50 protein-coding genes, 13 tRNA genes and 1 pseudogene are annotated in these 55352 nt (G+C 71.2%); 40 read left to right on the top strand and 24 right to left on the bottom strand.

Features of this window, described 5'->3' with window-relative positions:
- Positions 1-140: 140 nt before the first annotated feature.
- From BUB75_RS11130 to BUB75_RS11120, 3 genes are all read right to left on the bottom strand, one after another.
- Positions 141-917, bottom strand: coding sequence for an SDR family NAD(P)-dependent oxidoreductase (locus tag BUB75_RS11130; RefSeq protein ID WP_073255467.1), 777 nt, complete (start codon positions 915-917; stop codon positions 141-143).
- Positions 918-1041: 124 nt separating this feature from the next.
- Positions 1042-2034 carry an ABC-2 transporter permease gene (locus tag BUB75_RS11125; protein WP_073255464.1) on the bottom strand — a complete coding sequence of 331 codons (993 nt, stop codon included), beginning with the start codon at positions 2032-2034 and terminating at the stop codon, positions 1042-1044.
- Complete coding sequence (locus BUB75_RS11120) at positions 2031-2858, bottom strand: ABC transporter ATP-binding protein (RefSeq protein WP_073255461.1); 828 nt, start codon at positions 2856-2858, stop codon at positions 2031-2033. The genes BUB75_RS11125 and BUB75_RS11120 overlap by 4 nt, the downstream gene beginning before the upstream one ends.
- Positions 2859-2944: 86 nt before the next feature.
- On the opposite strand from BUB75_RS11120, the gene BUB75_RS11115 reads away from it, so the two are divergent.
- Positions 2945-3598 (top strand): response regulator transcription factor, encoded by a 654-nt coding sequence (locus BUB75_RS11115; protein ID WP_073255458.1) that lies wholly within the window; start codon positions 2945-2947, stop codon positions 3596-3598.
- A 1-nt stretch (position 3599) separates the two neighbouring features.
- Positions 3600-4721: a sensor histidine kinase gene (locus BUB75_RS11110; RefSeq protein WP_073255455.1), complete on the top strand. Its 1122-nt coding sequence runs from the start codon at positions 3600-3602 to the stop codon at positions 4719-4721.
- 38 nt (positions 4722-4759) lie between these two features.
- On the opposite strand, the gene BUB75_RS11105 is transcribed toward BUB75_RS11110, so the two are convergent.
- Positions 4760-5620, bottom strand: coding sequence for a serine/threonine-protein kinase (locus BUB75_RS11105; RefSeq protein WP_073255452.1), 861 nt, complete (start codon positions 5618-5620; stop codon positions 4760-4762).
- Positions 5621-5745: 125 nt separating this feature from the next.
- On the opposite strand from BUB75_RS11105, the gene BUB75_RS11100 reads away from it, so the two are divergent.
- From BUB75_RS11100 to BUB75_RS11085, 5 genes are all read left to right on the top strand, one after another.
- A complete protein-coding gene (locus BUB75_RS11100) occupies positions 5746-6081 on the top strand; it encodes a YciI family protein (protein ID WP_073255450.1) in 336 nt (111 codons plus the stop codon).
- Positions 6082-6095: 14 nt separating this feature from the next.
- Positions 6096-7295 carry an RNA polymerase sigma factor gene (locus BUB75_RS11095; RefSeq protein WP_218617431.1) on the top strand — a complete coding sequence of 400 codons (1200 nt, stop codon included), beginning with the start codon at positions 6096-6098 and terminating at the stop codon, positions 7293-7295.
- Between the two features lie 62 nt (positions 7296-7357).
- On the top strand, positions 7358-8812 hold the full coding sequence (locus BUB75_RS11090) for an MFS transporter (protein WP_084740822.1): 1455 nt from the start codon (positions 7358-7360) through the stop codon (positions 8810-8812).
- Positions 8809-8946, top strand: a complete 138-nt coding sequence (locus BUB75_RS46195; RefSeq protein WP_178379828.1) for a hypothetical protein — start codon at positions 8809-8811, stop codon at positions 8944-8946. The genes BUB75_RS11090 and BUB75_RS46195 overlap by 4 nt, the downstream gene beginning before the upstream one ends.
- Positions 8947-8998: 52 nt before the next feature.
- The gene (locus tag BUB75_RS11085; RefSeq protein WP_073255441.1) at positions 8999-9349 is read left to right on the top strand and encodes a hypothetical protein; all 351 of its coding nucleotides are present in this window, start codon (positions 8999-9001) and stop codon (positions 9347-9349) included.
- A gap of 27 nt (positions 9350-9376) precedes the next feature.
- Here the strand turns inward: BUB75_RS11085 and BUB75_RS11080 are convergent, their stop codons facing one another.
- The gene (locus tag BUB75_RS11080) at positions 9377-10021 is read right to left on the bottom strand and encodes a response regulator transcription factor (RefSeq protein WP_073255438.1); all 645 of its coding nucleotides are present in this window, start codon (positions 10019-10021) and stop codon (positions 9377-9379) included.
- A complete protein-coding gene (locus tag BUB75_RS11075) occupies positions 10021-11286 on the bottom strand; it encodes a sensor histidine kinase (protein ID WP_073257076.1) in 1266 nt (421 codons plus the stop codon). Before BUB75_RS11075 ends, BUB75_RS11080 begins: the two co-directional genes overlap by 1 nt.
- A 158-nt stretch (positions 11287-11444) precedes the next feature.
- Here BUB75_RS11075 and BUB75_RS11070 point away from each other — a divergent pair, with 158 nt between their 5' ends.
- Positions 11445-13961, top strand: a complete 2517-nt coding sequence (locus tag BUB75_RS11070; protein ID WP_073255435.1) for an ABC transporter permease — start codon at positions 11445-11447, stop codon at positions 13959-13961.
- Between the two features lie 20 nt (positions 13962-13981).
- On the opposite strand, the gene BUB75_RS11065 is transcribed toward BUB75_RS11070, so the two are convergent.
- From BUB75_RS11065 to BUB75_RS11055, 3 genes are read right to left on the bottom strand one after another with little or no spacing between them, the layout of a single operon-like run.
- On the bottom strand, positions 13982-14473 hold the full coding sequence (locus tag BUB75_RS11065; protein WP_073255433.1) for an HtaA domain-containing protein: 492 nt from the start codon (positions 14471-14473) through the stop codon (positions 13982-13984).
- Between the two features lie 40 nt (positions 14474-14513).
- Positions 14514-15203 (bottom strand): GntR family transcriptional regulator, encoded by a 690-nt coding sequence (locus tag BUB75_RS11060; RefSeq protein ID WP_073255430.1) that lies wholly within the window; start codon positions 15201-15203, stop codon positions 14514-14516.
- Complete coding sequence (locus BUB75_RS11055) at positions 15200-16057, bottom strand: HTD2 family dehydratase (RefSeq protein WP_073255427.1); 858 nt, start codon at positions 16055-16057, stop codon at positions 15200-15202. The genes BUB75_RS11060 and BUB75_RS11055 overlap by 4 nt, the downstream gene beginning before the upstream one ends.
- Before the next feature lie 25 nt (positions 16058-16082).
- Between BUB75_RS11055 and BUB75_RS11050 the strand changes: the two genes are divergently transcribed.
- From BUB75_RS11050 to BUB75_RS11040, 3 genes are all read left to right on the top strand, one after another.
- Positions 16083-17261, top strand: a complete 1179-nt coding sequence (locus BUB75_RS11050) for an acyl-CoA dehydrogenase family protein (RefSeq protein WP_073255424.1) — start codon at positions 16083-16085, stop codon at positions 17259-17261.
- Positions 17262-17271: 10 nt separating this feature from the next.
- Complete coding sequence (gene recQ, locus BUB75_RS11045; protein ID WP_245806240.1) at positions 17272-19098, top strand: DNA helicase RecQ; 1827 nt, start codon at positions 17272-17274, stop codon at positions 19096-19098.
- Between the two features lie 124 nt (positions 19099-19222).
- Positions 19223-20890, top strand: coding sequence for an acyl-CoA synthetase (locus tag BUB75_RS11040; protein WP_218617430.1), 1668 nt, complete (start codon positions 19223-19225; stop codon positions 20888-20890).
- 10 nt (positions 20891-20900) lie between these two features.
- Here the strand turns inward: BUB75_RS11040 and BUB75_RS11035 are convergent, their stop codons facing one another.
- Positions 20901-21902, bottom strand: coding sequence for a hypothetical protein (locus BUB75_RS11035; RefSeq protein WP_073255418.1), 1002 nt, complete (start codon positions 21900-21902; stop codon positions 20901-20903).
- A gap of 30 nt (positions 21903-21932) precedes the next feature.
- Entirely contained in the window at positions 21933-22562 is a 630-nt protein-coding gene (aztA, locus tag BUB75_RS11030) for a zinc ABC transporter ATP-binding protein AztA (RefSeq protein WP_073255415.1), read from the bottom strand.
- Positions 22563-22604: 42 nt separating this feature from the next.
- On the opposite strand from aztA, the gene aztB reads away from it, so the two are divergent.
- From aztB to aztD, 3 genes are all read left to right on the top strand, one after another.
- Positions 22605-24596 (top strand): zinc ABC transporter permease AztB, encoded by a 1992-nt coding sequence (gene aztB / locus BUB75_RS47015; RefSeq protein ID WP_073255412.1) that lies wholly within the window; start codon positions 22605-22607, stop codon positions 24594-24596.
- Positions 24593-25495 (top strand): zinc ABC transporter substrate-binding protein AztC, encoded by a 903-nt coding sequence (aztC, locus tag BUB75_RS11020; RefSeq protein WP_073255409.1) that lies wholly within the window; start codon positions 24593-24595, stop codon positions 25493-25495. The genes aztB and aztC overlap by 4 nt, the downstream gene beginning before the upstream one ends.
- A gap of 77 nt (positions 25496-25572) precedes the next feature.
- Positions 25573-26733 (top strand): zinc metallochaperone AztD, encoded by a 1161-nt coding sequence (aztD, locus tag BUB75_RS11015; RefSeq protein WP_073255405.1) that lies wholly within the window; start codon positions 25573-25575, stop codon positions 26731-26733.
- 58 nt (positions 26734-26791) lie between these two features.
- Here the strand turns inward: aztD and BUB75_RS11010 are convergent, their stop codons facing one another.
- Complete coding sequence (locus tag BUB75_RS11010) at positions 26792-28363, bottom strand: serine/threonine-protein kinase (protein WP_073255402.1); 1572 nt, start codon at positions 28361-28363, stop codon at positions 26792-26794.
- 131 nt (positions 28364-28494) lie between these two features.
- Here BUB75_RS11010 and BUB75_RS11005 point away from each other — a divergent pair, with 131 nt between their 5' ends.
- The gene (locus BUB75_RS11005; RefSeq protein WP_073255400.1) at positions 28495-29391 is read left to right on the top strand and encodes a CE1 family esterase; all 897 of its coding nucleotides are present in this window, start codon (positions 28495-28497) and stop codon (positions 29389-29391) included.
- Here the strand turns inward: BUB75_RS11005 and BUB75_RS11000 are convergent.
- Together BUB75_RS11000 and BUB75_RS10995 are read right to left on the bottom strand one after the other, a co-directional pair.
- Positions 29380-30810, bottom strand: a pseudogene (locus BUB75_RS11000) (carboxylesterase/lipase family protein); the annotation flags it as partial. The gene BUB75_RS11005 and the pseudogene BUB75_RS11000 overlap by 12 nt on opposite strands.
- Positions 30811-30848: 38 nt before the next feature.
- The gene (locus BUB75_RS10995; RefSeq protein ID WP_073255394.1) at positions 30849-31442 is read right to left on the bottom strand and encodes a TetR/AcrR family transcriptional regulator; all 594 of its coding nucleotides are present in this window, start codon (positions 31440-31442) and stop codon (positions 30849-30851) included.
- A gap of 80 nt (positions 31443-31522) precedes the next feature.
- On the opposite strand from BUB75_RS10995, the gene BUB75_RS10990 reads away from it, so the two are divergent.
- The 3 genes from BUB75_RS10990 to BUB75_RS10980 all read left to right on the top strand — a co-directional run bounded on the left by BUB75_RS10990 (position 31523) and on the right by BUB75_RS10980 (position 33933).
- A complete protein-coding gene (locus tag BUB75_RS10990; RefSeq protein ID WP_073255390.1) occupies positions 31523-32284 on the top strand; it encodes an IclR family transcriptional regulator in 762 nt (253 codons plus the stop codon).
- Between the two features lie 61 nt (positions 32285-32345).
- Entirely contained in the window at positions 32346-33182 is an 837-nt protein-coding gene (locus tag BUB75_RS10985) for a fumarylacetoacetate hydrolase family protein (RefSeq protein ID WP_073255387.1), read from the top strand.
- Position 33183: 1 nt separating this feature from the next.
- Positions 33184-33933, top strand: a complete 750-nt coding sequence (locus BUB75_RS10980; protein ID WP_073255384.1) for an SDR family NAD(P)-dependent oxidoreductase — start codon at positions 33184-33186, stop codon at positions 33931-33933.
- A gap of 60 nt (positions 33934-33993) precedes the next feature.
- Here BUB75_RS10980 and BUB75_RS10975 read toward each other — a convergent pair whose 3' ends face one another.
- The 5 genes from BUB75_RS10975 to BUB75_RS10955 are packed head-to-tail and all read right to left on the bottom strand — an operon-like array spanning position 33994 to position 39109.
- Positions 33994-34890 (bottom strand): aldo/keto reductase, encoded by an 897-nt coding sequence (locus BUB75_RS10975; RefSeq protein WP_073255381.1) that lies wholly within the window; start codon positions 34888-34890, stop codon positions 33994-33996.
- On the bottom strand, positions 34887-35759 hold the full coding sequence (locus tag BUB75_RS10970) for a carbohydrate ABC transporter permease (RefSeq protein WP_073255378.1): 873 nt from the start codon (positions 35757-35759) through the stop codon (positions 34887-34889). The genes BUB75_RS10975 and BUB75_RS10970 overlap by 4 nt, the downstream gene beginning before the upstream one ends.
- Before the next feature lies 1 nt (position 35760).
- Entirely contained in the window at positions 35761-36651 is an 891-nt protein-coding gene (locus BUB75_RS10965) for a carbohydrate ABC transporter permease (protein WP_073257070.1), read from the bottom strand.
- Positions 36652-36653: 2 nt separating this feature from the next.
- Complete coding sequence (locus BUB75_RS10960; RefSeq protein WP_073255375.1) at positions 36654-37979, bottom strand: ABC transporter substrate-binding protein; 1326 nt, start codon at positions 37977-37979, stop codon at positions 36654-36656.
- A 50-nt stretch (positions 37980-38029) separates the two neighbouring features.
- On the bottom strand, positions 38030-39109 hold the full coding sequence (locus tag BUB75_RS10955; protein WP_073255373.1) for an enolase C-terminal domain-like protein: 1080 nt from the start codon (positions 39107-39109) through the stop codon (positions 38030-38032).
- A gap of 79 nt (positions 39110-39188) precedes the next feature.
- Here BUB75_RS10955 and BUB75_RS10950 point away from each other — a divergent pair, with 79 nt between their 5' ends.
- Positions 39189-39950, top strand: coding sequence for a FadR/GntR family transcriptional regulator (locus BUB75_RS10950; RefSeq protein WP_218617429.1), 762 nt, complete (start codon positions 39189-39191; stop codon positions 39948-39950).
- A 17-nt stretch (positions 39951-39967) separates the two neighbouring features.
- On the opposite strand, the gene BUB75_RS10945 is transcribed toward BUB75_RS10950, so the two are convergent.
- From BUB75_RS10945 to BUB75_RS10930, 4 genes are read right to left on the bottom strand one after another with little or no spacing between them, the layout of a single operon-like run.
- Positions 39968-40870 carry a sugar phosphate isomerase/epimerase family protein gene (locus BUB75_RS10945; RefSeq protein WP_073255366.1) on the bottom strand — a complete coding sequence of 301 codons (903 nt, stop codon included), beginning with the start codon at positions 40868-40870 and terminating at the stop codon, positions 39968-39970.
- The gene (locus BUB75_RS10940; RefSeq protein WP_073255363.1) at positions 40871-41962 is read right to left on the bottom strand and encodes a Gfo/Idh/MocA family protein; all 1092 of its coding nucleotides are present in this window, start codon (positions 41960-41962) and stop codon (positions 40871-40873) included.
- Positions 41959-43002, bottom strand: a complete 1044-nt coding sequence (locus BUB75_RS10935) for an aldose 1-epimerase family protein (protein ID WP_073255360.1) — start codon at positions 43000-43002, stop codon at positions 41959-41961. The genes BUB75_RS10940 and BUB75_RS10935 overlap by 4 nt, the downstream gene beginning before the upstream one ends.
- The gene (locus tag BUB75_RS10930; RefSeq protein ID WP_073255357.1) at positions 42999-43748 is read right to left on the bottom strand and encodes an SDR family NAD(P)-dependent oxidoreductase; all 750 of its coding nucleotides are present in this window, start codon (positions 43746-43748) and stop codon (positions 42999-43001) included. The genes BUB75_RS10935 and BUB75_RS10930 overlap by 4 nt, the downstream gene beginning before the upstream one ends.
- Positions 43749-43911: 163 nt before the next feature.
- Here BUB75_RS10930 and BUB75_RS10925 point away from each other — a divergent pair, with 163 nt between their 5' ends.
- Genes BUB75_RS10925 through BUB75_RS45025 form a run of 6 tightly spaced genes read left to right on the top strand, consistent with a single transcriptional unit; the run spans position 43912 to position 50634 of the window.
- Positions 43912-45105 carry a CaiB/BaiF CoA transferase family protein gene (locus BUB75_RS10925; RefSeq protein ID WP_178379827.1) on the top strand — a complete coding sequence of 398 codons (1194 nt, stop codon included), beginning with the start codon at positions 43912-43914 and terminating at the stop codon, positions 45103-45105.
- Positions 45102-46076 carry a type 2 periplasmic-binding domain-containing protein gene (locus tag BUB75_RS10920; RefSeq protein WP_073255350.1) on the top strand — a complete coding sequence of 325 codons (975 nt, stop codon included), beginning with the start codon at positions 45102-45104 and terminating at the stop codon, positions 46074-46076. The genes BUB75_RS10925 and BUB75_RS10920 overlap by 4 nt, the downstream gene beginning before the upstream one ends.
- Positions 46073-46843 (top strand): enoyl-CoA hydratase/isomerase family protein, encoded by a 771-nt coding sequence (locus BUB75_RS10915; RefSeq protein ID WP_073255347.1) that lies wholly within the window; start codon positions 46073-46075, stop codon positions 46841-46843. Before BUB75_RS10920 ends, BUB75_RS10915 begins: the two co-directional genes overlap by 4 nt.
- 7 nt (positions 46844-46850) lie before the next feature.
- Complete coding sequence (locus BUB75_RS10910; RefSeq protein ID WP_073255344.1) at positions 46851-48011, top strand: fumarylacetoacetate hydrolase family protein; 1161 nt, start codon at positions 46851-46853, stop codon at positions 48009-48011.
- Positions 48012-48055: 44 nt separating this feature from the next.
- Positions 48056-49039, top strand: a complete 984-nt coding sequence (locus tag BUB75_RS45030) for a LacI family DNA-binding transcriptional regulator (RefSeq protein WP_143175143.1) — start codon at positions 48056-48058, stop codon at positions 49037-49039.
- Entirely contained in the window at positions 49036-50634 is a 1599-nt protein-coding gene (locus BUB75_RS45025) for an aldehyde dehydrogenase (NADP(+)) (protein ID WP_073255339.1), read from the top strand. The genes BUB75_RS45030 and BUB75_RS45025 overlap by 4 nt, the downstream gene beginning before the upstream one ends.
- Here the strand turns inward: BUB75_RS45025 and BUB75_RS10895 are convergent.
- A complete protein-coding gene (locus BUB75_RS10895) occupies positions 50594-51823 on the bottom strand; it encodes a cytochrome P450 (RefSeq protein ID WP_073255336.1) in 1230 nt (409 codons plus the stop codon). The two genes, BUB75_RS45025 and BUB75_RS10895, sit on opposite strands and share 41 nt — an antisense overlap.
- A gap of 708 nt (positions 51824-52531) precedes the next feature.
- Between BUB75_RS10895 and BUB75_RS10890 the strand changes: the two genes are divergently transcribed.
- The 15 genes from BUB75_RS10890 (at position 52532) to BUB75_RS10830 (ending at position 54727) form a co-directional block, all read left to right on the top strand.
- Positions 52532-52605: transfer RNA gene (locus tag BUB75_RS10890), tRNA-Arg, on the top strand.
- Positions 52606-52613: 8 nt separating this feature from the next.
- Positions 52614-52687 (top strand) — tRNA-Phe (locus BUB75_RS10885).
- 12 nt (positions 52688-52699) lie between these two features.
- A tRNA-Glu gene (locus BUB75_RS46190) sits at positions 52700-52773 on the top strand.
- A gap of 36 nt (positions 52774-52809) precedes the next feature.
- A tRNA-Leu gene (locus tag BUB75_RS10880) sits at positions 52810-52883 on the top strand.
- A gap of 17 nt (positions 52884-52900) precedes the next feature.
- Positions 52901-52973 (top strand) — tRNA-Leu (locus tag BUB75_RS10875).
- A 29-nt stretch (positions 52974-53002) separates the two neighbouring features.
- A tRNA-Ala gene (locus BUB75_RS10870) sits at positions 53003-53075 on the top strand.
- A 12-nt stretch (positions 53076-53087) separates the two neighbouring features.
- Positions 53088-53161 (top strand) — tRNA-Asp (locus tag BUB75_RS10865).
- Positions 53162-53169: 8 nt separating this feature from the next.
- A tRNA-Ile gene (locus BUB75_RS10860) sits at positions 53170-53243 on the top strand.
- 31 nt (positions 53244-53274) lie between these two features.
- Positions 53275-53350 (top strand) — tRNA-Pro (locus BUB75_RS10855).
- 35 nt (positions 53351-53385) lie between these two features.
- Positions 53386-53458, top strand: a tRNA-Asn gene (locus tag BUB75_RS10850).
- Between the two features lie 25 nt (positions 53459-53483).
- A tRNA-Val gene (locus BUB75_RS10845) sits at positions 53484-53556 on the top strand.
- Positions 53557-53579: 23 nt separating this feature from the next.
- A tRNA-His gene (locus tag BUB75_RS10840) sits at positions 53580-53650 on the top strand.
- Between the two features lie 2 nt (positions 53651-53652).
- Positions 53653-53736 (top strand) — tRNA-Tyr (locus BUB75_RS46185).
- Between the two features lie 194 nt (positions 53737-53930).
- Positions 53931-54230, top strand: coding sequence for a hypothetical protein (locus tag BUB75_RS10835; protein WP_073255333.1), 300 nt, complete (start codon positions 53931-53933; stop codon positions 54228-54230).
- A 158-nt stretch (positions 54231-54388) separates the two neighbouring features.
- Entirely contained in the window at positions 54389-54727 is a 339-nt protein-coding gene (locus BUB75_RS10830) for a hypothetical protein (protein ID WP_073255329.1), read from the top strand.
- Positions 54728-55352 lie beyond the last annotated feature (625 nt).

The following is a 55352-nucleotide window of genomic DNA, read 5'->3' as shown; positions in this document are numbered from 1 at the left end:
TCCCAATGGCGCGCCAATGAGGGTGGATTGAGATTGCGCTTATTCGCCACAAAGGTCAATAAAACAGAATCGAGCAAGTTGCGCAGAAATCGGGCCGGTAGGCTCGGCCGGGCGAGCGGGTCTCGCCCGGCCGGCTGCGGCTACTTGGGAGGCATCCGGATGCCGCCGTCGACGCGGATGACCTCCGCGTTCATGTAGCTGTTGGTGAGCACCTCGACCACCATGCTGGCGAGTTCGTCGGCGATGCCGAGGCGCTTGGGGAAGAGCACGCTCTGCCCGAGCTTGGCCTTGAACGCCTCGGCGCCCTCGCCTTCGCCGTAGATCGGGGTGTCGATCAGCCCGGGTGCGATCGTGTTGAGCCGGACGCCGACCGCGGACAGGTCGCGGGCGACCGGGAGGGTCATTCCGACGACGCCGCCCTTCGACGCGGAGTACGACGCCTGGCCGATCTGCCCGTCGAACGCGGCGACCGACGCGAGGTTGACGATCGAACCACGGGAGCCGTCGGCGTCGGGCTCGTTGCGGCTCATCGCGGTCGCGGCCAGGCGCACCACGTCGAAGGTGCCGACCAGGTTGATCGCGATCACCTTGCGGAACGCGTCGAGGTCGTGGGCGGACTCGAACTCACCGTCGCGGCCGACGGTGCGCTGAGCCCAGCCGATGCCGGCGGAGTTGACGACCGCGCGGAGTGGGGCGAGCTCGGTCGCAGCGTTCACGGCCGCCTTGATCTGGTCGGTGTCGGTGACGTCGACCCGCGTGAAGACGCCGCCGATCTCCTTCGCGAGTGCCTCACCCTTGTCGACCTGCAAGTCGGCGACCACGACGGTCGCACCCTTTGCCGCGAGCTGGCGGGCTGCGGCGGCACCGATACCCGACGCGCCACCGGTGACGATCGCGCTTGCGCCGTTGATCTCCATGTTCGGGCGTTCACCTAATTTCCTCGGAAACGGTCGGATGCCGCACGACGACGCTGGTCGAGCTACGGCGTCCTCACTCTAGTGAACGGCGGTTCGCATTTCGTGCGTAATCGCCGATTGACCCTCAGCCGGAATAGGTTCGGATCCGCCACAGCCCGAACCCGGTCAGCGACAGGCTGAGCGCGAGGAACACCGACAGCTCGATCCACTGGAACCTCCAGTAGCGGTCGGCCGGCTGGTACTCGTAGCTGAAGTGCAGGTTCTGCCGGGCGGTGCACGCCATCCCCTCCTGCGGGTCGCTCTGGTCGCACTGCTCCGATTGTTCGAGCGTGTACGGCGTGCCGTCGGCGTTGAACACCTGGCTGCTGGACGTCAGCGACCACGCGCCGGGCATCGTGTAACCGTCGATCTGAGCACCGCGCGCGTTGATCCCCATGAAGTCCGCGCGCGACATCGCCTCGGCGTCGAGCTTCACCGTGCTGGTGACCGGCGTCATCAGGTGCTGACGAAGAGCGGTGGGCATCACGACCTGGATGACGGCGAACAGCACCAGGGTCAGCGCCATCGCCGGCAGCGTCCGGCGCACGAGCAGACCGACGACCGTGCCGAGGACGAACGCGAAGACCGCGTACCCGACCGGGACGATATTGCGCGAGGCGAACGTCAACGCACCGAACCGTTCACCGATCAGCTGGTCGTAGCGGCTGGCGCTCCACGTCAGCAGCAGGCTGTACAGCCCGGTGACGGCCATGCTCGCCAGCGCGAGAAGCGTCAGCTTGACCGCGAGCCAGCGCACCCGGGTGATGCTCTGGTTCCAGACCAAACGGTCGGTCTTCTCCTCGAGTTCGCGGGTGATCAGCGGCGCGCCCCAGAAGACCCCGATCAGCGCCGGCACGCCCAGCAGCAGCGCGCCGATCAACGCGACCTGCACGCCGTACGTGTTATCGAAGCCGCGGCGGGCGCTGGCGCAGTCCGACGGCAGGCAGCCGACGATGTCGTTGGTGTAGGCCTGCCCCATCTGGCGGCCGAGGAGAACGAGGTAGATCGCCAGCGCGATCAGCGCCGCGGACGCGACGATCGCCTGGATGCGGAACTGCCGCCAGGTCAGCCAGATCATCGCGATGCCTCCACGGGGACAAGGGCACGGGTCATGTACGCGAGCCCGAGTTCTTCGAGGTGGGGGTGGTCCGTGCCGGGGATCGGATCGGTGCTTCGCGCGATGTGCGCGTCGATGACTTCCGCGCCGGGCGGGAGGGCGTCGCCGTCACTGACCCGGTAGTGCAGGGCGAGGAGGTCCGCGACGTCGCCGGCGAGTTGCACCCGCGACGCGGCCAGGACGACGAGGTGGTCACAGACCCGCTCCAGATCACCGAGCAGGTGCGAGGAGAGGACGACGCTGACTCCGAGTTCGGCGACGAAGTCCAGCAGATCGCGCAGGAACGCGCTGCGGGCCAGCGGGTCCAGGGAGGCGACCGGTTCGTCGAGGATCAGCAGCTCGGCGCGTTTGGCGGCGGCGACCGTGAGCGCGAGCTGGGCCCGCTGGCCACCGGACAGCCGGCCGGCCTTCTGCGCGGGGTCGAAGCCGAGTTGCTGGACGCGCCGCTGCGCCAGGGCCATGTCCCAGCGGGGGTTGAGCCGGGCGCCCAGCCGCAGGTGGTCGGCGACCGACAGCCTGGAGTAGACCGGCGCGTCCTGCGCGACGAACCCGACTCTGGCCAGTTGCGCCGCTCCGGCGGCGGGGCGGTCGCCCAGCACCGTGATGCTTCCGGCGGTCGGCGTGAGCAAGCCACAGACCAGCCCGAGCAGCGTGGACTTTCCCGCGCCGTTCGGACCGACCAGACCGACGATCCGCCCGGCCGGTATTCGCAGGGTGCAGTCGGTCAGCGCCGTCGTCCGGCGGTAGCGTTTGCTGAGCTGCTCGGTGGTGATGATCGAGGTCATGGCGCCAGTTGTAGGAAATGGACGGTCACAGCAGCGTCCGCGTTGTTGTGACCGTGGTGTGACCGGTCCGCCGATAGCCTCGGACGATGAGGGTGCTGGTGGTCGAGGACCAGGCTGAGCTCGCCGACTCGGTGGCGCGGGTGCTGCGCCGGGAGGGTATGGCGGTCGACGTCGCCTACGACGGCACAGCCGCGCTGGAGCGCTCGGACGTTGTCGACTACGACGTCGTCGTGCTGGACCGTGACCTGCCCGGCGTGCACGGCGACGACGTCTGCCGCACGCTGGTCGCCCGGGACGCGTCCAGCCGCGTGCTGATGCTGACGGCTTCGGGCACCGTCGCGGAGCGCGTCGACGGGCTCGGACTCGGCGCCGACGACTACCTGCCGAAACCGTTCGCGTACGCCGAACTCGTGGCCCGGATCCGTGCCGTCGGTCGCCGGACCCGTCCGGCGGCGTCGCCGATCCTCGTCCACGGCGACCTCCGGCTCGACCCGGCACAGCGCACCGCCACCCGCGCCGGTGCTCGCCTGGCGCTCAGCCCGAAGGAGTTCGCCGTGCTCGAACACCTGCTGACCGGTCAGGGCCGGGTGATCTCCGCCGAAGAACTGCTCGAACGGGTGTGGGACGAGGCGGCCGACCCGTTCACCACCACGGTGAAGGCGACGATCAACCGGCTGCGGACGAAACTCGGCGACCCGCCGCTCATCGAGACCGTCGCCCGCGCCGGCTACCGGATCTGAGATGCGCGCCGTCCACCGGGTGCGGCTGCGTTTCACCCTGCTCTACGGCCTGATCTCGGTGCTGTCCGGCATGACGCTGCTCGCGATCGTCGTCGTGTTGGCCCGGAGCCTCCCGCCCGCGGACGTCGCCGCACCATCCGACGCCGCACCATCCGACGCCGCACCACCCGACGCCGAACCAGTGGTCGGCGCACCCGCCGTGTACGTCGACTTCAGAACCGACATGCTGCTGGTGTCAGGTATCGCGCTCGCGGTCATGGCGCCGGTCTCGCTGGTGCTGGGCTGGGTGTTCGCCGGCCGCATGCTGCGCCCGGTGCAGTCGATGACGCTGCGCCTGCGGCAGATCTCCGGCTCCAACGTCCACGAGCGGCTGGCCGTGGGGGGTCCCCGCGACGAGTTCAAGGACCTCGCCGACACCATCGACGGCCTGCTCACCCGTCTCGAATCCGCGCTCAACGGCCACAAACGCTTCGTCGCCAACGCGGCCCACGAGCTACGAACACCGTTGACCGTCGAATCCGCGCTGATCGAGGAGCCGCTGATCGACCCGGACGCGACCGTCGAGGCGTACCGCGCGAACTTCGAGCGCCTGCTCGCAGTCAACCGGCAGCGCGGCCGGCTGCTGGAGTCGCTGCTCACGCTCGCCGGCAGCGAACACGTCCGCGACCGCGTCGACAAGGTGGACCTCGCCGAGGTCGTGCAGCAGGCGATCCGGGACCGATCCGCGAGCCTCGACCGGCACGGGCTCCGGGTCATGGCCGCCGCCCGGCCCGCCTGGCTCCTCGGCGATCCGACGCTGATCGCGCGGCTGGTCGCCAACCTCTGCGACAACGCGATCCACTACAACGTCCCGGGCGGCGAGATCGACGTCAGCACGCGCCTCGACACCGGCCGGGCGGTGCTGGTCATCGCGAACACCGGACCCGTCGTCCCACCCGAGCACGTACCGCGGCTCTTCGAACCGTTCCAGCGGTTGCACCGGGTGTCCGACGACGCCCACCACGGGCTCGGTCTGTCGATCGTCCGGGCCATCGTCGCCGCGCACTCCGCCGAGCTCGACGCGCACGCACGCCCGGAGGGTGGTCTCGTGTTTGAGATCGCGTTCCCCGCCGTGTCGGATTGAGCTGCCGCCCACCTGAGCCGCCGCCGCGACCAGCTCGGCTAGCGGGCGCCGCGGAGGGCGGCGGCGAACTCGGACGCGTCGGCGTAGCGCGCGGCCGGAACCTTGCTCAGCGCGCGGAGGACCGCCGCCGCCAGGCCCACCGGGACGTCGTCGGGCAGCGGCGCGGGCTCCTGGCGGACGACGAGCTGGACGATCTCCGTCAGGCTGTCGCCGGTGAACGGTGCCCGGCCGGCCAGACAGCTGTACGCGACCGCACCGAGCGCGTAGACGTCGGTGGCCGGCGAGATCCCGCCCGCGGTGATCTGCTCGGGCGCCATGTAGTACGGCGAGCCGAACATCAGCCCCGCCGGTGCTTCCGCGGAGCGGATCGAGCGGGCCAGCCCGAAGTCCACCAGCACGACCCGGCAGTCCGGCTGGATCATCAGGTTGCGGGGTTTGACGTCCCGGTGCACGAGCCCGGCCCGGTGCGCGACCTGTAGCGCCGCCGCGGCCTGGGCCAGCACGGACAGCGTGTCCGCACTGCCCAGGCGGCCGGCGGAGGCGATGTGGTCGGCGAGGGCCCAGCCGTCGATGTGTTCCATGACGAGGTACTCCCGGTGGTCGCCCTCGGGCGTCTCGTCGGTGCCGTAGTCGTAGACCCGGACGATCCCGGAGTGCCGCAACGACGCGAGGAGGCGCGCTTCGGTCCGGAAGCGGCCGCCGGAGTCCTGATCGGACGGCAAGGACGGGAGCGGGATCTTGACGGCCACCGTGCGGAGGAACACCGCATCGGTGGCTCGCCACACTTCCCCCATACCGCCGGCGCCGATGCGTTCTTCCAACCGATAACGGCCACCCAGTACCCGTTCAGAGCAGTTCGGGTCGCCGACATGGACCTCGCTCTCGGCGTACGTCGTCATGGCAGTTCTCCCTAAAAGGGCGTGGTTGTTCGTCCTTGTCCCACCCCTTGTGAATGATCGGTCAGAGCGGATTTCCGCAGCGTTGGCAAACGGATCGGCGCTCCGGCGGTGCAAGACTGGTGCGCATGAAGTACGTGTTGCTGATCTGCGATGACGAGTCGGTCTCCCTGAGCAGTGAGGAACTCGGGGCTGATCCGGTGCTCCGGGCCTGGGAGTCGGACCTGAACGGGCGTCGAGCACTGTCGGCGGGCGCCCGCTTGCGGCCGGTCGCCGAGGCCACGACGGTCCGCGTCCGCGACGGCGAGACCCTGGTCTCGGACGGACCGTTCGCCGAGACCAAGGACTTCATCGGTGGCGTCGCGCTGATCGAGGCCGCCGATCTGGACGAGGCGATCGTGGTCGCCGCCGGACACCCCTACGCCCGGTGGGGCTGCGTCGAGATCCGCCCGGTTTGGGAGTGAATTCGGCGGGTGACGTGCGCGCTGCCGTTGACGCCGCCTACCGGAGCGACTGGGGTCAGGTCGTCGCGACGCTGATCGGGATGACCGGGGACTGGGATCTCGCCGAGGACTGCGCGCAGGAGGCGTTCGCCACCGCGCTGTCGACGTGGCCGCGCGACGGCATCCCGAACCGCCCGGGCGCCTGGCTCACCACGACCGCGCGCAACCGCGCGGCGGACCGGCTGCGGCGAGACACCGTGGGGCGGACGAAGCTGCGGCAGATCGCGGTGTTGGCGCGGGATCCGGACGAGCCGCCCACCGAGGAGATCCCCGACGAGCGGTTGCGGCTGATCTTCACCTGCTGCCACCCGGCGCTGTCGTTCGAGGCCCGGATCGCGCTCACCCTCCGCACGCTCGCCGGTCTGAGCACCGCCGAGATCGCCAAAGCGTTCCTCACCGCCGAATCCACGATGGCGCAGCGACTGGTCCGGGCGAAGCGCAAGATCGCCGAGGCCGGTATCCCGTACCGCGTCCCACCCGCCGAGGTGCTGCCGGAACGGCTGGCCTCGGTCCTCGCGGTTCTCTACCTGATCTTCAACGAGGGCTACGACGAGCAGGACGGACGCCGCGCGCTGGCGGCGGAGGCGATCTCCCTCGCGCGGACACTCGTCCGGCTGATGCCGCAGGAGCCCGAGCCCCGCGGTCTGCTCGCGCTGATGTTGCTCGGCGAGGCGCGGCGGGCGACGCGGACCGAGGACGGTGTGCTGGTCACGCTCGAACAGCAGGACCGCTCCCGGTGGGACCGCGCCCTGATCGACGAGGGTGTCGCCGTGCTCGACGAGGCGCTGGGGCTGCGCGGGCCCGGGCCGTACCAGGTGCAGGCCGCCATCGCCGCCTGCCACGTCACGGCGCCCGACGCGGAGAGCACCGACTGGCCGCAGATCGCGGCCCTCTACGGCGAACTGGCCCGCCTGGCGCCGTCCCCGGTGGTGGAGCTCAACCGGGCGGTGGCGATCGCGATGTCCGAGGGGATCCCGGCCGGTCTCGCGCTGGTGGACCAGCTCACAGCGTCCGGACGATTGAACGGGTACCACCTGCTGCCTGCCACCCGGGCCGACCTGCTCAGGCGGGCAGGCCGGGCGCCGGAAGCGAAGGTCGCGTACGAGGAGGCACTCCGGCTGGCGCCGACCGACGCGGAGCGTCGTTATCTGACCGATCGAATTCGCGGGCTCTGACTGTCGATCCCGAACCGTCTCCTTCGTCGGTGGGGCGAAACCACCGGACGAAGGAACTTGTGATGTTACGAACCGAGAGGCCCCGGCGGGGTCTCGTACTGGCCCTGGCCTGCGCCTCCACGGCCATGGTGGGCCTCGACGTCGCGATCGTGAACGTCGCGCTGCCCTCGATCCAATCCGATCTCGGCGTCGGGCCGGGCGCGCTGCAGTGGGTGGTCGTCGCGTACGCCCTGCTGCTCGGCGGATTCCTCCTGGTCGGCGGGCGGATGGCCGACCAACTGGGACGTCGGCGCGTCTTCCTGGCCGGGCTCGTGATCTTCACCGCTGCGTCGTTCGTGGCCGGCGCCGCGCAGCAGGCCGGTGTCCTGATCGCGGCGCGCGGCCTCCAGGGATTCGGCGCCGCGCTCGTCGCGCCGGCCGCGCTCTCGCTGATCGCGGTCACGTTCGCCGAGGGGCGGGAACGTGCCCGCGCGGTCGGCATCTTCGGCGGAGTGGCCGGAGTGGCCGGGTCGGTGGGGGTCGTCGCCGGAGGTCTGCTGACCGCCGGGCCCGGCTGGCGCTGGGCCTTCCTCCTCAACGTCCCGGCCGGCGTCGTGTTCGTCGTGTCCGCCGTCCTGTTCCTCGCCCCGGATCAGGCCCGTGACCGCGCCGCGCGACTCGACCTGGCCGGGGCGTCCGCGGTGACCGGCGGCCTGCTGCTGTTCGTCTACGCGCTGCACCACGGCGCCACCGAGGGGTGGATCTCCGGGTCCACGGCGGCGCTGTTCGTCGCGGCGGTCGGCCTCCTGGTCGCGTTCGCGCGGATCGAGGCACGGTCCGCTGCTCCGCTCGTGCCTCCCGCGACGTGGCGCAACCGAAGCCTGGTCGCGGCGAACGCCGCCGCGTTTCTCGCGTACTGCGCGCTGTTCTCGTTCATCTTCCTCGGCTCGCTGCTGATGCAGCAGGCGCTCGGGTACTCGCCGCTGAGGACCGGCGTGGCCTGGCTGGCCACGACCGCGACGAGCTTCGTGGCTGCGGTGGTCGGCGGCCGGCTCGTCGGCGTGGCGGGGGTGCGGTGGGTGCTGATCAGCGGGCTCTCGCTGGTCACCGCCGGAGCGCTGTGGCTGACGAGGATTCCGGCCGCCGCCGGCTACCCCGCCGACCTGCTGCCCGCCTTTCTGCTCGTCGGGGTGGGTTTCGGGTTCTGCGGCCCCGCGCTGCAGATCGGCGCGCTGTCCGGCGTGTCGCGGTCGGCGTCGGGGCTGGCGTCCGGTCTCGTGGAGACGATGCGGGAGATCGGTGGCGCCGCGGGCGTCGCGGTGGTGTCGACCGTGCTCGTGGCGCGATCCGGTCTCGCCGGCTTCCACGCCGCGTTCGCGCTGATCGGCCTCCTCGCGGCTCTCGGCGTGGTCACCGCCGGGGTCGGGCTCGCGGGCGTCGAGGAGCGTCCGCTCGCCGATGTCGATCCGGAGTCGCTCAGTTCGTCGGTGGAGCGTCAGGGTGAAGAAGCCTGCCTCGGAACCAAGGAGCAGTCATGAGTGACACCACGACCAACCTGCCCCCGGTCGTCGACCGGTCCGCCTTCCAGGCGGAGCTGGACCGGCTCCGGGTCCGAAGAAGGCGGCTGCCCCGGGTGGCCGCCGGACGCTCGGACGACCTCGTGCAACCCTGAGGCGCGATCACTCCGTCGTACGGGTATCTCTCGCCCGACAGGAGTCCCGGCCTTGCGTAAAGCAGACGAAGAACGGTTCACGGCCTTCGTCGAGGAGCGGATGGACCGCTGGCGACGCAGCGCGTTTCTGCTGTGCCGCGACTGGCACACCGCCGACGCCGTCGAGAACGACGCGGTCAGGTCCCTCACGTGCACGAAGGACGGCGGCTGCGTCTCACGGAAGGGGCCGCAGGGCCAGGCGATGACGGTTCGGCACTGGCGCTTCTCGGCGGAGGCCGACTACACCGAGGTGCGGATCGCGCTGCCGGAGAAGCGGGTCCTGATCCTCGAGGCCCACAATCAGGTTCTGACGAAGGACCAGCTGATCGACGTCGTCTCGGACCTCGCCGGCCAGATCAAGTAACCGCCGGAACGCGATCGCCGTGCTGCGCTACGAATCCAGGTAGCGCAGCACGGCCAGCACGCGTCGGTGGTCACTGTCCGACGGCGGCAGGCCGAGCTTGACGAAGATGCTCGTCACGTACTTCTCCACCGACGCGGGACTCACCGCGAGCGCACCCGCGATCGCGGAGTTCGACCGTCCCTCGGCCATCAGCCCGAGCACCTGCCGTTCGCGCGCGGTGAGCGTTTCCAGCGCGAACACCCGGCGGCTCGCCCCGAGGATCTGGCTGACGACTTCCGGGTCGAGCACGGTCGCCCCGCCGGCGACCCGGGTCAGCGCGTCGAGGAAGTCGCCGACGTCGGCCACCCGGTCCTTCAGCAGGTAGCCGATGCCCTCGCACCGCCCGGACAGCAGCTGGGTGGCGTAGCGGGTCTCGATGTACTGGGAGAGCACGAGCACCGCCACGTCGGGATGATCCTGGCGCAGCGTCAGGGCGGCGCGGAGCCCCTCGTCGGTATGGGTGGGGGGCATGCGGACGTCGACCACCGCGATGTCCGGCCGGTGCGCGGCGACCGCGGCGAGCAGCGCGTCGGCGTCGGCGACCGCCGCTACGACGTCGTGGCCGCGCCGCTGGAGCAGGTGCACGAGGCCGTCACGGAGCAGCGCCGAGTCCTCGGCGACGACGACCCGCATCAGGCACGCACCGGGAGTTCCACAGTGACCACCGTAGGGCCGCCGGGCGGGCTGACGAGCTCCAGCGTGCCGTCGACCGTGCCGACCCGGTGGGTCAGGCCGGCCAGACCGCCGGCCGGCGTCCGCCGGGCGCCGCCGGTTCCGTCGTCGCGCACGGTGAGCCGCAGCCAGCCCGGCCGCACGGCGGTCAGCGACAGGGCCGCTGCGCGTGCTCTGCTGTGTTTCGCGACGTTGACCAGGAGTTCGGCGGCGGTGAAGTAGGCGATGGTCTCGATCGCCGGTGACGGGCGGTCCGGCAGCTGGACGTCCAGCTCCACCGGGACGGGGCTGCGCGCCGACAGCGTCTGCAGTGCGGGCCCCAGCCCGGTGTCGAGCACCGGCGGGTGGATCCCGCGCACCAGGTCACGCAGTTCGACGAGGGCCTGCTTGGCGCCCTGGTGTGCGGTGTCCACCAGCGCCAGGGCCGCCGCGGGGTCACCCTCGGCCAGCTCGTCCTTGGCGAGCCCCAGCTCGAGCGCCAGTGTGACGAGTTGGGCCTGGGCGCCGTCGTGGAGGTCTCGTTCGATCCGCCGCAGCCGCGCGGCGGAGTCGTCCATCGCCTGCGCGTGGGCCTGGCGCAGCGTGTCGGCGCGGGTGGGCCGCAGCAGCGTTCTGGCCAGGAGCCGCTCCGGCCAGAGCAGCCCCCGGGTGATCCAGGGGGCGGCGAGGAGCAGGAGTAGGCCGACGACGCCCACCGTGGGGACGTACAGCCACTCCGGCATCGACCAGTCGCCGAAGGTCGGGGTCACCAGGTGGGTGCCGTGCTCGTCGGTCTCGGAGGGGAAGACCACGAACCGGCTCCAGACCGGATAGGACGCGAAGGCGATCCCGTACGCCCAGGTCAACGCCGCGGCCGCGCCGAGCACCAGCGCGACCGGAGACTTTCCGATCAGGTAGGCGAGCGCGCGCCAGCCGGCGGCGTCGGTCAGCCCGGCCCGGACCCAGTCCACGATCCCGCGTCCCCGAACCACCGCCGGTGGGGGCTCGAGGGGTTCACCGAGCAGCCGCCGGGACAGTTCCCGGTGCAGGGCGGCGAGATCCCGGGCGCCGCGCAGGCCGACGGCCAGCCAGGGCAGCCCGATCGGCGTCAGCGACAGGAGCACGCCGGGAACGAGCACGACCAGCGCGGAGACGAAGCCGATCACGGCCAGCGGGACGCCCAGCACCGCATACAGCAGTCGGCCCCACGTCCGTCTGCCGTACCACCGTCGCAGTAACCGCGCCACGCTCACCAGCGTGCCGGACCGGGCTGCGCCGCCACACCCGGCAGCCCCGCCCGGTTGTCCCGAAGTCCGGCAGCGGCCCACCGGATGTCCGGCCCTGGCCCGGGCCGCCAGGTTGGGGCCATGAGCGACCCGAAGAGCCTGCCGGAGGTGGCGTAGCCATGCTGCGGTACGTCCTGTCCAGCGTCCGGGCCCACAAAGGACGCCTGCTGCTGACCGCCCTCGCGATCACGCTCGGGGTGAGCCTGGTCGCCGCCACGTTCGTCGTGATCGACACCTGGCGGGCGGCCGCCGACGCGAGCGCGCACCACCGTCCGCGCGGCGTCGACGTCGTGGTCGGACACGACGGGGACGAACCGGTGCCGGCGGCGCTGATGGATCGGTTGGAGCGCGTCGAGGGGGTGGCCTCGACCACGGGCGTCGTCGTCGGCGTCGCACAGATCCTCGGACGCGACGGCCATCCGGTCGCGGGCCGTGACCCGATGGCCCGGACGATCGACGCGTCGTTCGACGACAGCCTGCGCGCCGGACGGGTGCCTGCCCGGCCGGGGGAGGTGGTCATCGACCCGGCCACGGCCGCGTCGGAGCGCTACCGCGTGGGCGACGAGATCCGGATCGTCAGCTCGGCGAGCCTGCCGGAACCCGTCACGGTCGTGGGGTTGCTCGATCCGCCGGAGCAGCCGGGCGCCGCGTTCGTCGGCGTCCACCCGAGCGCCGCCAGGGACCTGCTCGCCCGCCCCGGCCTGGTCAGTTTCGTCGAAGTGCGCGGGACGCCGGGAACCGACGAGCGGGTGCTGCGGGACCGGGTGTCAGCAGTCGTCGGAGAGCAGTACCCGGTGATCACCGGGTCTGAGCTGCAGGCCGAAGTGGACAGCGCCGCCGAACCCGACCCGCTCTTCACCACGATCTTCCTGATCGCGAGCCTGGTCGCGCTGTTCATCGGTGCCTTCCTGATCCGCAACACGTACACGATCGTCCTGGCGTCCCGGGCTCGCGAGCTGGCCCTGCTGCGTTGCGTCGGGGCGCAACGCCGCCAGCTGCGCCGCGCGGTGCTGCTGGAGGCGGCGATCGTCGGCACGGTGGCGTCGCTGGGCGGGCTGGTGCTCGGTGTGGCGATCGGCTGGGGTGTCGCCGCGCTCCTGGAGGCAGCCGGTGCGGTGCCGGTCGACGTCACCGGGCGCATGCCGCGGCTCCTGCCGCGCACGGTCGCGATCACGCTGGCGGTCGGCGTCGTCACCGCGCTGATCTCGGCGTGGGGTCCGGCCCGGCGCGCGACCCGGGTGCCGCCGATCGCGGCGCTGCGGGGTGAGGTGTACGTCCTGGACCGCCGGGTCCGTCGGGTGCGCGCGATCGTGGGTGGTCTCGCGAGCCTCTGCGGGATCGGTCTGCTGCTGGCCGGTGGGCTGGCCGACCCGGCCGCGGATGCGTTGGTCCGGGTCGGTGCCGGGCTCACCGTCGTCGGGGTGCTGGTGCTCGGTCCGGTATCGACGCCGCCGATCGCGCGGCTGGTGGGCCGGCTGATCCACCCCGGCCGCGGCGTCGCAGGGCGGCTCGCGGCAGAGAACGCGGTGCGCAGCCCGCGCCGGACAGCGGCGACCGTCCTGCCGCTGGTGATCGGGCTGGCGCTGGTCGGTTTCCTCACGACGCTGGCGGCAGGCAGCCGTGCGTCGGCCACCGGCGGTTTTGATCACGCGTTCCGCGCCGACTTCCAGGCGCGGGCGTTCAGCCCCGACGCGTCGATGAGCCCGGCCGTGCCGCGCCGGCTGGAGGCGTTGCCCGAGGTGGCGGTCGTGGCCGCGATCCAGTCCGCGGACGCCGAGCTGACCGCCCGCGACCGGGAGGCCGCCGGGATCGGCCTCGTCGGGGTGGACCCTTCCCGGCTCGCGGCGACGCTGGCGTTGAACGGCAACCTGGCCGACGTGACGGACGGCGGCATCGCGCTGCGGCGCAGCGTCGCCCGGGAACGGGGGGTGACGGTCGGGTCGTCCGTGCGGGTACGGGGCGCCGGCGACAGCGAGCGGACGTTCGTCGTCCGGGCGATCTACGACACGTCCGGCTTCGGTGACCTGGTCGCTTCCCGGATCGCCGACTTCGACGCGGTGATCACGCCGGCCGACTTCCGGCGGCTCATCGGTGACCCGGGGGTCACGACGGTCTACGCGTCGCTGCGCGACGGCGTTCCACCCGACAGAGCGCGCACAGCCATCGGACGCTCACTCGCCGGCCACCCGACCGTCGAGATCACCAGCCGGGCCGAGCTGCGCGGGCAGCTGGCCGCCGACCTCGACCCGGCGCTGCGGGTCTACTTCAGCCTGTTCGGGCTGATGATCGTGATCGCGCTGTTCGGCATCGCCAACACGCTCGCGCTGTCGGTGCTCGAACGCGTCCGCGAGATCGGCCTGCTGCGCGTGGTCGGAATGCAGCGGCGCCAGATCCGGGCGATGCTCTGCTGGGAGGCGGCCACCGTCGCCGCCACCGGTGCGGTGATCGGCCTCGCGCTCGGGTCGCTGGTGGGCTGGGCCACGACCCGTGCCCTCAACCTGTCGGCGACCGACGTGCCCGTCGCGCTGCTCGTCGCGTGCGCGGGTGGCGCGGTGCTGGCGAGCCTGCTCGCCGCGGCGCTGCCGGGCCGCCGCGCGGCCAGGGTCGACGTCCTCCGCGCGCTAGCGACTGAGTGACGCCGGGATCCCGGCCGCGGTCACTCCGTGGTGACCGGCAGCGTGATCAGCAGGTCCTCGAGCTGCTCACCCACCGGATAGACGTCGTTGAACAGACCGGCGCCCGACTCGGTGAGCGCGACCTCGGTGCCGGCCCAGAGCTCGACGTCCTCGTCGGTCGGCACCGGCGCGATCCGGAGCGTGGCGAGCGAGAGGCGCTCGGAACCGTCGGCGATACTCAGCTCACCCTGCTCGCCGCGCAGGTCGATCCGCGGCTCGGCGAACTGCACGAAAAGCATCCCGAAGTGGCCGCTGAAGCGGACGTCGCCGTGGAAGGTCCAGTACCGCTCGGCGGTGCCGTCCGGGGCGGTGCGCCGGCCTGCCGCCTCCGGGGGGAAAACGATGTCGTGTGGTCCGGCCGGGAACGCGCCTGCGCTCACGAAGCCTTTGCCGTCGGGCATGCGGCGGACGTAGTCGACGAACGAGCGCTTGATCGCCCAGCGCAACCCGTACGGGGGAGTCTCCTCGGTCACGGCTCATGCTCCCACGCGCCTGCTCGGGTCGGTGGGGAAACTAGGTGTCCGCTCCCGGTGGGGGAGCCGCGGCGGCTGCGCGGAGGCGGGTGGCGAGGACGGTGCCTGCCGCGACGAGATGGTCGTGCATGGCGCGGCGGGCGGCGTCGGCATCGCGCTGTTCGAGCGCGGCGATGACGTCGCGATGGTCGTGCACGGTGAGCTCGGGCCAGCCCTCGACCGTCGTCCAGAGCAGGCGGGGCGCGTAGCCGAGCGTCTGCTTCAGCAGGCGCAGCAGACGCGGAGCGTCGGCGGCACGGTAGACCGCGCGGTGGAAGCGGTCGTTGAGTTCCTGCACGGTCGAGAGGTCGCCGCCGTCGGCGGCGACCTCGATCCCGGTCTGCAACTCGGCGAGCTCGCCGACCTCCGCGGGCGTGAGCCGGGCAGCGGCCCGCGCGGTCAGCTCCCCGGCGAGCAACGCCTGGCCGACGAAGATGTCCTCGACGTCGGTGGGCGACAGCCCTTCGGCGACAAAACCCCGGCGTGGCACCACCCGCAGGAAACCCTCGGCCTGGAGCGTGAGCAGTCCCTCCCGCGCGGGCGTCGCGCTCAGGTCGAGCTCCTCGGCGATCTTCTCCGGCCGGACGTAGTCGCCGGGGCGGATCCGGCCGAGGACGATGCGCTCCCGTACGTAGTCGGCGACCTCGTCGGACAGCCGCATCCGGATCCGGCGCCCCGGGGGTTGGGTCATGGGCGGACTGTAGCCGCGACACCGGCCGCGGTGCGCCAACGAGCCGCGGCGGTGACGTGGGCCGCATTCCGCCCGCTGGCCAGCCGCAGCGCGCCGGGTTCCGGGCCGGTCGCGGCCACGAGCGGCTCGCCTGCGAACGCCGGCGCGTGCAGGCGGAACTCGAGCGCGTCCGGCGTCGGGGACGACGCCCGGCGGAGCGTCTCGGCCAGGTGCAGCACGAGGAGCGGGCCGTGCACGACCAGCCCCGGGTAGTGCTCGACGCCGACCGCGTACGGGTGGTCGTAGTGGATCCGGTGGTGGTTGCCGGTCAGCGCGCTCATCCGGAACAGCAGCGTCGCGTCGGGGTGGAGCCGCAGCCCGTCCTCGGCGGGCGCGGTGGTGGCGAGCGGCGTCCCGCGCAGGTCGACGGCGGACGGCCCGCTGCGGTAGACGAGGTCCTGCTCCTCCGAGACACAGGTCCGGCCGTCCTGGCTCAGTTCGGTGAGCACGGTGACGAACAGCAGCTCGCCGGTACGCCCGCTGGTGGTGCGGGTGGAGACGAGCGCGCGGCGGCGCTGCGTCGCGACGCCGTAGCGCAGCGGCCGTTCCCGGGTCCAGCGCCCACCCGCGAACATCCGGCGCCGGTCGTCGACCGGTGGCAGGAACACACCGACACGGGGGTGGCCGTCGGCGCCCAGCGCGGAGTGCGGCGGCCAGTCCAGGAAGTGGAACCAGTGCCAGAGCGGTGGCACGTGCTCGCCCGGCGGCGGCTGGTTCCAGAGCCCGGCCGCCGCGGCTCCGGCGGCCGGATCCAGGACCTGTTCGTCCTCGACCGGTTCCGGCTTCCACGCGCCGGGTATCTCGCGCAGCTCCATGGCTCAACTCTATAGAATATTTTCCATGGGCTACCTGGATGCACTGGATGCCGACGAGCGGGACATCGTGCGTACCGTCGCGGACTTCGTCGACCAGCAGGTCAAACCCGTCGTCCGCGAGCTGGAGCACACGAACACCTACCCCGAGGCCCTCATCGAGTCGATGAAGGAGCTGGGCATCTACGGCCTGGCGGTCCCGGAGGAGTACGGCGGCGTCGACGTCAGCATGCAGTGTTATGTCCTGGTCACCGAGGAGCTCGCGCGCGGCTGGATGAGCCTGGCCGGTGCGATGGGCGGTCACACCGTCGTCGTCACGCTCCTCACGCGGTTCGGCACCGACGCCCAGAAGGCGGCCTGGCTTCCCCGGCTCGCGACCGGCGAGGTCCGGGCGACGATGGCGCTCACCGAGCCCGGCGGCGGTTCCGACCTCCAGGCGCTGCGCACCACCGCACGCGAGGTGGACGGCGAGTACCGCGTGAACGGCTCCAAGACCTGGATCACGAACGCCAGGCGGGCGGGCCTCACCGCGCTGCTGTGCAAGACCGACCCGGACGCGCAGCCGCGCTCCCGCGGGATCAGCGTGCTGCTCGTCGAACCGGGGCCCGGCCTGGAGGTGTCCCGTGACCTGCCCAAGCTCGGGTACAAGGGCGTCGAGAGCTGCGAGCTGCGCTTCGACGACTGCCGGGTGCCGGTGGACCACCTCCTCGGCGGTGTCCCCGGGCGTGGCTTCGCCCAGATGATGAAAGGGCTGGAGACCGGCAGGCTCCAGGTCGCGGCGCGCGCCCTCGGTGTCGGTCGCGCCGCGTTCGACGACGCGCTGGCCTACGCCCAGGAGCGGGAGTCGTTCGGTCAGCCGATCTGGAAGCACCAGTCGATCGGCAACTACCTCGCCGACATGGCGACCGGGCTGGAGGCCGCCCGTCAGCTCACGCTGTACGCGGCGCGCGAGTACGACGCCGGGCGTCGCGTCGACATGGAAGCCGGGATGGCGAAGCTGTTCGCGTCGGAGACCGCGATGACCGTCGCGCTGAACGCGGTGCGGATCCACGGCGGGTACGGCTATTCGACCGAGTTCGACGTCGAGCGGTACTTCCGGGACGCGCCGCTGATGATCGTCGGCGAGGGGACGAACGAGATCCAGCGCAACGTCATCGTGGGCCAGCTCGTGAAGCGAGCCACCGGTCTTGTCGGTGGAAGCTCCTAGGATCGTGCCCGTGGATGTGCCGACGAACGCAGTGGACGTACTTCGCCGAGTCTTCGGTTACGACGCGTTCCGCGGCGAACAGCAGAAGATCATCGAGCACGTGATCGGCGGCGGCGACGCGCTGGTGCTGATGCCGACCGGCGGTGGCAAGTCGCTCTGCTACCAGATCCCCGCGCTGGTGCGCGACGGCGTCGGCGTCGTGATCTCACCGCTGATCGCGCTGATGCAGGACCAGGTCGACGCGTTGACCGCGCTCGGTGTGCGGGCGGGCTTCCTCAACTCGAGCCAGCAACTCGAAGACCGTCGCGCGGTCGAGAAGGCGTTCCTCACCGGCGAGCTCGACCTGCTCTACCTCGCGCCGGAGGCGTTGGCCGGCGGCACGTCGTCGACGATGCGGCTGCTGGAGCGCGGCCGGATCTCGCTGTTCGCGATCGACGAGGCGCACTGCGTCTCCCAGTGGGGCCACGACTTCCGGCCCGACTACCTGGCGTTGTCGATGCTGCACGAGCGGTGGCCCGACGTGCCGCGGATCGCGCTGACCGCGACCGCGACGTCGCGGACGCGCGCCGACATCGCGACGCGCCTGAAGCTCGACGACGCCCCGCACTTCGTCGCGAGCTTCGACCGGCCGAACATCCGCTACCGCATCGCGCCCAAGGCCGAGCCGCGCAAGCAACTGCTGGAGCTGCTGCGCACCGAGCACCCCGGTGAGGCCGGCATCGTCTACTGCCTGTCCCGGGCGTCGGTGGAGAAGGTCGCGGACTTCCTCGTCTCCCAGGGCATTCCCGCGCTGCCGTACCACGCGGGCCTCGACTCCCGCACCCGCGCGGCCAACCAGTCCCGGTTCCTCCGCGAGGACGGGCTGGTGATGGTCGCGACGATCGCGTTCGGCATGGGCATCGACAAGCCCGACGTCCGGTTCGTCGCCCACCTCGACCTACCGAAATCCGTCGAGGGGTACTACCAGGAGACCGGCCGCGCCGGGCGGGACGGGCTGCCGTCGACCGCGTGGCTCGCGTACGGGCTGCAGGACGTTGTCCAGCAGCGGAAGATGATCGACGGCTCGGACGGCGACCTGGCCCACCGGCGGATGCTGGCGACCCACCTCGACGCGATGCTGGCGCTCTGCGAGACCGTCGAGTGCCGCCGCTCCCAGCTGCTGCAGTACTTCGGCCAGGAGGGCGGGGCGTGCGGCAACTGCGACACGTGCCTGGAACCGCCGGAGTCGTGGGACGGGACGGTCCCGGCCCAGAAGCTGCTCTCGACCGTGGTGCGGCTCGACCGTGAGCGCGGGCAGAAGTTCGGCGCCGGTCAGGCCATCGACATCCTCCTCGGGCGCCGCACGGAGAAGGTCACCCGCTTCCGCCACGACGAGCTGTCGGTCTTCGGTATCGGTGAGGATCTGAGCGAACCCCAGTGGCGCGGCGTCGTCCGCCAGCTTCTGGCCCAGGGGCTCCTCGCGGTCGAGGGTGAATACGGCGTGCTCGCGCTGACCGACAAGAGCGGCCCGGTGCTCAGCCGGGAGCGCGCGGTGATGATGCGGCGCGAGCCCGAGAGGACAAAACGTTCGGCGTCACGGTCCGGCGGGGCGAAGAAGCAGCTCGTGGCCGACCTGAGCCCCGAGGCGGAGACCGTCTTCGAGCGGCTGCGGGCGTGGCGCGCGGCGGCGGCCAAGGAGCAGAGCGTGCCGCCCTACGTGATCTTCCACGACAAGACGCTGCGGCAGATCGCCACCGACATGCCGACGACGCTGGCCGAATTGGACACGATAAGCGGCGTCGGCGAGACGAAGCGGGACCGGTACGGGGAGCAGATCCTGGGGGTCCTGGCGAGCTAGACCTCGCAGAACCCACCTGCTGACGCTCACAGTCCGTTTATGATCACGCCGTTGCGTGAAGGTTTCCGTTTGCCAACAACACCCCTGCTCTGACTCGGTACGTCTGACCTTCGTAGGAGACGCCGTGATCAGCTTCAACCTGTCGCAGGTCTTCCGCACGGCCGCCGACTCCGTTCCGGACACCGAGGCGCTGATCTGGCGCGATCGCCGGCTCACCTACCGTGCCGTGGACGAGCGGGCGGACGGCGTCGCCCACTACCTGGCCGGCCTGGGGCTCGGTGCGCGGCGGGAGCGCGCGGAACTCCGCGGCCACGAGTCAGGTCAGGACCAGGTGGGCCTCTACCTGCGGAACTGCCCCGAGTACGTCGAAGCGATGGTCGGGAGCTTCCGTGCCCGCCTGGCGCCGTTCAACGTCAACTACCGCTACGTCGCCGAGGAGCTGCTGTACCTCCTCCGGGACGCGCGTGCCCGGGTGCTGGTCTACCACGCGGAGTTCGCGCCCTGCCTCCAGGAGATCCGCGACCGGTTACCCGATCTGGAGGTCCTGATCCAGGTCGCCGACGAGAGCGGCAACGACCTCCTCGACGGCGCCGTCGCGTACGAGTCGATCGTCAGCACCCCACCCCCGCCGGGCGGTATGCCGGCGCCCACCGGCGACGACCTGCTCATCCTCTACACCGGAGGAACGACCGGGATGCCGAAGGGCGTCCTCTGGCGGCAGGACGACATCTACGTGGCCGCGATGGGCGGCACCCCGTTCGGCACCCCCGAGCCGTTCGCCTCCTACGAGGAGATCGCCGCGGCGGCCACCGCGAACCCCGGCGGCCAGCGGCTGCTGATGATCCCGCCGTTCATCCACGGGGCCGCGCAGTGGAGCGCGTTCTACGTGTTCACCAACGGTGGAACCGTGATCCTGCTGGACGACGTGCATCATTTCGACGCCGCACAGGCGTTGCGCCTGATCGTCAGCGAGGGCGTCAACTCGATCCCGGTGCTCGGCGACGCGGTGGTGCTCCCGCTCGTCGAGGAGATCGAGCGCGCGATCGAGGCCGGCGAGCCGTACGACCTCTCCGGTCTCGCGGCGATCTCCAACGGAGGCGCACCGCTCTCCCCGGGGATGCGGGAACGGGTGCTGCGCGTGCTGCCCAACCTCCTTCTGCTGGACGCCGCCGGATCGTCGGAGACCGGCATCCAGATGGGGGCGCTCTCGGCCAGCGGGGCGATGATCGAGGCCGGGCTGTTCGAACCGCACCAGGAGACAGCGGTCATCGACGACACCTACTCCCGTGTCCTGGAGCCGGGGGAGGGGCAGGGCTGGCTGGCCCGGCGGGGACGGATCCCGCTGGGTTACCTCGGGGATCCGGACAAGTCCGCCCGGACGTTCCCCGTCGTCGGCGGCGTGCGGTGGTCACTGCCGGGCGATCGGGTCGAGATTCTGGACGACGGACGCATCCGGCTGCTCGGCCGGGACAGCGCCACGATCAACACCGGCGGCGAGAAGGTCTTCGCCGAGGAGGTCGAACGCGCGATGCTCGCCCACTCCGCCGTCCGCGACGTGATCGTCGCCGGCCGCCCGTCGGAGCGGTGGGGCAGCGAGGTCGTCGCGATCGTGGAGCTGAACCCGGACGTCGAGGCGACCGACGACGACCTGCTCGCCGAGGCCGCCCAGCACATCGCCCGCTACAAGCTGCCGAAAACCGTGATCCGCGTCCCGGAGATCGCTCGGTCGCCGTCCGGGAAGGCCGACTACCGCTGGGCCGCCGAGCAGGCCAGAAAGAGCGCGCCCTCCTGACCCGCGACGGCTAGTCGTCCTCTCCGTCGCGGCCGGCGAGACGGCGGTCGAGTTCGGCGACAACGCGCAGATACCGGTCGTAGTACTGCCGGAACCGGGTGACTTCGGCGCGCAGCGTTCCGGGCCGCCGATCGTCCACGAGCCACCAGAGGTCGCGGAACGGACATCCGTCGGGCTGGAACTCGCGCGGGACGTCGTCGAGAGCGACCGTGAACCACCGCGGGTGCAGGTCGGTGGTCCAGTGGCTCGGCGCCGACCGGAGGAACTCCTCGCCGAGGTAGCGGGCCGCCGCGTTCACGAACGGCGTGTCCTCGGCGGCCCGGTACGCGTCCTGGTCCGGGAACCGGTCGAGGATCAGCCGCTCGAGCGCGTCGACCTCACCCGGTGGCGGCAGCTCCGCGCGCGCAGCGGGAGAGTCCTCGGCCAGCCACGCGTCGACCGACTTCCGGGGTGCCGGCTCGGGCTGGGCGATCCGCCCTCGTAGCTCGAGGTCGTAGGTCCGCGCGAGCGCGCGCTGCTGTTCGTCGCTGACCAGCACGTGGTAGCCGGTGCTCGCGCCGTCGCGGTAGATCTCGGCGAACTGACGCGGATCGTCGCCCCCGGGCTCGTAGTCGGAGATGTTCGGCAGCGGCATCGCGTCGAGATACGCCGAATCGAGGAACTCGGCCTCGATGTTCCACCAACAGGTCCGGCCGTTCGTCCGGAAGTGCAGGAACGCGTAGCCGGGATCCGGCCGGATCAGCACGACGTCCTCGATCACGACCGCGCCCCGGGTGGTTCCGGCGACGTACTCGAGCCAGTCGCGGTAACCCCGCTCGTGCGCCTCGATACCGCTGCCGGCTTTCTGCTCCGCGTCGAGATGGAACGCCACCCGGAACTCCTCGAAAGCCCAGAGGACCTCGTCCGGGTCGTCGATCGGACCGCTCTGGTAGGCCAGGACCTCCTCGGCGGTCGCGGGGGACAGCATGCCCAGCGCGATCAGGGTCGCGGCCACCTCGCGGTACGTCGTCATGCGGGCGAGTCTGCACGGCGCCGACAACCGTCAGGCGTGGGCCGGGAGATCGAGGCTGCGGTCGGCGAGCGACACCTCGGCCTGGTCGTGGCTGGCCAGGACGACCGCTGCGCCGGCCCGGCTCCGTTCGACGAGCAACTCGTGGACGCGCTGCCTGCTCCGGACGTCGAGCGCTGCGGTGGGCTCGTCCAGCAGGTAGACGTCGGCGTCCTGGACGAGCGTCTGGGCCAGCAGCGTGCGCTGCCGCTGACCGCCGGACAGCTCGCGGAGCCGCCGCCGGGCCAGGTGGGCGATGCCGAGCTGCTCCATCGCCGACGCCACCGCCGCGTGGTCGGTCCGGGTCAGGCGCCGTAGCAGCCGGCCGGGTGTGAACCGTCCGATCCGGACGCTGTCGAGAACCGTCAGCGGTAGCGCGTCGATGTCGCTGGTCCGCTGCGGCAACAACGCGACGCGCGCGCCCGCACGGCGTCGGATGTGGCCTTCGTCCGGCGTCGCGAGGCCGGCCAGCAGGTGGAGGAGCGTGCTCTTGCCGGACCCGTTCGTGCCGGTCACGACCGTGACGGAGGCCGGCTCGACCCGCAGGTCCACCGCGCGCAGAACCGGAACGTCTGCGTAGCGGAACGTCACACGTTCCGCGGCGACGACGACCACGAGCTTCACCCCTTAACGACAATGAATTTCATCTTCAGTATAGTGGCCCTCATGCTGACAGCCCTGGTCGAGCCGTTCACGGTGCCGTTCGTCATCCGCGCCCTGCTCGGCGGCGTGCTGCTGGCGGCCGTCTGTGCGCTCGTCGGCGTGTGGGTGATCGCCCGCGGGATGACGTTCCTGGGCGAGGCGATGAGCCACGGCATGCTGCCCGGTGTCGCGGTCGCGTCGATCCTCGGTGGCAGCCTCGTCGTCGGCGCCGCCACGAGCGCGTTCGCGATGGCGCTCGGCGTCAACGCCCTGCGGCACAGCCGCGAGTTCGGGCGTGACACGAGCATCGGGCTGCTGTTCGTCGGGCTGCTCTCGATCGGCGTCATCGTCGTCTCGCACTCGCGGTCGTTCGCGACCGACCTCACCGCGTTCCTGTTCGGCGACGTGCTGGCGATCCGGTCACCCGACCTGCTGTTGCTGGCGGCCGCGGCCCTCGTCGTCGCGGGGGTCACCGCGGTCTGCTACCGGCCGTTCCTGGCCCTGACGTTCGACGCGCGCAAGGCCAGGACGCTCGGCCTGCGGCCCGACGTCACCAACGCCGTGATGCTGACACTGCTCACGATCACGATGGCGGTCGCCTTCAGCGTCGTCGGCACGCTGCTCGCGTTCGGCATGCTCATCGCCCCTTCTGCGGCGGCGATGCTCGTGGCCCGGCGGCTTCCCGTCGTCATGCTCACCGCGTTCGGGATCGGCACGGTCGCCACCGTGATCGGCCTGTGGATCTCCTGGTTCGCGGCGACCGCGGCCGGGGCCACGATCGCCGCCGTCGCGGTACTGCTCTTCTTTCTGATCCTCGGCGCGCGCCGGATCCGGGAGGCTTCGCCGCGCGGCTCTGCTCTCACCGCCGCCGCGATGACCGTCGTGCTGACGCTCTCGGGCTGCGCGTCGGCGGACGAACCCGTGCAGAAGACGGACGAGACACCCCACGGCTACGTCGCCGGCGCCGAGGAGTTACCCGAACCGCAGTCGGCCATCGCCTACGCGAGCCTCGGCTCACGGCGTTTGCGCCTGCTCGACCTGATCACCGAGACCGAGAAAGTGATCGAGCTGCCGTTCAGCGCGCGGCGCATCGTGGAGGACGGCCGGTTCGTCTACGTCACCGACGGCGACCGAAGACTCGAGATCGTCGACGCGGGCGTCTGGACGGTCGACCACGGCGATCACGTCCACTACTACCGCGCGCCGGCCAGGTCGGTCGGAACGATCACGTTCGCGACGCGGATCGAGACGATCGTCGGGTCCGAGGCCCACACGACGATCGGCACCGCCGACGGGCGCGTCACCGTGATCGACCGCCGGAAGCTCGGATCTGGCGAGATCGTCGAGCTGGCCAGAATCGCTTCCGCGGGTGACACCCCACTGGCCGTCCCGTATGCCGACCAGCTCCTCGTCGCGGCGGACGGCCGTCTCGTCGCGACGGACGCCGGCGGTGCGCCCAGCGGTGCGCTGGACGTGCCGTGCGCGGCGCCACGCGGGTGGGCGGTGCTGCGCGCGGGTGCGGTGATCGCCTGCGACTCCCGAATCGTCCGGATCAAACGCCAGGGTGAGCGACTCATGGCCACGACCACGGCCGTCCCGCGTGCCCCGATCCCGCCCAACGGATTCGTCTACCGTCCCCGCAGCAATGAGGCGGCCGTGGCCGACCGGTCCGGTATCTGGTCGGTGCACGCGGCCGAGGCCACGGTCCGGTACGTGGCGGCCACCGGCCGCCGTCTCGCGGTCGCCGCCTCGCCGGCGGACGGCAGCACGGTGCTCGCCCTCGACGAGTCCGGTGCGCTGACCAGCTACGACCTGGCGACCGGCACGGCGCTCCGGACGGTTCCCGTGCTGGCGTCGAGCACCGGCGCGAGCCTGACGCTGGACATCAACCGTGCGTACCTGACCGAGCCGCGCGCCCGCCTGATCCACGAGATCGATTACCGCGACGGGCTCCGGACGGCCCGTACGCTGCGCGCCGCCGACCAGCCGGACCTGGCCGTGGAGGTCGGACGATGAAGCTCCTGCGGTTACTGTTCGCGCTCTGCGTGCTGGCGGGCGGCGTCGCCTGTACGCCGTCGGAGCGGACCCACATCGTCGTGACGACGAACATCCTCGGCGACGTCGTCCGGCAGCTCGTCGGCGACCAGGCTCGCGTCAGCGTGCTGATGAAACCCAACGCCGATCCGCACTCGTTCGCGATCTCCGCGCGGGAGGCGCACGGCCTGCAGACCGCCGATCTGGTCGTCTACAACGGCCTCGGCCTCGAGGAAGGCGTACTGCGCCACGTCCGGGCCGCAAAAGACGCCGGCGTCGCGACGGTCGAGGTGGCGGCGAACGTCGAGCCGATCGAATACCGGGACGGTGACGCGGCCGGGCTTCCCGATCCGCACTTCTGGACCGACCCGGCTCGCATGGGCACCGCGGTGCGGCTGCTCGCCGACGAGATCGTCGACCACGTCGACGGTGTGGACGCCGACGCGCTGCGCGACCGCGCGGACGCGTACGCCGAGGAGATCGGCGCGCTGGACGCCGGGCTGCGCAAGCGGTTCGCCGAGATCCCGGCCGCCAGGCGGGTCCTGGTCACCAACCACCACGTGTTCGGCTACCTCGCCGAGCGCTATGCCCTCGAGGTCGTCGGCGCGATCATTCCGAGCGGGACGACGCTGGCGTCACCGAGCGCGTCGGACCTCGCCTCACTGGTCACCGCGATCACAACCCACCGCGTACCCGCGATCTTCGCCGACACCTCCCAGCCGGCGCGGCTCGCCGAGGTGCTGGCGTCGTCCGGCGGGGTCACGGTGCGGGTGATCGCGCTGTACTCCGAGTCGCTCAGCGACGCCGACGGTCAGGCCCCGACCTATCTGGCGATGATGCGCTTCAACGCCGAAGCGATCATCGACGGCCTGACCGGCTGAGTCTCCCCGCTCTGCTCGAGGGCCGCAGTCCGCCCTCGAATGAAAAAGATTGTCATTGTTATTTAGGAGGGGTATTCGTGTCCGATCGAACGATCCGCGGCCTGGCAGCCGCTGCCGCCGCGTTACTCGCGCTCAGCGCCTGCGCGACCGAGAAGGACGAGCCGGCGGCCGCCGCGAAGTCCGCCACCGAACCGGTCGCGGTCACCTACGAGGGTGGCATCTACGTGCTGGACGGCGAGTCGATGAAGGTGGTGCACAACGTCGAGCTCGACGGCTTCAACCGGGTGAACCCGGCGGGCAACAAGACCAACGTCGTCGTCTCGACCGAGCGCGGCTTCGAGGTGCTCGACGCGGTGACCGGCACGATGACCGACGTCACCTACCCGGGCAGCGAGCCGGGGCACGTGGTGCTGCACGGCGACCGCACGATCCTGTTCACCGACGGCACCGGCGAGGTCAACAGCTTCGACCCGGCCGAGCTCACCGACGGCAAGCCCGAGGGGCGACAGTACAAGGTCGCGCAGCCGCACCACGGCGTCGCCGTCGAACTGAGCGACGGCACGCTCCTGGTCACGCTGGGTACCGAGGAGTCGCGGTCGGGAGCGATCGCGGTGGACGCTCAGGGTAAGGAGATCGCCCGCAGCGAGGAGTGCAACGGCATCCACGGCGAGGCGGTCGCCCAGGGTGAGGTCGTCGCGTTCGGCTGCAAGGACGGCGTGCTGCTGTTCAAGGACGGCGCGTTCGTCAAGGTCAAGGGCGGAAAGGCGTACAGCGCGGTCGGTACGCAGGTCGGCAGCGACGCCTCACCGATCGTGCTCGGTGACTACAAGATCGACCCGAACGCCGAGCGCGAGTTCCCCGGGCAGTTCGCGCTCACCGACACGGTGACGAACACGCTGCGGGTGGTGCCGATGCCCAAGGGCGTGAGCTACAGCTTCCGGTCGCTCGCCCGCGGCCCGAAGGGTGAGGGCCTCATCCTCGGCACCGACGGTGCGCTGCACGTGGTCGATCCCGTCTCGGCGAAGCTGGTCGACGCCTGGCCCGTGGTCGCCCCGTGGACGGAGCCGATGGACTGGCAGCAGCCGCGTCCGGCCGTGTTCGTGCGCGGCAACGACGCGTACATCTCGGAGCCGGCCACGAAGAAGATCCACCGGCTCGACCTCACGACCGGCGCGGTGGTCGGATCCGTCTCGATCGACGGCGTCCCCAACGAGATCAGCGGGACGCTGACGCACTGACGTCCGGGAGGTTCCGGCGGTGGGAGGCCGGTGAGCGGCCTTCCACCGCCGTGCGGTGTCAGCCGGCGAGCGCGTTGTTGGTCCGCCACCAGGTCGCGACCGCGTCCGCGTCCGAATCCTGGACCTCGGCCCCGAGGAGCGCGGACCGGTCGCCCCAGTTGATCCACCAGCCCACGCCGGTCCAGTAGCAGGCGACCGTGCCGCGCTGGCCCCAGTTGCCGTACCCCTCGTTGCCCGGACTGTCGCAGGACGGGTCCTCCCCGTCCTGGTCGTCCAGCTCCTCGAAGTGCGTCGAGTAGTCCTGCTGGCTGTCGAAGCGGTAGAAGCGGACCTGCGTCTGCAGCGCGCCGACCGTGTCGCAGACGAGCGTGGCGTCGACATCGGAGCCGTCGGGATCGGGGCCGGAGCGGCAGGTCTGCTTGTCGATCCCGCGTCCGGGGAGCGCGTTCCAGAGCGTCACCTCGTCGGGCGAGAGGCCGGCGGGGGCGCTCGCGGACGGCGACGCCGAGCGTGTCGGGCTGGCCGACGGCGTCGGCGTCCGCGTGGTGTTGGTCGTGGTGAGGTCGGACCCGTTCCCGCCCGACGACGCGATCACGTATGCGAGCAGCCCGAGCACGAGGACCAGCACGACACCGGCTGCGGCGAGCGCGGCCCACGGCCGGGCCAGGATCCGCTCCCCGAGCCCGGGTCGCCCTGCGCCGTTGAACGGAGGGAGAGGCTCGACGGTCGTCGGACGGATGGGTGGCCGCGGCGGATCGGGGGAGATCACGAGCGCCGGGGTCGCGGCGAGCAGCGCCGCGAGCGCTCGTCCGTCCGGGGCGGCGACGGCCTGCAGGGCCTCCGCTGTGGCGTGCGCCTCCGGCCGTTGACGCGGGTCCTTAGCCAGGAGCCCGTCGATGATCGGCGCGAGCGCACCGGCGCGCTCCGGCGGGCGGTGCGGCGCCGTGGCGACCGCGAACAGGCCGGAGAGCGCGTCCCCGATGACGAACGCCTCGGTGCCCTCCACCGCGAAGTAGAGCGTGGCGCCGAGCGCGAACAGGTCGGCCGGTGGGCCCGCAGTGCCCTGGGTCAGTCGCTCGGGCGCGATGTAGCCGGGCGTCCCGAGCAGTACGCCGGCGGCGGTTCGGGTACCACCGCCGAGCGCGGACGCGATCGAGAAGTCGCTGAGCAGCACGGTGCCGTCGGGCTGGATCAGGACGTTGGCCGGTTTCACGTCCCGGTGCACCACGCCCGCGCGATGGGCGGCGGCCAGCGCGTCGAGCACGGTCAGCCCGAGACGCGCGGCGATGTCCGGCGGCAACGGGCCGGCCGCCGCCACCACCCGGTCGAGCGAGTGGCCGCGCACCAGCCGCATCACGAGGCACGGCTGGCCGGCCTCCTCGACCACGTCGTACACCGCGACGATGTTCGGGTGGTCGAGCGCGCCGGCCATGCGCGCTTCCTGCATCGCGCGGGAGACCATCGCGGCGCGTTCCGCGTCGGTGGACAGCGGCGGGATCGCCAGCGCTTTGAGCGCGACCTCGCGGCCCAGCCGCTCGTCGAGGGCACGCCAGACCACGCCCATGCCACCCCGGCCGATTTCCGCGATCAGCCGGTAGCGGCCACCGATCAGGCGCCCTGCCGAGTCCATGTACTCCCCAAACGTGTCGCAGCCGGGAGTCTATGAACCATCGGCAAACCGGTGGGGGCGGCGGTCGGCCGGAGTGACAACCGATACTGTCCTTACTAGTAAATATCGGTTCCAACTGGGACAGTTTTGAGATGCTGCGATTACTCGCCGCCCTCGCCGGGCTCGTGGTCACGATCGCCGCCGTCCCGGCTGGGGCGGTCCGTGCGGCGCCGGGGGATCCAGCTCCGGGTTACCACACGGTGCGGTTCGTCCACGCCGGGCACAACCGCACGGCGCTCGTCCGGGTGCCCCCGGCCCCCGGAGGCGAAGCCGGACTGCCCGCGCTCTTCCACTTCCCCGGCCTGCTCGAGACCCCGGCGATCGCTGATCGGTTCGGGAAACTCGCGCCCGCCGCCGATGCCAACGGCTACCTGCTCGTCATTCCCGAGCACTTCGGCATCGGCTGGCAGGGCGTTCCGGCGGGTACGCCGTTCCCGGACGTCGACGATCCGGGTTACATCCGCGCGCTGGCCGCCGTCGTCATCGAGCGATTCGGGGCCGACCCGTCCCGGATCTACTCGTCCGGGATGAGCAACGGCGGGTTCTTCAGCAGCCTCACCGCCTGCGAACTGCCCGACGTCTTCGCCGCGTTCGCGCCGGTCGCCGGACAGCTGAGCGACCCCGGCTCGTGTGTGCCGGGCCGCGCGGTTCCGGTCGTGATGTTCCACGGTGACGCCGACCCGCTGGTGAGCTACGACACCACCGCTCCGGCCGCGACGTTCTGGACGAGGAACAACGGGTGCGGCACGACCACCACCGACACCACCCTGCCGGACGTCGATCCGGGCGACGGCACGCGGGTGATCCGGCACGAGTACCAGGGCTGCCCGGCGAACGCGCCGGTCGTGCTCTACCAGATCGTCGGTGGCGGCCACGCCTGGCCGGGCGGCGATCCGTATCCGCTGGTGCCGCTCGGGAACGCGTCCAAGGACATCAACGCCAACCAGGTGCTGTGGGACTTCGTCTCCCGGTTCGCGCTACCGGTTTGAGTCGAACGGGCCGAGGTCGTCGACCGACCAGAGCGCCCGCGACCGCTCCTCCGGATACGGGACGACCACCGGGTCGCCGGTGCCGAGCAACCGCGTCGGACCGCCGCGACCGGTGAACTCCGGCCACCCCGGGTCTCCGCAGCGAGCGAACTCCGTCCACGCCCGGCGCAGCGCGTCACCGGCGGCCCGGATCTCGTCGGACGGCGTTCCCAGCAGCATCCGCGCCTGCGGCGTCTCGTACGTGCCGAACAGCAGCGGCACGTCGATGCCGTGGCAGGCGCCGAGCGTCGGCGACTCGACCGTCACCTCGCCGGCGAACGTCCGGCCTCCCGTCTCGGCGTGGGCCTCGGCCAAATGCGCCGCGGGCATCCGGATCAGCACGTCGGAGTAGAGCGTCTCGTAGAGCTGGTCGGGTGCGGCGTCCGGCCAGGTCCGGCGGTACCCGTCGGCGACGGCCGCCGGTGCGAGCGTGACGAGGTCCTGCGGCCCGACGTCCAGCTGGGCGTTGATCGAGATGAACAGGCGCGCCTCGTCGCGGGTGTGCGTCACCAGCAGGTCGACGTCGCCGGCGCGGCCGTCCGCGAGCGACCGCCACGGCACGTCCTCGACCAGTTCGCCGTCCACGACCGGCCCGAGCGCGGCCAGCCGCCCGGCCAGCCCCCAGCCCTCCGGCAGCTTCGGCAGCTCCGCGCTGAACTCGCTGTAGGCCTCGGCGAGCCGGTCCGGAGGAACGTCGGCCAGCCGCCCGGACGTGATCCGGTCGCGCAGTGCCCGGCCCAGCCCCATCGCGAGGCCCTTCGTCTGGAACCCGGCCGGGGGGCTCGCCGCGATGGCCCGGCGGAAGAGCCCGCGCGCCGGTGCTGCCGCCACGAGAGCCGCGACCGAGGCGCCACCCGCCGACTCGCCGGCCACCGTGACGTTGCCCGGATCGCCTCCGAACGCAGCGATGTTGTCCTGAACCCAGCGCAGCGCCAGCAGCTGGTCGAGCAGACCGCGATTGCTCGGTGCGCCCTCGGCCTCCACGAACCCCTCGGCGCCGAGCCGGTAGTTCGGCGCGACGACCACCAGCCCGGTCCGGGCCAGCGCGGCGGCGTCGAAGAGCGGGTCGCCGCAGTGGCCCAGCACGTAGGCGCCGCCGTGGATCCACACCAGGACCGGGAGGCCGCGGGCGCCGGGGTCGGGCGTCCAGACGGTGAGCGTGAGCCAGCCGGTGTCCTCGGCGGTCTCCGAACCCCAGGGCGCGGACTGCGGCGGTGGCGGACCGAACGCGAGCGCATCCCGGACGCCGTCCCAGCGGCGAGCGGGGACCGGGGCTCGCAGGCGCAGCGCGCCGACGGGCGGCTCGGCGTACGGGATGCCGCGGAAGACGCCGTCGTCGGTGCCCCGCAGTCGGCCGGACGAGATCGTGAGCTCCATGCCTCGGAGCGTTCCAAGTCGTCTGACTTAGGTCAACTGACTTATGACGAGGGACCGAACAGCTCGTCGAGGTGACGGTCGATGGCCGCGATCACCTGCTCACGCGTGTAGACGCCGACCTCGAGCAACGGCGAGAGGCCGGTGAGTGCCACCACCCGGGCGGCCTCGACCGGAACGTCGAGATCGGAGGGAGCCAGTCCCGCAGTGACGCTTTCGCGCAGCACGGTCTCGACCAGGGCGTGCACCGCGAGCATCTCCTCGCGCACCCGGCCACGGACCTGGTCGGCCTGCAGGGCGTCGAGCAGGCGGGCGGAGTTGACCTGGCTGCTGACGTCGTCCACCGGGAACATCTCGACGAGCAGCACCCGCAGGACGTCACGCGGGTGCGGGTCGTCGCCCAGCGCCGCCAGCGCCTCCTGGACGCGGCTCTTGGTCTGGGCGCTCACCAGCTCGATGGCGTAGTCGACTAGCGCCTCCCGGGTCGGGAAGTAGTGCTGCAGCTGGCCCAGGGACATGCCGGCCTCGGCCGCGACGTCCCGCAGGCTGGCGCGCCCGAGGCCCTTGGTGCGGGCGAGCGTCCAGAGCGCGCCGGCGATCAGGCGTCGCCGTTCGTCGTGGTTGACCTGGATGGGCATGTTCCTCCTGCTCCTGCGGTGTCTCCGAGGTTAGGTGACGACGCTCCGGCGCTGACCGGCGCGCGTGCCAGACTGGGCGGATGACCGAGCCCGTTGACGCTTCGGCGCGTCCGGCGTCCGGTGCGCTCGACCGTGGTCTCGCCATCCTGCGGCTGGTCGCGCAGCACCGGCGCCTGCCGGTGGCCGGGATCGCCGATGCGCTCGGCCTGAGCCGCGCCACTGCCTACCGCCTGGTCGAGCGGCTGCGGGACGAGGGCTGGCTGATCAGCGAGGGCCACGGTGGCGCGGTGCGGCTCGGCCCGACCGCGGCCCAGCTCGCCGCCGCCGCGATCGAGTCGGTCAACCTCCGCGACGTGGCCCTTCCCGTGCTGCGCGAGCTGGTCGCCGAAACCGGGGAGACCGCGAACCTCGCGGTGCCGAACGGAACCGAGATGGTGTTCCTCGCGCGGGAACAGCCGCTGCGGACGGTGAGCGTCGCGGCGCACCCCGGCTCGACCCGGCCGTTCCACAACACGTCGGTGGGGCGGGCGTACCTGATGGCGTTGCGCCCCGCGCGGCTGGACGAGGTGCTCGCGACCCTCGACGTGCCGGGCCTCCGGGCGAAACTGGACGTCATGCGGGCCAGGGGCTGGTCCGAGGACCGTCGTGAGTACGACCCGTCCAGCTGCTGCTGCGGCGCGGCGATCCGCGATCACACCGGCGAGCCGGTCGCGGCGCTGAGCGTCGCCGGGGTCGCGGAGCGGATGGATCCGATGATCGACCAGATCGGACCGCGCGTCCGGGACGCCGCCGCACGGATCTCCGCCAGCCTGGGCTATCTCCCGCCGACATCCGCAGGTTAGAGTTGTTTTCCAGCCCAGTGGGACCATGTCTCATTGAATGAGAATTTGGAGGAAACTCGGTATGCGCCTCGCTCATTCGCGGATCAGCTCCACCGAGACCGTGCCGGTCGTCGGTCGCGGCGACCGGTGGTACGACCTCCGTCCGCTCCACCCGGCCGTGGGGCCCGCGGTGCTGACCTTGGACGCGTTAGCGGCGATCCGGGCCGCCGACCTTCCCGAGGTGGACGCGCCGACGGTGTTCGCGCCGCCGCTCACGAGCATCGGGAAGATCGTGTGCATCGGGCTGAACTACACCGATCACGCGGCGGAGACCGGCGCGACCCCACCGGCCGAGCCGATCCTGTTCATGAAGGCACCCGACACCGTGGTCGGCCCCACCGACGACGTGTTGATCCCGCGCGCTTCGGTGAAGACCGACTACGAGGTCGAGCTGGCCGTCGTGATCGGCACCACCGCCCGCTACCTGGCGTCCGCCGACGAGGCGCTGGCGCACGTGGCCGGGTACGCGATCAGCAACGACGTCAGCGAGCGAGAGTTCCAGATCGAGCGCGGCGGGCAGTGGGACAAGGGCAAGAACTGCGAGACGTTCAACCCGTTCGGCCCCTGGATCACCACCACCGAGGACATCCCTGACCCGCAGGACCTCGGCCTGCGGCTGTGGGTCAACGGTGAGCTGCGGCAGGACGGCACGACCAAGGACCAGATCTTCGGCGTGGCGCACGTGGTCTGGTACCTGAGCCAGTTCATGACGCTCTACCCCGGCGACGTGATCAACACCGGCACCCCGGCCGGGGTGGCGCTGGGCCGCCCCGACGGCGGGTTCCTGCGCGACGGTGACGTCGTGGAGCTGGAGATCAGCGGCCTGGGCCGGCAGCGCCAGACGTTCCGGCAGGCCTGAGATGAGCGAACTCGCAGGCCTGAAAGCACTGGTCACCGGCGGCGCGTCGGGCATCGGACTAGCGATCACGAACGCGTTCGCGGCCGAGGGCGCGAGCGTCGCCGTGCTCGACCGCGCGGCCGAGGGACCACCCGGAACGCTCTACGTCCAGGCCGATGTCACCGACGACACCGCGGTCCGCGCCGCCGTGGCCACGGCCGTCGACGCGCTCGGTGGTCTCGACATCCTGGTCAACAACGCCGGGATCGGCGCCCAGGGCCCGGTCGAACACAGCACCGACGACGACTGGCACCACGTGCTCGACGTCAACCTCATCGGCACCGCCCGCGTCTCCCGCGCCGCCTGGCCACACCTCCGCGCCTCCGGGAACGCCGCGATCATCAACACCTCCTCGATCGCCGCCATCGCCGGTCTGCCCCAGCGCGCGATCTACTCGGCCAGCAAGGGCGCGATCTCCGCCCTGACCCGCGCGATGGCCGCCGACGGCATGCCCGACCGCATCCGGGTCAACGCCGTGAACCCCGGCACCGCCGACACGCCCTGGATCGGCCGCCTGCTGAACACCGCCGCCGACCCGGCCGCCGAACGCGCAGCCCTCGAAGCCCGCCAGCCCCACGGGCGGCTGGTCACCGCCGACGAGATCGCCCACGCCGTGGTCTACCTCGCCTCACCCCGCGCCGGCTCCACCACCGGTACCGAACTGGCCGTCGACGGCGGCATGGCCGGCCTCCGCCTGCGCCCCCGCTCCTGAGATCCGCACTGGATCAGCGGGCGATCGGCCGTGCGCTGATCCAGAAGGGATCGAGGGCCGCTAGCGCCGCACCGCGCAGGCGTCCAGCTCCGCCCACAGCTCGTCGGGGATCGGGACGGCCAGCCCGTCGAGTCCGTCGCGGACCTCGGCCGGACTGCGCGCGCCGAGCACGACCGCGCCCACCGCCGGGTGGCGGTACGCGTGCTGGAGCGCGGCCGCCACCAGCGGAACGCGGTGCCGCGCGCACGCGGCGGCCATCCGCTGCGCGGCCGACAGCACCTCCGGGGACGCGGGAGCGTAGTCGAACCGCGAGCCCGGCCGCGGATCCGCGAGGACGCCGCTGTTGAGCAACCCGGCGGCCAGCACCGTCACACCGCGCTCGGCGCAGAGCGGCAGCAGCTCCCGCTCGGCGGTGCGGTCGAGCAGCGTGTACCGCCCGGCGACCAGAACGTAGTCCAGCGGGCTCGCGGCGACCACACGGGCCAGGGCAGACGCGTCGACCATGCCGACGCCGACCGCCCGGGCCAGGCCGGACGAGGCCAGCGCCGGAAGCGCCTCCGCGATCGCCTGGTCGAGTTGGTCGTCCGGATCGTGAACGAGCGCCAGATCGACGGAGGAGAGCCCGAGCCGCTCCAGGCTCTGCTCCAGGCTGCGCAGCACCCCGGACGCCGAGTAGTCGCGCACCCGCGCCAGGCCGGTGCCGGGGAACTCGGCCGCCTCGGTGCTCCCCGGCGTGCCGGACGGCACCAGCAACCGGCCCACCTTGGTCGAGACCCGGGCACCCGCCGGGAGGAACTCCCCGAGCCGCTGCTCGGCCAGCCCGGCCCCGTAGTGCGGTGCGGTGTCGAAGCTTCGGACGCCCAGCCGCCAGGCCTCGGCGAGCGTGGCCCGCGCCTGGTCCGCCGGCACCGCGTCGAACAGCCCGGCCAGCGCGGCCGTCCCCAGGACGACGTTCATTCCTTGGTGCCGCCCGCGAGCATCCCGGACACCAGCGCCCGCTGCGAGAACAGGAACACGAGCAGCACCGGAAGGATCGTGAACAGCGCCGCGAGCGCGAGCTCCGGCCGCAGGATCTGGGACTCGGTACCGGCCGAGGTGTTGAACACCGCTGAGGCGGTCAGGAGGTTCGAGAGGCCCACCTGCGCCGGGTACTGCTGCGAGTCCGGCAGCATGACGAACGGCAGGAAGAAGTTGTTCCAGTTCCCGACGAAGCTGAAGAAGCTGACCAGCGCGATCACCGGCCGAGCCAGCGGCAGCGCGATGTGCCGGAACACCTGCCACTCCGAGCAGCCGTCCAGCCGCGCCGCGGCCAGCAGGTCGGACGGCACCGTCGACGAGTAGTAGATGTAGGCCAGGTAGACGCCGAAGGGGAAGAACGAGAGCGGCAGGATCACCGACCAGATCGTCCCGGTCAGGCCGATCGCGTTGATCTCCAGGTACAGCGGCAGCACCAGCGCGGCCGCCGGCATGATCATCACGATCAGCGTGATCGACAGCAGCGTCTTGCGTCCGATGAACTGGGTGAGCGCCAGCCCGTAACCGGCCGGGATCGCGGTGATCAGCGTCAGCGCCAGCGCGCCGAACGCGTAGATCGCCGAGTTCTTCATCCAGAGCACGATCGCGCCGTCCTGGAAGTTCAACAGGTTGTGCCAGGTCTGCTGGAAGTCGTGCCAGCTGCCGATCGCGAACGGGTGGCCCCGGACGATGTCCGCGTCGGACTTCGTCGTGGCCAGGATCAGCCAGACCACCGGCAGCGCGAAGAACAGCAGGAAGAACGCCATCCCGGCGAACCATCCGGCCCGCCCGGCGATCGCGCGTGTCGCCATCTCAATCCCTCCGGAACAAGCCGCCGCGGAACACGATCACGGTCGCGGACGCCACGCCGATGAACAGCAGGTCGACCGAGAGCGCCGCCGCGCCGTGGAAGTCCCCGGCCTGGAACGCATAGAGATAGGACAGCTGGTTCGGTGCCCAGCCGTCCGGGATCATGCCGAAGCTCGCGGTCGACACCAGCTGCGGCTCGACGAACAGCTGCGTGCCGGTCGCGAACGCGAGGATGAGCATGTACGCGATCCACTTGCGCAGCATCGGCAGCTGGATGTTCCGCGCGATCTGCCAGGCGCTCGCCCCGTCCATCCGGGCGGCCTCGATCAGCTCGGACGGGATGTTGTTCAGCGCGCCGTACATGATGATGATCCAGCCGCCGGCGCCGGTCCAGAACGCGATGATCGTGAACAGCACCGGCAGGTGGGACGGCAGGATGACGGTGGCCAGCGAGTCCCAGCCGAACGCCCGCAGCAGGAACCCGATCGGGGAGTTCGCCGGGTCGAGCAGGATCAGCCAGAGCACGACGCTGGCCACCCCGGCCAGCGCACCGGGCAGGTAGAACACGAACCGCAGCGCGGCGCTGGTGCGGCGCATCCGGCCGTGCAGCATCAGCGCGAGCCCGACGACCAGCACCATCAGCGTCAACAGCCAGATCGCGACGTAGACGACGATGTGTGTGAACGCGGCGGCGAACCGGTAGTCGGTGAACGTCCGGGTGAAGTTGCCGAGCCCCACCAGCTGATGGCGGGAGTTCGAGAGCGACAGCCAGATCGCGTACAGCGTCGGCAGGATGCCGAACGCGACCAGCAGCACGACGTAGCCGGACACGAAGAAGTAACCGGCCTTGCCCCTGCGCTCGCGAGAGCGCAGGGGAGGAGTAGCGACCGCCATCGTCACGTGACCTTGTAGCCGAGCGACGTCGCTTTGTTCTCGATCGCGGTCTGCCAGTCGTCGACCACCGACGCGATCGTCTTGCCCTGGTTGAGCGCCGGGACGACGGTGGACGCGTAGATCGCCTCGTGGCTGTACTGCGTCGCCGACCAGCCCGGCCACACCTGCTCGGCGGCCTTCGTGAACGCCGGGCCGACGTCCTCGGCGAAGTAGCCGGTCGACTTCTGGTTGGCCAGCCAGGCGGTGGCCGCCTCCGCGTAGGCGGGGTAGGTGCCCGCGGTGGCCTGCGCCTCGGTCGCGGTCGTCACCCACTTCACCAGGTCACCGGACGCCTTGAGGTTCTTGCTGTGCGACGAGATGAACCAGACCCCACCGCCGACGTTGCCGGTGTACGTCTCGCTGTCGGACGCGAATTTCGGCGGTGCGGCGGCCGCGATCTGCCCCTTCGGCGTCTTGAACGTCGAGTTGAACAGCACCTGGCCGTACCAGGACGGACCGGGCATCATCAGTACCTTCGACGCCTGGTTCTTGATGAACCCGGCGTCGAACACGCTGGCCTTGGACACCGAACCGGCTTTGATCAGCGTGTCGAGCATGCTGACCGCCCGGGTGCACTTGGCGTCCTTCAGGTTGATCGTGACGTTCTTCTCGCCGGAGACCGTCGAGGCGGGGCACTGGCTGGCCCAGAGGTAGATCTCCGGTGCCCAGGGGTCGCCCGCGGTGCCGACGAGGTAACCGGGGTGCTCCTTCGCGACCTTCTCGCCGAGTGCCTGGTACTCCTCCCAGGTCGTCGGCACCTGGTAACCGAACTGGTCGAGGAGCGTCTTGTTGTACCAGAGCACGCCCTGTGCGAGGTCGTTGCGGACGCAGTAGACGCTGCCGTCGACCGTGCACGGGTCGAGCGCGCCGGGCGCGAAGCCGGACAGCGTGGACTCGTCGAGAACCTTGTCGACCGGGGCCGCGTACGGCTTCTTCCCGTAGGCCGCCCAGGCGGTGTCGGCGAACGTGACGCTGAACGCCACGTCCGGCCAGCCGCTGTTCGTGCGGTCGAACAGCTGCACCTTGGTCTGCAGGTCGGTGGCGCCGTTCGCGTCGCCGCTGTACGTGACGACCTTGACCTTCACGTCCGGATGCGCCTTTTTGTAGGCCTCGACGACCGGGACCCGGGTGGCGTCCGCCCAGACCGTGATCTCGCTCTTCTCGTCCTGCGCGACGGGTTTGAAGCCGGACGCGGCGGCGGCCTGCTGGGGTTCGGGGTCGGCACTTCCGCACGCGCTCAGGGCGAGCGCGCTGACGGCGATCAGCGCACCGGCGAGCCGCAGTCTCATGAGGGGGTTCCTTTCCGTCGTTGGAAACGGAGTCGCCTTTGGAAGGGGTGTCAGACGTGCCGGCTCAGTGCGGCCGGATAGTCCAAATCGGGGGGAAGGCCGACGCCGGGTGCGGTCGGCGCGTGCACCAGCCCGTTCTCGTCCACGCAGGGTTCGCGGCGGACCGGGTTGGAGGTGATCAGCGACTCGTAGTACGTGTTGTTCGGGATCGCCATGCACAGGTGCTGGTGCGGGATGATCGGACCGTGCACCTCGGCGCGGAGCCGGAACGCGTCGGCCAGATGCGCGATGCGCATCGCGCCGGTGAAACCGCCCCGGAGCTCGGCGCTGGTCCGGACGCCGCCGGTCGCGGCTCCGGACGCGATGAAGTCGGCCGTGTTCATGTGCGCGCCGTCGGACGTCTCCCCGACCAGCAGGGGGACGCCGACTTTCGCGGCCAGCCACTGGTACGCGGTGACGCTGAACTCGCGCATCGGCTCCTCGTACCAGAGGTAATCAGCGTCGCTGAGCACCTGTCCGAGGCGGATCGCGTCCGGCAGGTCGAAGCCCGCCGAGCCGTCGTACGCGAGCGGGAAGTCGTCGCCGACGTGCTCGCGCAGCGCGACGCAGAGCTTGGCGTCCCGCCGCCAGTCGCCCCAGGCGTGCAGCTTGATCGAGGTGTAGCCGAGCGCGATGCACTGGTCGGCCACGTCGAGGAACTCCTCGACCGATCCGAACGTGACCGTGGACGCCTGCGCCGGGATCGACGTGCGGTAGCCGCCGAGCAGTTGCCAGACCGGCAGGCCGACCGCCTTCGCGGCCAGGTCCCAGAGCGCGATGTCGACCAGCCCGAGGACGTAGATCGGCATCTCCTCGACGCGGTCCAGCTCCCAGGCGCGGTGCCAGAGCCACTCGCGCTGTAACGGGTCGGCGCCGATCAGCTCCGGCCGCAGCAGCCGGTCGACGATGTCCCGCACGATCATGCCTTTGCGGGGCGAGAACGCGACGCCCTCGTGGCCCTCGTCCGTACAGATCCGCAGCACGGCGCCCTCGCCGTCCGGCCACGACCCGGGCAAGCCGTCCCGCCAGACGAACGGCGGGTTGGGCCCGGGAACGGTGACGAGGTGGCACTCGAGATGGGTGATGCGCACGCCTGCGGCTCCTGACGCGATGTGGTGGGCGCCACTTCATCATACGAATTACGTATGCCGCAAGGGGTATGCTGCCGCGGTGACTGTGGATTTCGGGAGCCCGCTCGGGCCTGTGCGCCCCCGTCGTTCGGGGCGCCTGGGCGACACCGTCGTCACCTACCTGGTCGACCGGATCGTGTCCGGCGAATACCCGGTGGACAGCGCGCTGCCCACCGAACCGGAGCTCTGCGAGGAGTTCGGGGTGTCCCGGACGGTGATCCGCGAGTCGATCAAGCTCCTCGAGGAGAAGGGGCTCGTGCGGGCGACGCCGGGCCGCGGCACTCGGGTGCTGGAGGCGCCCGGGTGGAACCTGCTGGACCCGATCGTGCTCGAAGCGCAGATCCGGCACGACCGCGAACTGGGCATTCTGGACGATCTGGTGAACGTGCGGGCGGCGCTGGAGAGCGACATGGTCGCCCAGACCGCTCGTGTGATCACGGCGGTGCAGCAGCAAACGCTGGCCGAGCAGCTGGACGTGCTGGCGTCACTGCTGGACGACGCCGAGGGCTACGCCGCCGAGGACGTGGTGTTCCACGACCTGATCATGGTCGCGTCCGGTAACCGGCTGGGGCACGCGATCATCCACAGCATCCACAGCAAGGCCCGGCTCTCCAGCCGCTACAACGGGACGCCCACGGCCGCCGACCTGGAACAGTCGATGGCCGAGCACCGGCGGATCGAGGCGCTGATCCGGGCCGGCGATGCGGACGGCGTGGGCGCGCTGATGCGCACGCACATCGTCGGCTCCTGGAACCGCCGCCGCCCCGAGGTGCACGGAGCGCTAGGGCGCAGCACGCCCTAGCGGCTCCGGAACAGAACTCAGACGCCGGCCTCGGCGAGTGCCTTGTAGACGAAGTCCTTCGCCGCGGGCACCTCGTCCTCGGTGACGTGCTCGATGATGACCGGCATGTTCGGGTGCTGCTGGGCGAGCAGGCTCAGGAACAGCGGGTAGTTCAGCGCGCCGGAGCCGGGGCCGCCCAGCTCCATCGCGCCGACGCCGCGGAACGACAGGTACTCCGCCGCGCCGGTGTCGGCGTGTTTCTCCGCGGAGTCGGTGGCCCGGCCCACGTCCTTGGCGTGCGCGATCTTCACGTACGAGCCCAGTTCGGCGAAGAGCCGCTTCAGGACGCCGTCCATGTCGTCGAGGTTGTGGTCCTCGTAGTAGTTCGTCGGGTCCATCACCAGGCCCAGGTGGGGGCTGTTGATGTCGCGGAACAGGCGCAGCGTCGCGTCGATCGTGCCGATGACGTTGTTGACGTAGGTCTCCACGCAGAACACCGCGTCGTGCGCGGCGGCGACCTCGACCAGCCCGCCGATCACGTCGAGGGTCTCGGCGTAGCGGGCCTCGGTGAAGTTGGCCGGGTCCGGTGCCCAGTCGCTCTCCAGGTTGTACGTGCCGGTCTCGCTGATCACGTACGGCGTGCCCAGCGCCCGGCCGTTGCGGATCAGGCCGCGCAGCCGCTCCAGACGGCGCTCCCGCTCGTCCAGGTCCGGGTGGATGATGTTGGTGTAACCGGACACCGACACGATCGGCAGGTCGTGCGACCGGTAGATCTCCTTGATGCGCTTGGCCTCGTCCTCGGACAGACCGTTCTCGGCGTACTCGGGCTTGGTGAAGTCGAGGTCGAACTGGACGGCGCCGAAGCCGTGCGCGCGGGCGCGGCGCGCGGCCTCGTCGTGGTCGTACTGGTAGATGCCGGTGAAGATGCCGACGGTCAGCATTTACGCCACTCCTTCGTGGAACTCCGAGGGGGAAACAGCGCGGCGCTCCTCGATCGACCGGTAGCAGGCCTCGATCAGCGCCATCGTGCGGAGGTTGTCGCGGGCCGGGAGCGCCGGTTCGGCACCGGTCGCCAGCGCGTACTGCAGCTGCTCCATGACGCCGCCGAACGCGTCCGGGAACCAGCGGGTGGACCACTCCGGTGTCACCCACCCGCCGGACTCCAGCGTCGAGTAGCGCAGCGTCGACGGGCTGCCGTCGGGGAATTCGGGCCAGCCGAGCGTGCCGGTGGCCAGGCCACGCGTCCCTTCGACGCGCCAGCGGATCGCGACGTCGCCCTCGCAGCCCTCCTTGACCGGCCCGCCCCAGACGTCCTCGATGCTGGTCGCGAGCACCCCGCCGGTGAACCGCAGCACGCTGGCCACGATCCCGTCGGAGTGCGCGAACTCGGTGCGCGGATCCGGCCGCACCGCCGTGTAGACGTCGAGCGGCTCGCCGAACAGGAACCGCAGCGCGTCCAGGTGGTGGACGCTCATGTTCGCGATCGTCAGCCGGTCGTAGTCGCACAGGAACGGCTGCCAGTGCGGCACCGCGCGCATGTCGACGCTGGCGGTGACGATCTCACCCAGTTCCCCGGCGTCGATCAGTTGCTTGACCGCCCGGATCGACTGGTCGTACCGCATGTTCTGGTTGACCGACATGACCTTGCCCGCGGCCTCGACCTCCGCGACCAGCGCGGTGGCGTCGGCGAGGTTCAGCGCGAGCGGCTTCTGCGCGAGGATGCCGCGGATGTGGTCGTGGCGCAGCGCCGCGCGGATGACGTCGGGCTGCAGGTGCGGCGGGAACGCGACGTCGAGGATCTCGACCGACGGATCCGCCAGCAGTTCCTCGATCGAACCGTGCACCGTGGGGATGTTCCAGCGCTTCGCGACCTGCTCGGCGTTCGCCCGCGTGCGGGAGGCGATCGCCTTCACCGGGAAGCCCGCGCGCGCGTACGCGTCGAGCTGGACGTCGGCCATGATGAACCCGGCGCCGACCGCGCCGATGCCGAACCCGCGGTGCCGGACGGGCTGGTCAGGGACTATCCGCGTCATAGCGTGCCTACCCGGAACGTCGTCGTGTACCGGCGCTCCTCGCCCGGACCGAGCCAGATCATCGAACCGTCGTCGCGAGCCGCCTGGGCGCCCTGCACGTGGTGGGTCGAGGGCTCGAAGCCCACCGCGTAGGCGCCCTCGCGCAGGTGCAGCCACTGGAAGAACGCGGGGAACTGCGCGGTGTCGTACTCCAGCTCGAAGAACACCCCGAGCTCCTCGTTCACCAGCCGCGGCCGGGCCTTCCCGTCGGCGTCGGGCTTGAGGACGTGCTCGTAGACCTGCTCGACGAACCCCTTTTGCGGGCCGGGCATGACCACGTTCGACACACCCTGTTCGGCGACGCTGTCGGTCTGCCAGATCGTCTCCTGCAACGGCAGCTCGTACCGAGCGCCTTCGGCGAGGAACGGCCACCCGATGTTGACGTGGTACAGGTACATGTGCGGCGTCGGGTCAAAACCTGCATTCCGGACGACGTCGATCAGGCGGATCTCCGAGGTGCCGACGGTGGCTTCGACGCGCCGCGTCAACCGCAGGTGCTCACCGAAGATCGCGGCCTGACGCACCTCGCCCTCGGCCCACAGCACGCAGGTGTCGTCGTCCTCCCAGCGTTCGCCGTAACCGTGCAGGCGGGCGGGGATGTTGCCGACTCGCCCGTGCAGACCGTTCTTCACGGTCTCCTTGGGCGGATAGCGGTAGTTCGAGGCGTCGACCTCGGCGCCGAACAGCGTGTGGTCGAGCCCGGCGGTGAGCAGCAGACCGCTGAAGCTGCGCATGATCGAGAGGCCGTCGTCGTCGGCGTAGTCGTGCAGGCCGGGGTGGCGGAAGCCGGTCGCCGAGCGCCATCCGAAGCCGTCGCCGCGGAACTCCGCGGTGCCCAGGTCCAGCGCGCGGTCCACGAGCACGTCGAAGTTCAGCCCGGCACCGGTGCGGAACTCCAACGCGCGGATGCCCCGTTCGGGCCCGTCGTCGAGCACGACGGCCCGGACGCCGCCGGCGGCGCTCGTGTCGCCCGCGTGGCGCGCTAAGAACAACCGATTCATACCATTACCCACCCTCCGTCTACCTCAATGCACTGACCAGTCACGAACGACGCGTTCGTCCCGACCAAGAACGAGACAACGGCGGCGAGCTCGTCCGGAGTTCCCCGGCGCTTCAGCGACTGCCGCTCGAGCACGAACGCCTGGTAGGCCTCGGGGTCCTCGTGGATCTCCTCGGCCGCGGTGGGGAAGGCGCCGGGGGAGACCGCGTTGACGCGGATCTCGTGCGGGCCGAGCTCGCGGGCGAGTGCCCTGGTCAGCGTCACCGCGGCGCCCTTCGTCGACACGTAGGCCGCGAGGTCGGACCAGCCGCCGTGCATCGTGATCGACGCGATGTTGACGATGGCCCCGCCGCCGTTGGCGATCAGGTGCCGGGCGGCGGTCTGTGCGGCGAGCCAGTACGCGCGCTGGTTCACGGCGACGACGTCGTCGTACTCGGCGATCGGGACCTCGAGGAACGGGCGGGCGGGGTAGATCGCCGCGTTGTTCACCAGCGCGGACAGCCGGCCGAAGCCCGCGGCCCTATCGACGGCTGCCGTGAGTGCGTCGGCGTCGCGGAGGTCGGCGACCAGCGGGAGCGCCCGCGCGCCCGCCTTCGCGACGTGTTCGGCGGTGGCGTCCAGGCCGGCCGCGTCGACGTCGAGGATCGCGACGTCGAAGCCGTCGGTGGCCAACCGGGCCGCGGTGGCCCGGCCCAGCGCCCCGCCCGCGCCGGTCACCAGCGCGACGCGTCCCTGCGGTGGACTCATGTGTGGGGTCCCCCATCTCTGCGGTGAGACTTGTTCGGGACCGGCCTACCGGCCTCATTGACACGGGATCGGGCCCTGCTACGGTCTGCGTTAGCGCTAACGTTAGCGCTAACGCAGCCGACGATAGCGCTCGGTCGTGCGGAACTCAATGGGAGGTCCCGTGATGGACGGTGTGCTCGCCGGATACCGGGTGCTGGACTGCTCGATCGCGATGGCCGGGCCGTTCGCCGCGCAGCGCCTCGGCGACCTGGGCGCCGACGTGGTGAAGATCGAACCCGTCGCGGGGGAGTGGCAGCGGCACGCGGCGGCAGGCGGCGCCGCGGGCAACCGCATCAACGTCTCGTTCCTGTCGCTGAACCGGAACAAGCGGTCGTTAGCCGTCGACCTCAAGACGTCCGCCGGGAAAGCGCTGCTGGTGAAGCTGGTCGCGAGCGCCGACGTGTTCCTGCAGAACTACCGGCCGGGGGTGGCCCAGCGGCTCGGCGTCGACTACGAGACGCTGCGGGAGGTCAACCCGCGGCTGGTCTACGTGTCGATCTCCGGCTACGGCGAGGACGGGCCCTACGCGCAGCGTCCGGGGCAGGACCTGCTGCTGCAGGCCATGTCCGGCGCGATGCTCTCCACCGGCCGGGCCGGTGAGCCGCCGCGCGCGGCCGGTCAGTACCTGGTCGACGCGGTGACCGCCTCCACCGCGTTCGAAGGAGTGCTGGCCGCGCTGCTGCACCGCGAGCGCACCGGCGAAGGGCAGCTGGTCACCGTCAACATGCTCGACGCGATCACCACGCTGCAGATGCAGGAACTGTCCGTGCACACGGTCGGCGGCCTGCCCCAGGAGCGCAGCGCGGAGCCGCACGCGCACGTCTACATCCGGGCTCCGTACGGCACGTTCGCCACCTCCGACGGGTACCTGGCGCTGGCGTTCCCGCCGCTGAAACTGCTGGGCGAGCTGATCGGCGAGGACTCGTTCGCCGACGCGGTCGACGAGGAGGACGGCTGGACCCGCCGAGACGAGCTGTTCGCGAAGACCGCGGCGCGGCTGGTCACCGAGCCGACCGCGCACTGGTTGGCGCTGTTCGAGGCGGCGGGGATCTGGGCCGGCCCGGTGTACTCGTACGACGACCTCGTTGGTGACCCTCAGATCGTCCACAACAAGACGTTCGTCACCTACGTGCACCCGACTGAGGGAACCGTGACCACGCCCGGGTTCCCGTACAAGTTCTCGGCGACGCCGCCGCGCATCACGCGCGGTGCGCCGCTGACCGGCGAGCACACCCGCGAGGTGCTCGTCGAGCTCGGCATCGGGGAGACCGAGGTCGACGCGCTGCTCTCCGACGGCGTCGTGGCTGAGACCGCATGAGGGGCCTGACCTGGGACCACCCTCGCGGCTACGAGGCGCTGGCCGCCGCGGGTGATCTGATCACCTGGGACACCCAGCCGCTGGAGGGCTTCGAGGCGCATCCGCTCGCGGACCTCGCGGAGCGGTACGACCTGCTGGTCATCGACCATCCGCACCTCGGGGAGGCGGTGTCGACCGACTGCCTGGTGCCGCTGGACTCGCTGTTCTCCGCGGAGGAGCTGGCCGCCTGGGGCGCGGGCTCGATCGGGGCGACGATGCGGTCGTACCACTACGCGGGCCGGCAGTGGGCGGTGCCGCTCGACGCGGCCGCGCAGGTGTGTGCCCGCCGGCCCGACCTGCTGCCGTCGCCGCCCTCGACCTGGGACGAGGTGCTCGCGGTACGGGAGCCGGTCGCGCTGTCGCTGGCCGGGCCGCACGCGTTCCTGACGTTGTGTTCGCTCTCGGTGGCGCTCGGGGGGTCCGAGGCCGCGCTCGACGTCATGGCGACGCTGCACGCCCGAGCCCCGGTCGGCACCGACACGCTCAACCCGATCGGCCTGCTCGAACGGGCGGCGTCCACGACCGACATCGCGCTGATCCCGCTGGTGTTCGGCTACGTCAACTACGCGCCGGCCGTCCGGTTCAGCGACGCGCCGGGGCTCGGCTCGACGCTCGGCGGCACCGGCCTCGCGATCACCCGCCGCTGCGCGGTCACGCCGGAGCTGCTCGACCACGTGCGCTGGCTGATGCGAGAGGACACCCAGTGCGGGTTCATCCCCGCCCACGCCGGCCAGCCCAGCGCCCGGCGCGCCTGGGAGACTCCGGGCTTCTACGCCGACACCGCGCGCACGCTCGACGCCGCCTGGGTCCGTCCCCGGCACCCCGGTTTCATCCCGTTCCAGGCGCGGGCCTCCGCGCTGGTGCGCGACGCGCTGGACGGCGTCATCAGCCATCGAACCTGCCTGGCCGAGCTCTCGGAGGTGCTCCCATGATCGACGAGGTGACTCTCGACGTCGCCGACCTCGTCGCCGTCGTCACGCTCAACCGGCCGACGAAGCTCAACGCGGTCACGCCGGCCATGTCCGCCGCGCTGGTCGAGGCCGTGACCTGGTGCGACGACTCGCCGGACGTGCGCGCGATCGTCGTCACCGGCGCGGGCGAGCGCGCGTTCTGCGCGGGCTCCGACATCACCGAGCTCGACAAGTACGCCACCCCGTGGGACTTCCGGAACCGCACCGACTACTGCGACGCGATCCGCGCCGCGCGGACCCCGACGATCGCCGCGGTCAACGGCTACGCGCTCGGCGGCGGCCTGGAGACCGCGCTGTCCTGCGACATTCGCATCGCGTCGGACACCGCGAGCTTCGGCGCGCCGGAGATCACGCTCGGCTGGATCGGCGGCGGGGGTATGACCCCGCTGCTCGCGCAGGCGATCGGCCCGAGCAACACCGCGCTGATGACGATGACCGGCGACCGTATCGACGCGCAGCGAGCGTTGCAGTGGCACCTGGTCAGCGAGGTCGTTCCCGGCGCGGACCTGCTCGGGCGGGCACGGGAGATCGCCGCGACGATCGCGTCCCGGGCCCCGATCGCGGCCGAGACCGCGAAGGCGAACCTCCGCGCGGCGTACTCGATGCCGGTCGAGCAGGCGATCGCCTACGAGCGCGATCTGCAGACGATCTGCTTCGCGACCGAGGACGCTGCGGAGGGACGCGCCGCGTTCGCCGCCCGCCGCCCCGCGACCTTCCACCGGAGGTGAACCGCCGATGAGTGCTTCGCCCAGCTGGCCGCCCACCGAGGTGTTGCCCGTCGACGCCGACGCGGCGACGCTCGCCGGGCGCGTGTGGCGCCCCGGGCTCGGCCCGTCCGTCGTCGTCGTGCGAAACGGCGCGTTGTTCGACGTCACCGCAGTCTTTCCGACGGTCCGCGACCTCACGGAGACGCCCGACCCGGCCAAGGAGCTGCGCTCCGCTCCCGGGGAGGCTCTCGGAACGCTGGCCGAGATCCTCGCCAACACCCCGCCGGAGACCCGCGACCCCGGCCGTCCGCACCTGCTCGCCCCCATCGACCTGCACGTCGTCAAGGCCGCGGGGGTCACGTTCGCCGCCTCTATGCTCGAGCGGGTGATCGAGGAACGGGTCCGCGGTGAGGCGGGTGCCGCCGCGGACGCGCGCGCCGACATCCACGCGCTGATCGGCGACTCCACGCCCCGGCCCGGCTCGCCGGAGGCCGCCAGGCTGCGCGAGGTGCTCGTCGCCGAGGGCCGCTGGAGCCAGTACCTCGAGGTCGGTCTCGGCCCGGACGCGGAGATCTTCACCAAGGCGCCGGTGCTCGCCGCGGTCGGCACCGCGGTCGACGCCGGGGTACGCCGCGATTCGACCTGGAACAACCCGGAGCCCGAGGTCGTCGTGGTCGTGTCCTCGACGGGGGGGATCGTCGGCGCGACGCTCGGCAACGACGTCAACCTGCGCGATGTCGAGGGACGCTCCGCGCTGCTCCTGCCGCAGGCCAAGGACAACAACGCGTCGGCCGCGGTCGGCCCGTTCGTGCGCCTCTTCGATGCTTCGTTCGATCTGGACGACGTCCGCGACGCCACCGTGACGCTGACCGTTGACGGCGAAGACGGTTACCACCTGGACGGCGAGTCGTCGATGGCCCAGATCAGCCGCGACCCGGCCGACCTGGCGGCCCAGCTCATGGCGCACCACTCGTACCCCGACGGCGCTGTGCTCTACCTGGGCACGATGTTCGCCCCGACCGCCGACCGGCACGCGCCCGGTCTGGGTTTCACCCACGACGACGGTGACGTGGTGACGGTCTCGTCGCCCCGGCTGGGCACGCTGACCAACCGCATCCGCCCCGCCGACGAATGCGAGCCATGGACGTTCGGCGTCGCCGACCTGATGCGAAGTCTGACGGCGCGATGACGACCGGTATCGGGAGGCCCCGAAAGCGCTCGGCGACTCGCTCGGTGACGCTCGCCGACGTCGCCGAGGCCGCGGGTGTGTCCGCGCAGACCGTCTCCCGGGTGATTCGCGAGCCCGACACGGTCGGGGACGAGGTCCGCGCCCGCGTCGAGGAGGCGATCGCAGCCACCGGTTACGTCCGCAACCTCACGGCGAGCAACCTGGCGTCCAACCGCAGCCTCACCGTGGCCGCGCTGCTGCCCAACCTCAACGCGTCGGTGTTCGCCGAGACCGTGCACGCGTTCGCCGCCGAGCTGGCCACCGACGGCTACCAGATCTTCGTCGGCACCACCGACTACCGGCCCGAGCACGAGGAGGAGCTCGTCGCGAGCTTCCTCGGCCGCCGCCCCGACGGCGTCCTGATGATCGGCACCTCGCACACCGAGCGGACCCGCGCGCTGCTGCGCGGCGTGCCGGTCGTCGAGACGTGGGGCTGGACCGGCGACCCGATCGACCTGCTGGTCGGGTTCTCCCACGCCGACGCCACCGCGGCGCTGGTGCGGCACCTCGCCGCGCGCGGGCGGCGGCGGATCACGTTCGCCGGACGGCAGTTGCCCGGGGATTCGCGGGCCGCCGAGCGGCTGGCGGGGTACAGCGCGGCCGTGTCGGACCTGGGCGCCTCTCCGCGGGTCGTGGACGCCGGTGACCGGCCGGCCACGATGGACACCGGCGTGGCGATGCTCGACGCTGTCCTCGACCGCTACCCCGACACCGACGCGATCGTGTTCGCCAGCGACGTGTACGCGGCCGGTGCGCTGCTGGCCTGTGTCCGGCGCGGTCTGGACGTGCCGGGAAGGCTGGCGATCGCCGGGTTCGGTGACTTCGAGATGTCCCGGCACCTGGTGCCGTCCCTGACCACCGTCGCCGTGCCCAACACCGAGATCGGTGCACTGGCCGCACGGCTGCTCCGCGAGCGCATGGCCGGCCGGGAGGTCACCACGCCGGCCCGCGACGTGGGATTCGAGATCGTCATCCGGGAGTCTTCGTGAACCGTGTTACCGCTGCTGCCGCCGACGCCGTTCCTGGCCTTGCTGCTCTCGGGCGCGCCGGGCGTGCCCGGCTGCTGCGGGCCGCCGCTGAGGAGATCGAGGCGCGCCGCGAGGCGCTCGTCGCCACCGCCGCGCGCGAGACGTTCCTGGGGGACGCCCGGCTCGGTGGTGAGGTCACCCGCACCGCCTATCAGCTGCGGGTCTTCGCCGACGTCCTCGACGAGGGCTCCTATCTGGAGGCCACGATCGACCACGCCGGGGACACCCCGATGGGGCCGGGGCCCGACCTGCGCCGGATGCTGGTGCCGGTCGGCCCGGTCGCGGTGTTCGGGGCGTCGAACTTCCCGCTGGCGTTCTCGGTGCCCGGTGGCGACACGGCGTCGGCGCTGGCGGCCGGGTGCCCGGTGGTGGTGAAGGCCCACGAGTCGCATCCCTCGACGTCCGCATTGGCGTTTTCGGCGTTGGAGGCGGCAGCCTCGCGGGTGGGAGCACCGTCCGGGACCGTCGGGATCGTGTACGGGCGGGAGGCCGGCGCGGAGCTGGTCACCGACCCGCTGATCACCGCCGTCGGGTTCACCGGATCGCTGGCGGGAGGGCAGGCGCTGCGGGCACTGATCGAGACGCGGCCCTCGCCGATCCCGTTCTACGGCGAGCTCGCGAGCCTGAACCCGCTGGTGGTGACGCCGGGGGCGGCGGCTGAGCGGGCAGCGTCCATCGCGGACGGGCTCGTCGCGTCGATCACCGGTTCGCTGGGCCAGCTGTGCACGAAGCCAGGTCTGGTGTTCGTGCCCGCGGACGCTTCGGGTGACGAGCTGGTCGCGCGGGCGGCGTCGCTGGTCGCCGCGGCACCGGCGGGCCGGCTGCTCAACGAGCGGGTCTCGGAGGGGTACGCCGCCATCGGCGCGTCGCTGCGTGCGGAGCCCGGGGTTGCTCTCGCCGGGCCGCGGGTCGGGGGCGAGGGGCTCTCGGACGCGGGGTTCTCGGACGCGGGGTTCTCGGACGCGGGGCTTTCGGGCGCGGGGGGCGCGGCCGCGGGGCTTTCGGGCGCGGGGGGCGCGGCCGCGGGGCTTTCGGGCGCGGGGGGCGCGGGCGGCGCGGCCGTGCCGGCGCTGTTGACCGTGGATGCCGCCGGGTTCACCCCGGCGCTGGCCGAGGAGTGCTTCGGGCCGCTCGCGCTGATCGTGCGGTACTCGTCCTCGGCGGAGCTGCTGGACGTGCTGGCGTCGCTGCCCGGGTCGCTGACGGCAACCGTCCACTCCGCGGACGGCGACGACCTGGGCCCGCTGCTGGCCGTGCTGCAGCCCCGGGCGGGCCGCCTGCTGTTCGACGCGTACCCGACCGGCGTGCTGGTCTCCTGGGCACAGACCCACGGCGGGCCGTGGCCCTCCACCAATACCGTGCACACCTCCGTGGGCCCGACCGCGATCCGGCGCTTCCTCCGGCCGCTGACCTGGCAGAACGCGCCGGAACACGTGCTGCCGGCGGAGCTGCGGGACGGTTACGAGGGCATCCCGCGGCGCGTGGACGGCGTCCTGGCTTTGCCCGGCACCGGGGTCACCAGCGCGCTTCCAGGGCCAGCGGACCGCGGACGTTGATCGACCGCCGTACCTCGATGTGCTGATCCGGTGCCAGGCGCAGTCCGGGCAGGCGCTCGATCAGCGTCTGGAGCGCGATCCGCATCTGCAGGCGTGCCATCGCCGCGCCGACGCAGGTGTGGATGCCGGCTCCGAACGCGAAGTGGCGGCTCGGCGTGCGGGTCACGTCGAACCGATCGGCGTCGGGGTAGCGGTCCTCGTCGCGGTTGGCCGACGCGAACGCGAGCAGCACGTCGGCGCCCTCCGGAAGTTTCACGCCCGCGACCGTGGCCGGGTGGGAGACGCGGCGGAACATGGCGGGAATCGGCGCCTCGAACCGCAGGACCTCCTCGACGGCATACGGCGCCAGCTCCGGCTTCCTGCACAGCAGCTCCCACTGGTCGGGGCGGCTGAGTAACAGCCGCAGAGCGCTGCCGATGCCGTCGGCGGTCGTGATGTGGCTGGCGCCGAACGTGCTGCCGAACGTCCCGACGAGCTCGGCCTCCTGGTCGTACGTCAGCGGGTCGTCACCGGGCGCCAGCGCGGCGACGACGTCGCTCATCAGGTCGCCGGTTGGTGCGGCGCGCCGCCGCCTGGCGTACTCGGCCAGGAGCTGCTGGAACGCGACGACGGTCTCGGCGGCCCGCGCTTCCTCGTCCTCGGTCAGGTCGGCGCTGCCCAGCGAGAACAGGGCCTCGCTGCCCGCCTTCGCCACCGGGATATCGTCCGGCGCGAATCCGAACAGCTCGCCCGCGGTCGCGGCAGGCAGCAGCGTGGCGTACTGCGCGATCAGGTCGGCGTGGCCCGCTTCGTCGAACTCGCCGATGAGGGTGTCGGCGCGCTGCCGGATCGCGGCTTCCCGTCCCTTGACGAACCCGGGCGTCGTCAGATGCTTGGCGTACGGAGTGCGGAGACGGCGATGATCGACGCCGTCCGACGTCACGTGATCGGGCGTCTGCGGGTAGCCGGTGGCCAGCACGGCCAACGCGGCCGGATACGGGGCCCGGATCGGGCGGAGGCTGTTGACCGACGAGAACGCGGTCGGGTCCTTGAGGACCGCGTCGACGTCGGCGAATCGCGTGACGACCCAGGCGTCCAGGCGCGGGGAGTAGAAGACCGGCTCGTCACGTCGTGCCCGGGCGTAAAACCCGTACGGGTCGTCGTAGTGCGCCCCTAGCGGATCGAAACTCGCCGCGAGCTCACTGACCATCACTCGGCTCCTCTGCGGGGTCGGACCGTCCTTACCTCGATGAGCATGGCCGTGTCTCTCCACAGTGGGCAACGCTCTCGGGCCGCAGTTGCCTATGTCACCGGCGGCCCACCGAACGTCCCACCGGAGCCGCAGCCGGTGCCGTCCCCGCTCGACGGGTCGACGTCCTCTTGGCGGCGGGCATCGCGCTGCTGCTCGTGACGTCCGGCTTGACCTGTTTCCTGGGGCGCAGCGAAGACCAAGTCGCGCGCTATTGATTAGTGCGTAATCGCTGCGCATAATTGAGTTGGCGCCTCAGCGGTCGCCCTCTATCGTCTACGACAGCACCGATCACCACTGATCCAGTCAGGAGACCAGAATGTTGCGGCACACCAGCATTGCGGAGCAGCGATTTATGCTGCTCAGCCGCGGTGCCCTGTGCGCCGGGCGCCCCTCCTACCTGGGCGATGACGAGCAGGAACCCCGCCGGGAACGGTGGCTGAGGTAACGCAATCAGCGTTGCGCTCACGCCGCCCCTCCCCGCCGGGAACGGGCGGTTTTTGTTTCCGACAATTGTTTCTTCGTGCTGCCGCAAAATTGTTTCAATTCTTATGGGCGTAGCTTGTCCCCGGCCCGCCGGCGGATCCGATCATTGAGAACTCCACAGTGGATGGCACACAGAGGTGCCGGGCGTTCCCGCTCTCGGGCGGGGCGCGCGCCGGCGCACCTGTCCCCGTAGCTCAGCGGATCAGAGCACCAGGCTACGAACCTGGGAGTCGGCGGTTCGATTCCGTCCGGGGACACGTTCCTTGCCTTCCAAGCTCAGGTTGGTAGAGCGCGCGGTTGAAGCCCGCGAGGATGTCGGTTCGACCCCGACGGAAGGCACGCAGGTACGAACGCCCGTGAGGTTGAGGAAGGTAGACCGCTGGCCTCTCAAGCCAGAGGACCGGGTTCGGCCCCCGGACGGGCGACGCAGTCGAGTGCACAACCAGCCGCTCGCAGCACATGCCCTCGTAGCCCAACAGGCAGAGGCACGACGTTGAGGACGTCGCCAGTGCGCGTTCGAATCGCGTCGAGGGCACGCAGCACCAAACCCACGCCCGGGTAGCCCAAAGGCAGAGGCACGCGGCTCAGAACCGCGACAGTGCGCGTTCGACTCGCGCTCCGGGTACGCACGACTCCCCGACGCACGGGGATGACGGGCTCATAGCTCATCTGGGAGAGCGTCCGCCTTGCAAGCGGAAGGTGGCCGGTTCGAGTCCGGCTGGGTCCACGCAGTACCGCTGCTCCGTTAGCTCAGCAGGTCAGAGCGCCCGTCTGTCACGCGGGAGGTCGCCGGTTCGAACCCGGTGCGGGGCGCTCGATACGTCGCTATAGCTCAGTTGGTGAGAGCGCCGAGCTGATACCTCGGAGGTCGAAGGTTCAATTCCTTCTGGCGGCACGCCCGCCCCACCGGGGCGCAGCACGTTCGACGGATCGTGGCGCAGTAGGGAGCGCGTCGCATTCGGGATGCGAAGGCCGCCGGTTCGAGCCCGGCCGATCCGACCACGGCGTAGCGGGTTCGAGTCCCGCGCGCGTTGCATTCCCTCGTCGCCCAATCGGCAGGGCAGGCGACTGTTAATCGTCACGGTGCTGGTTCGAGTCCAGCCGGGGGAGCAGGCGGCGGAAGCGCCGTGATGTCGTCCGTGGAGCTCAGGAGGAAGAGCGTCGCCGTCACACGGCGGAGACCCCGGGTTCGACGCCCGGCGCGGGCACTGGCCTGATCAAGGCCGCGAGTGTGGCCGTAGCTCAATGGCAGAGCACCAGGTCGTGACCCTGGCCATGCCGGTTCGACTCCGGCCGGTCACCCCGCGGGCGCGCCGACGATCGGAGAGTCGGGGCCGGCTGTAAACCGGTTGCTTCGCGCTGAGGGGGTTCGAGTCCCTCCGCCCGCACGTTGTTGTTCGGTCGCCTTCGTAGCTCAGTGGAGAGAGCGTCAGATTCCGCCCTGCAAAGCGGTCGACGCCGTTTCGAACCCGGCTGCGGTCTCGTCCGTGCCATCCACCGTGGACTTCTTGATACTCATCGGAGTTGATCGGGCACCGATCGTGGTGCCGTCCGGGCTTCACGCGCGAAGCGGGGCGAGGTCGTGAGGCGCACCCGGCTGCCCATCGATCCGGTTCTGCAGCGCCGGGTCGCCGGTGGCGTGGCCGTCTACCTCGGGCTGGGTGGCCTCTACACCGCTTTCCAGGTCCATCGAGGCAGCGCGGACGCCGAGCTCACCGGTGTGCTGCTGGTCGTCGCGGCCGCGCTGTTGTCGGTGACGGTGGGCACGGTTGCGATTCTTCGGCCGGTGCGCGCGGCCGGGTGGCTGGTCCGGGTCGCCGTGGTGCTGCTGATCCTCGCGTACGCGGGCCTGTCCTTCCTCTGGTCACGCCCGGGCTACTGATGCGTGCCCGACTTCTTTCCTCCATGCGCGCTCGTCCCGGGGGCTCGACGGTGAACCCTTCTGGTGGTGTACCGCCCGCGCACGCCGGTGCTGCGAAGCAGCGGGCCGTGTCTGGTGGTGTACCGCCCGCGCACGCCCGTGCTGCGAAGCAGCGGGCCGTGACCGTGACGCATGCCGTCGCGGTGATCGACATCGTGCTGACCGTGGTCGCGCTGATCGGTCTGGTGGCGTGGGTGGGCTCGACCCTTGCCTGGCCGATGGGAGTGTTCATGGCCAGCGGCAACTGCACGGACGGCTCCACCGAGCTGATCTGCAGCGACGGCTGGCTGACGCTGGCCGCGTTCCTGCCGTCGTGCTCGGCGGGCGCCGCGCTGATGCTCGGTCTGGGTGGCTGCGTGGCCGGTCGGCGGGCGCGATTCTGGACGATCACGATCGCGTACCTGCTCGCGTTCACCGGTGCGGTGGTCGCGGGACAGATCGCCGCCGACATGCCGTAGCCCCCGCGGTTGACTTGCCGCAATGTTGACGCCCTCTCTCCAACCCACCGCGAGCGCCGAATGATCGTCATCGACTCGACCTTCGCCGATCCCGCCGTTCGAGCAGCTCCGCGTCCGACTCGCCCGGCAGATCCAGGACCAGACGCAGGCCGTGGGCACGGGGCTGATCGAGACCCGAAGGCCGGCCGGATCGTTGGCGTCCGCGGGCGGGCCGGCTCGTTCGTGTCCGCGGGCGGGCGGCTCGTTCGTGTCCGCGGGCGGGCCGGCTCGTTCGTGTCCGCGGGCGGGCGGCTCGTTCGTGTCCGCCGGCGGGCCGGCCTGTTCGTGTCCGCGGGCGGCGAGGAGGGGCGCGAACAGGCACGCCTCGCCGCCGCCGAGTACGCCGTCGCTCTGGCCCGGTCTTCGGTGATCGTGTCGTCTCGCCAAGGATGACCATTGTGGTCCTGATCTGAGCGTGGACATGCCGATGGCCCGGAGCGCGGTGGCGTTCCGGGTGGTCGGCGGGTTCAGGCGTGGTGTCAGGGTGGGTCGAGGGTGGTGCCGTCGGGTCGGTGGATGGTGAGGGTGTGTCCGTCGAAGTTCAGGTGCCAGCCTTGGTCGTGGACGCGGTGGTGGTGCCAGGGGC

Source organism: Cryptosporangium aurantiacum (assembly GCF_900143005.1).
Classification (GTDB): Bacteria; Actinomycetota; Actinomycetes; order Mycobacteriales; family Cryptosporangiaceae; genus Cryptosporangium; species Cryptosporangium aurantiacum.
This window is presented reverse-complemented; position numbering and strand designations above follow the sequence as displayed.

Excerpts from the sequence above, each read along its gene's own strand:
- BUB75_RS11130 (WP_073255467.1), bottom strand. The coding sequence starts at position 917 with ATGGAGATCAACGGCGCAAGCGCGATCGTCACCGGTGGCGCGTCGGGT.
- BUB75_RS11125 (WP_073255464.1), bottom strand. The coding sequence starts at position 2,034 with ATGATCTGGCTGACCTGGCGGCAGTTCCGCATCCAGGCGATCGTCGCG.
- BUB75_RS11120 (WP_073255461.1), bottom strand. The coding sequence starts at position 2,858 with ATGACCTCGATCATCACCACCGAGCAGCTCAGCAAACGCTACCGCCGG.
- BUB75_RS11115 (WP_073255458.1), top strand. The coding sequence starts at position 2,945 with ATGAGGGTGCTGGTGGTCGAGGACCAGGCTGAGCTCGCCGACTCGGTG.
- BUB75_RS11110 (WP_073255455.1), top strand. The coding sequence starts at position 3,600 with ATGCGCGCCGTCCACCGGGTGCGGCTGCGTTTCACCCTGCTCTACGGC.
- BUB75_RS11105 (WP_073255452.1), bottom strand. The coding sequence starts at position 5,620 with ATGACGACGTACGCCGAGAGCGAGGTCCATGTCGGCGACCCGAACTGC.
- BUB75_RS11100 (WP_073255450.1), top strand. The coding sequence starts at position 5,746 with ATGAAGTACGTGTTGCTGATCTGCGATGACGAGTCGGTCTCCCTGAGC.
- BUB75_RS11090 (WP_084740822.1), top strand. The coding sequence starts at position 7,358 with ATGTTACGAACCGAGAGGCCCCGGCGGGGTCTCGTACTGGCCCTGGCC.
- BUB75_RS46195 (WP_178379828.1), top strand. The coding sequence starts at position 8,809 with ATGAGTGACACCACGACCAACCTGCCCCCGGTCGTCGACCGGTCCGCC.
- BUB75_RS11080 (WP_073255438.1), bottom strand. The coding sequence starts at position 10,021 with ATGCGGGTCGTCGTCGCCGAGGACTCGGCGCTGCTCCGTGACGGCCTC.
- BUB75_RS11070 (WP_073255435.1), top strand. The coding sequence starts at position 11,445 with ATGCTGCGGTACGTCCTGTCCAGCGTCCGGGCCCACAAAGGACGCCTG.
- BUB75_RS11060 (WP_073255430.1), bottom strand. The coding sequence starts at position 15,203 with ATGACCCAACCCCCGGGGCGCCGGATCCGGATGCGGCTGTCCGACGAG.
- BUB75_RS11055 (WP_073255427.1), bottom strand. The coding sequence starts at position 16,057 with ATGGAGCTGCGCGAGATACCCGGCGCGTGGAAGCCGGAACCGGTCGAG.
- BUB75_RS11050 (WP_073255424.1), top strand. The coding sequence starts at position 16,083 with ATGGGCTACCTGGATGCACTGGATGCCGACGAGCGGGACATCGTGCGT.
- BUB75_RS11035 (WP_073255418.1), bottom strand. The coding sequence starts at position 21,902 with ATGACGACGTACCGCGAGGTGGCCGCGACCCTGATCGCGCTGGGCATG.
- aztB (WP_073255412.1), top strand. The coding sequence starts at position 22,605 with ATGCTGACAGCCCTGGTCGAGCCGTTCACGGTGCCGTTCGTCATCCGC.
- aztC (WP_073255409.1), top strand. The coding sequence starts at position 24,593 with ATGAAGCTCCTGCGGTTACTGTTCGCGCTCTGCGTGCTGGCGGGCGGC.
- BUB75_RS11010 (WP_073255402.1), bottom strand. The coding sequence starts at position 28,363 with ATGGACTCGGCAGGGCGCCTGATCGGTGGCCGCTACCGGCTGATCGCG.
- BUB75_RS11005 (WP_073255400.1), top strand. The coding sequence starts at position 28,495 with ATGCTGCGATTACTCGCCGCCCTCGCCGGGCTCGTGGTCACGATCGCC.
- BUB75_RS10995 (WP_073255394.1), bottom strand. The coding sequence starts at position 31,442 with ATGCCCATCCAGGTCAACCACGACGAACGGCGACGCCTGATCGCCGGC.
- BUB75_RS10990 (WP_073255390.1), top strand. The coding sequence starts at position 31,523 with ATGACCGAGCCCGTTGACGCTTCGGCGCGTCCGGCGTCCGGTGCGCTC.
- BUB75_RS10985 (WP_073255387.1), top strand. The coding sequence starts at position 32,346 with ATGCGCCTCGCTCATTCGCGGATCAGCTCCACCGAGACCGTGCCGGTC.
- BUB75_RS10980 (WP_073255384.1), top strand. The coding sequence starts at position 33,184 with ATGAGCGAACTCGCAGGCCTGAAAGCACTGGTCACCGGCGGCGCGTCG.
- BUB75_RS10975 (WP_073255381.1), bottom strand. The coding sequence starts at position 34,890 with ATGAACGTCGTCCTGGGGACGGCCGCGCTGGCCGGGCTGTTCGACGCG.
- BUB75_RS10970 (WP_073255378.1), bottom strand. The coding sequence starts at position 35,759 with ATGGCGACACGCGCGATCGCCGGGCGGGCCGGATGGTTCGCCGGGATG.
- BUB75_RS10965 (WP_073257070.1), bottom strand. The coding sequence starts at position 36,651 with ATGGCGGTCGCTACTCCTCCCCTGCGCTCTCGCGAGCGCAGGGGCAAG.
- BUB75_RS10960 (WP_073255375.1), bottom strand. The coding sequence starts at position 37,979 with ATGAGACTGCGGCTCGCCGGTGCGCTGATCGCCGTCAGCGCGCTCGCC.
- BUB75_RS10945 (WP_073255366.1), bottom strand. The coding sequence starts at position 40,870 with ATGCTGACCGTCGGCATCTTCACCGGCATCTACCAGTACGACCACGAC.
- BUB75_RS10940 (WP_073255363.1), bottom strand. The coding sequence starts at position 41,962 with ATGACGCGGATAGTCCCTGACCAGCCCGTCCGGCACCGCGGGTTCGGC.
- BUB75_RS10935 (WP_073255360.1), bottom strand. The coding sequence starts at position 43,002 with ATGAATCGGTTGTTCTTAGCGCGCCACGCGGGCGACACGAGCGCCGCC.
- BUB75_RS10930 (WP_073255357.1), bottom strand. The coding sequence starts at position 43,748 with ATGAGTCCACCGCAGGGACGCGTCGCGCTGGTGACCGGCGCGGGCGGG.
- BUB75_RS10925 (WP_178379827.1), top strand. The coding sequence starts at position 43,912 with ATGGACGGTGTGCTCGCCGGATACCGGGTGCTGGACTGCTCGATCGCG.
- BUB75_RS10920 (WP_073255350.1), top strand. The coding sequence starts at position 45,102 with ATGAGGGGCCTGACCTGGGACCACCCTCGCGGCTACGAGGCGCTGGCC.
- BUB75_RS10915 (WP_073255347.1), top strand. The coding sequence starts at position 46,073 with ATGATCGACGAGGTGACTCTCGACGTCGCCGACCTCGTCGCCGTCGTC.
- BUB75_RS10910 (WP_073255344.1), top strand. The coding sequence starts at position 46,851 with ATGAGTGCTTCGCCCAGCTGGCCGCCCACCGAGGTGTTGCCCGTCGAC.
- BUB75_RS10895 (WP_073255336.1), bottom strand. The coding sequence starts at position 51,823 with ATGGTCAGTGAGCTCGCGGCGAGTTTCGATCCGCTAGGGGCGCACTAC.